General features: G+C 60.1%; 45 protein-coding genes and 1 pseudogene. 11 read left to right on the forward strand and 35 right to left on the reverse strand.

Annotated elements, in window-relative coordinates; all coding sequences use genetic code 11:
- Window positions 1-195 precede the first annotated feature (195 nt).
- Window positions 196-3,351 (reverse strand): DNA polymerase III subunit alpha, encoded by a 3,156-nt coding sequence (gene dnaE, locus KMW22_RS16740; RefSeq protein WP_221091171.1) that lies wholly within the window; start codon window positions 3,349-3,351, stop codon window positions 196-198.
- Between the two features lie 8 nt (window positions 3,352-3,359).
- Between dnaE and KMW22_RS16745 the strand changes: the two genes are divergently transcribed.
- Complete coding sequence (locus tag KMW22_RS16745) at window positions 3,360-3,608, forward strand: hypothetical protein (protein WP_221091172.1); 249 nt, start codon at window positions 3,360-3,362, stop codon at window positions 3,606-3,608.
- Window positions 3,609-3,621: 13 nt separating this feature from the next.
- On the opposite strand, the gene KMW22_RS16750 is transcribed toward KMW22_RS16745, so the two are convergent.
- Genes KMW22_RS16750 through lexA form a run of 4 tightly spaced genes read right to left on the reverse strand, consistent with a single transcriptional unit; the run spans window position 3,622 to window position 6,192 of the window.
- Window positions 3,622-4,059, reverse strand: coding sequence for a GNAT family N-acetyltransferase (locus KMW22_RS16750; protein WP_221091173.1), 438 nt, complete (start codon window positions 4,057-4,059; stop codon window positions 3,622-3,624).
- On the reverse strand, window positions 4,059-4,301 hold the full coding sequence (locus KMW22_RS16755; protein ID WP_221091174.1) for a DUF6504 family protein: 243 nt from the start codon (window positions 4,299-4,301) through the stop codon (window positions 4,059-4,061). The genes KMW22_RS16750 and KMW22_RS16755 overlap by 1 nt, the downstream gene beginning before the upstream one ends.
- Window positions 4,298-5,551 carry a DNA polymerase Y subunit UmuC family protein gene (locus KMW22_RS16760; protein WP_221091175.1) on the reverse strand — a complete coding sequence of 418 codons (1,254 nt, stop codon included), beginning with the start codon at window positions 5,549-5,551 and terminating at the stop codon, window positions 4,298-4,300. Before KMW22_RS16760 ends, KMW22_RS16755 begins: the two co-directional genes overlap by 4 nt.
- Window positions 5,552-5,553: 2 nt before the next feature.
- Complete coding sequence (gene lexA / locus KMW22_RS16765) at window positions 5,554-6,192, reverse strand: transcriptional repressor LexA (RefSeq protein ID WP_221091176.1); 639 nt, start codon at window positions 6,190-6,192, stop codon at window positions 5,554-5,556.
- A gap of 103 nt (window positions 6,193-6,295) precedes the next feature.
- Here lexA and KMW22_RS16770 point away from each other — a divergent pair, with 103 nt between their 5' ends.
- Window positions 6,296-6,610: a hypothetical protein gene (locus tag KMW22_RS16770; protein ID WP_221091177.1), complete on the forward strand. Its 315-nt coding sequence runs from the start codon at window positions 6,296-6,298 to the stop codon at window positions 6,608-6,610.
- A 500-nt stretch (window positions 6,611-7,110) separates the two neighbouring features.
- Window positions 7,111-7,851 (forward strand): DUF5131 family protein, encoded by a 741-nt coding sequence (locus KMW22_RS16775; protein WP_221091178.1) that lies wholly within the window; start codon window positions 7,111-7,113, stop codon window positions 7,849-7,851.
- Between the two features lie 2 nt (window positions 7,852-7,853).
- Here KMW22_RS16775 and tcmP read toward each other — a convergent pair whose 3' ends face one another.
- Together tcmP and KMW22_RS16785 are read right to left on the reverse strand one after the other, a co-directional pair.
- Window positions 7,854-8,969 (reverse strand): three-Cys-motif partner protein TcmP, encoded by a 1,116-nt coding sequence (tcmP, locus tag KMW22_RS16780; RefSeq protein WP_221091179.1) that lies wholly within the window; start codon window positions 8,967-8,969, stop codon window positions 7,854-7,856.
- Window positions 8,970-9,159: 190 nt separating this feature from the next.
- On the reverse strand, window positions 9,160-9,426 hold the full coding sequence (locus tag KMW22_RS16785) for a hypothetical protein (RefSeq protein ID WP_221091180.1): 267 nt from the start codon (window positions 9,424-9,426) through the stop codon (window positions 9,160-9,162).
- Window positions 9,427-9,448: 22 nt separating this feature from the next.
- Here KMW22_RS16785 and KMW22_RS16790 point away from each other — a divergent pair, with 22 nt between their 5' ends.
- Window positions 9,449-10,099, forward strand: a complete 651-nt coding sequence (locus KMW22_RS16790) for a thermonuclease family protein (RefSeq protein WP_221091181.1) — start codon at window positions 9,449-9,451, stop codon at window positions 10,097-10,099.
- 158 nt (window positions 10,100-10,257) lie between these two features.
- Here the strand turns inward: KMW22_RS16790 and KMW22_RS16795 are convergent, their stop codons facing one another.
- Window positions 10,258-10,539, reverse strand: a complete 282-nt coding sequence (locus KMW22_RS16795; RefSeq protein WP_221091182.1) for a hypothetical protein — start codon at window positions 10,537-10,539, stop codon at window positions 10,258-10,260.
- 73 nt (window positions 10,540-10,612) lie between these two features.
- Window positions 10,613-10,819: a hypothetical protein gene (locus KMW22_RS16800; protein ID WP_221091183.1), complete on the reverse strand. Its 207-nt coding sequence runs from the start codon at window positions 10,817-10,819 to the stop codon at window positions 10,613-10,615.
- A 334-nt stretch (window positions 10,820-11,153) separates the two neighbouring features.
- Here KMW22_RS16800 and KMW22_RS16805 point away from each other — a divergent pair, with 334 nt between their 5' ends.
- The 3 genes from KMW22_RS16805 to KMW22_RS16815 all read left to right on the forward strand — a co-directional run bounded on the left by KMW22_RS16805 (window position 11,154) and on the right by KMW22_RS16815 (window position 12,943).
- Window positions 11,154-12,170, forward strand: a complete 1,017-nt coding sequence (locus KMW22_RS16805) for an IS4 family transposase (protein WP_221091184.1) — start codon at window positions 11,154-11,156, stop codon at window positions 12,168-12,170.
- Window positions 12,171-12,282: 112 nt separating this feature from the next.
- Window positions 12,283-12,579: a PadR family transcriptional regulator gene (locus KMW22_RS16810; protein ID WP_221091185.1), complete on the forward strand. Its 297-nt coding sequence runs from the start codon at window positions 12,283-12,285 to the stop codon at window positions 12,577-12,579.
- Window positions 12,572-12,943 (forward strand): hypothetical protein, encoded by a 372-nt coding sequence (locus tag KMW22_RS16815; RefSeq protein WP_221091213.1) that lies wholly within the window; start codon window positions 12,572-12,574, stop codon window positions 12,941-12,943. Before KMW22_RS16810 ends, KMW22_RS16815 begins: the two co-directional genes overlap by 8 nt.
- Before the next feature lie 14 nt (window positions 12,944-12,957).
- Here the strand turns inward: KMW22_RS16815 and KMW22_RS16820 are convergent.
- The 7 genes and pseudogenes from KMW22_RS16820 to KMW22_RS16850 form a co-directional block, all read right to left on the reverse strand.
- Window positions 12,958-14,016: pseudogene (locus KMW22_RS16820) on the reverse strand (IS4 family transposase); the annotation flags it as partial.
- Between the two features lie 144 nt (window positions 14,017-14,160).
- A complete protein-coding gene (locus tag KMW22_RS16825) occupies window positions 14,161-15,159 on the reverse strand; it encodes a radical SAM protein (RefSeq protein WP_221091186.1) in 999 nt (332 codons plus the stop codon).
- Window positions 15,160-15,222: 63 nt separating this feature from the next.
- A complete protein-coding gene (locus tag KMW22_RS16830) occupies window positions 15,223-15,843 on the reverse strand; it encodes a hypothetical protein (protein ID WP_221091187.1) in 621 nt (206 codons plus the stop codon).
- A 542-nt stretch (window positions 15,844-16,385) separates the two neighbouring features.
- The gene (locus tag KMW22_RS16835; RefSeq protein ID WP_221091188.1) at window positions 16,386-16,529 is read right to left on the reverse strand and encodes a hypothetical protein; all 144 of its coding nucleotides are present in this window, start codon (window positions 16,527-16,529) and stop codon (window positions 16,386-16,388) included.
- 104 nt (window positions 16,530-16,633) lie between these two features.
- Entirely contained in the window at window positions 16,634-17,704 is a 1,071-nt protein-coding gene (locus KMW22_RS16840; RefSeq protein ID WP_221091189.1) for a competence protein CoiA, read from the reverse strand.
- A 395-nt stretch (window positions 17,705-18,099) separates the two neighbouring features.
- Complete coding sequence (locus KMW22_RS19465; RefSeq protein ID WP_328774742.1) at window positions 18,100-18,879, reverse strand: 3'-5' exonuclease; 780 nt, start codon at window positions 18,877-18,879, stop codon at window positions 18,100-18,102.
- A 269-nt stretch (window positions 18,880-19,148) separates the two neighbouring features.
- On the reverse strand, window positions 19,149-20,438 hold the full coding sequence (locus KMW22_RS16850) for a transposase (RefSeq protein WP_221091190.1): 1,290 nt from the start codon (window positions 20,436-20,438) through the stop codon (window positions 19,149-19,151).
- A 428-nt stretch (window positions 20,439-20,866) separates the two neighbouring features.
- Between KMW22_RS16850 and KMW22_RS16855 the strand changes: the two genes are divergently transcribed.
- Window positions 20,867-23,242, forward strand: a complete 2,376-nt coding sequence (locus tag KMW22_RS16855; protein WP_221091191.1) for a PA14 domain-containing protein — start codon at window positions 20,867-20,869, stop codon at window positions 23,240-23,242.
- 496 nt (window positions 23,243-23,738) lie between these two features.
- On the forward strand, window positions 23,739-24,530 hold the full coding sequence (locus KMW22_RS16860) for an AlbA family DNA-binding domain-containing protein (protein ID WP_221091192.1): 792 nt from the start codon (window positions 23,739-23,741) through the stop codon (window positions 24,528-24,530).
- Here KMW22_RS16860 and KMW22_RS16865 read toward each other — a convergent pair.
- The 13 genes from KMW22_RS16865 to KMW22_RS16925 form a co-directional block, all read right to left on the reverse strand.
- Window positions 24,517-25,179 (reverse strand): hypothetical protein, encoded by a 663-nt coding sequence (locus tag KMW22_RS16865; RefSeq protein WP_221091193.1) that lies wholly within the window; start codon window positions 25,177-25,179, stop codon window positions 24,517-24,519. The genes KMW22_RS16860 and KMW22_RS16865 overlap by 14 nt on opposite strands.
- Window positions 25,180-25,321: 142 nt before the next feature.
- Window positions 25,322-26,614 (reverse strand): PIN domain-containing protein, encoded by a 1,293-nt coding sequence (locus KMW22_RS16870; RefSeq protein WP_221091194.1) that lies wholly within the window; start codon window positions 26,612-26,614, stop codon window positions 25,322-25,324.
- A 128-nt stretch (window positions 26,615-26,742) separates the two neighbouring features.
- A complete protein-coding gene (locus KMW22_RS16875) occupies window positions 26,743-27,666 on the reverse strand; it encodes a tyrosine-type recombinase/integrase (RefSeq protein ID WP_221091195.1) in 924 nt (307 codons plus the stop codon).
- 101 nt (window positions 27,667-27,767) lie between these two features.
- Window positions 27,768-27,992: a hypothetical protein gene (locus KMW22_RS16880; RefSeq protein WP_221091196.1), complete on the reverse strand. Its 225-nt coding sequence runs from the start codon at window positions 27,990-27,992 to the stop codon at window positions 27,768-27,770.
- Between the two features lie 109 nt (window positions 27,993-28,101).
- Window positions 28,102-28,350, reverse strand: a complete 249-nt coding sequence (locus tag KMW22_RS16885) for a hypothetical protein (protein WP_221091197.1) — start codon at window positions 28,348-28,350, stop codon at window positions 28,102-28,104.
- Between the two features lies 1 nt (window position 28,351).
- Window positions 28,352-28,696, reverse strand: a complete 345-nt coding sequence (locus KMW22_RS16890; protein WP_221091198.1) for a hypothetical protein — start codon at window positions 28,694-28,696, stop codon at window positions 28,352-28,354.
- A gap of 54 nt (window positions 28,697-28,750) precedes the next feature.
- Window positions 28,751-30,529, reverse strand: a complete 1,779-nt coding sequence (locus tag KMW22_RS16895; RefSeq protein ID WP_221091199.1) for a ParB/RepB/Spo0J family partition protein — start codon at window positions 30,527-30,529, stop codon at window positions 28,751-28,753.
- Between the two features lie 214 nt (window positions 30,530-30,743).
- A complete protein-coding gene (locus KMW22_RS16900; RefSeq protein WP_221091200.1) occupies window positions 30,744-31,052 on the reverse strand; it encodes a helix-turn-helix transcriptional regulator in 309 nt (102 codons plus the stop codon).
- 88 nt (window positions 31,053-31,140) lie between these two features.
- The gene (locus KMW22_RS16905; protein WP_221091201.1) at window positions 31,141-31,626 is read right to left on the reverse strand and encodes a hypothetical protein; all 486 of its coding nucleotides are present in this window, start codon (window positions 31,624-31,626) and stop codon (window positions 31,141-31,143) included.
- Entirely contained in the window at window positions 31,623-31,775 is a 153-nt protein-coding gene (locus KMW22_RS16910) for a hypothetical protein (protein ID WP_221091202.1), read from the reverse strand. Before KMW22_RS16910 ends, KMW22_RS16905 begins: the two co-directional genes overlap by 4 nt.
- A 58-nt stretch (window positions 31,776-31,833) precedes the next feature.
- Complete coding sequence (locus KMW22_RS16915; RefSeq protein WP_221091203.1) at window positions 31,834-32,058, reverse strand: hypothetical protein; 225 nt, start codon at window positions 32,056-32,058, stop codon at window positions 31,834-31,836.
- A 128-nt stretch (window positions 32,059-32,186) separates the two neighbouring features.
- On the reverse strand, window positions 32,187-32,831 hold the full coding sequence (locus tag KMW22_RS16920) for a hypothetical protein (RefSeq protein WP_221091204.1): 645 nt from the start codon (window positions 32,829-32,831) through the stop codon (window positions 32,187-32,189).
- A gap of 64 nt (window positions 32,832-32,895) precedes the next feature.
- On the reverse strand, window positions 32,896-33,387 hold the full coding sequence (locus KMW22_RS16925) for a J domain-containing protein (RefSeq protein ID WP_221091205.1): 492 nt from the start codon (window positions 33,385-33,387) through the stop codon (window positions 32,896-32,898).
- A gap of 1,218 nt (window positions 33,388-34,605) precedes the next feature.
- Here KMW22_RS16925 and KMW22_RS16930 point away from each other — a divergent pair.
- Window positions 34,606-35,355 carry an IS5 family transposase gene (locus KMW22_RS16930; protein ID WP_221091212.1) on the forward strand — a complete coding sequence of 250 codons (750 nt, stop codon included), beginning with the start codon at window positions 34,606-34,608 and terminating at the stop codon, window positions 35,353-35,355.
- 24 nt (window positions 35,356-35,379) lie between these two features.
- Here KMW22_RS16930 and KMW22_RS16935 read toward each other — a convergent pair whose 3' ends face one another.
- The 3 genes from KMW22_RS16935 to KMW22_RS16945 form a co-directional block, all read right to left on the reverse strand.
- Complete coding sequence (locus KMW22_RS16935) at window positions 35,380-35,688, reverse strand: hypothetical protein (protein WP_221091206.1); 309 nt, start codon at window positions 35,686-35,688, stop codon at window positions 35,380-35,382.
- 216 nt (window positions 35,689-35,904) lie between these two features.
- A complete protein-coding gene (locus KMW22_RS16940; protein WP_221091207.1) occupies window positions 35,905-36,411 on the reverse strand; it encodes a hypothetical protein in 507 nt (168 codons plus the stop codon).
- Window positions 36,412-36,516: 105 nt separating this feature from the next.
- On the reverse strand, window positions 36,517-37,833 hold the full coding sequence (locus KMW22_RS16945) for an IS701 family transposase (RefSeq protein ID WP_268906335.1): 1,317 nt from the start codon (window positions 37,831-37,833) through the stop codon (window positions 36,517-36,519).
- A 327-nt stretch (window positions 37,834-38,160) separates the two neighbouring features.
- On the opposite strand from KMW22_RS16945, the gene KMW22_RS16950 reads away from it, so the two are divergent.
- Window positions 38,161-39,000 (forward strand): hypothetical protein, encoded by an 840-nt coding sequence (locus tag KMW22_RS16950; RefSeq protein WP_221091209.1) that lies wholly within the window; start codon window positions 38,161-38,163, stop codon window positions 38,998-39,000.
- A gap of 5 nt (window positions 39,001-39,005) precedes the next feature.
- On the opposite strand, the gene KMW22_RS16955 is transcribed toward KMW22_RS16950, so the two are convergent.
- The 3 genes from KMW22_RS16955 to KMW22_RS19590 are packed head-to-tail and all read right to left on the reverse strand — an operon-like array spanning window position 39,006 to window position 40,689.
- Window positions 39,006-40,364 (reverse strand): S41 family peptidase, encoded by a 1,359-nt coding sequence (locus KMW22_RS16955; protein WP_221091210.1) that lies wholly within the window; start codon window positions 40,362-40,364, stop codon window positions 39,006-39,008.
- A 36-nt stretch (window positions 40,365-40,400) separates the two neighbouring features.
- Window positions 40,401-40,529, reverse strand: coding sequence for a hypothetical protein (locus tag KMW22_RS19585; protein ID WP_268906336.1), 129 nt, complete (start codon window positions 40,527-40,529; stop codon window positions 40,401-40,403).
- A gap of 31 nt (window positions 40,530-40,560) precedes the next feature.
- Window positions 40,561-40,689, reverse strand: coding sequence for a hypothetical protein (locus KMW22_RS19590; protein ID WP_268906337.1), 129 nt, complete (start codon window positions 40,687-40,689; stop codon window positions 40,561-40,563).
- Between the last annotated feature and the right edge of the window lie 29 nt (window positions 40,690-40,718).

The following is a 40,718-nucleotide window of genomic DNA, read 5'->3' on the forward strand; positions in this document are numbered from 1 at the left end:
GCGAGGTCAGGGACGGGAATGTGAAAAGGCCCCCTGCGGCGTGACGTGAGGAACGCCGCTGCCTTGGGGGCCTGGTCCCCGCAGGGGATTCACATGGACGGCCAGCCCCACTGGGGCTTTCTTGAAATCATGGAATCATGAAACAAAGAAGAGGGGTCACCTCGCCCCCCGCCCTGTTGATGCTTTGCTCCGGTACTAATCCGCCGCCTCCCCACCCAGCCGCAGCGGCAGCTCGGCCAGTCGGTCCACCCGCAGCGTGACTGCCCGGCCCAGCCGAGTCACCTGCCCCTGCACGATCAGGGCCCGCGCGTCGCGCAGTAGGGCCCGGTGCGCTTCCCAGAGGTCGGGGCTGATCACCGCCTGCACGCGCCCGGTGGCGTCCTCAAGCACGTAAAAGGCAAAGCCCTTCGCAGTGGGGGGCCGCTGCCGCGCCACCACCACCCCGGCGGCCCAGACGGTCGCGCCATGTTTCAGGGTGGCCAGCGCCGCGCAGCCCAGGTCGCGCAGCCGTGCCCGGTGCGCGTCCAGGGGATGGCGCCCGGTGGCGGTGGTGCCGGTCAGGGCCAGGTCCAGTGCTGCCTGCTCATCCAGGTCAAGTTGGGGCAGGTCGGGCGCCTGCGCGTCCGGCGCCAGCAGCGCCCGGGTGCCCGGCGGCCGGGCATGTGCCACCGTGGTCAGCACGTAATAGGCTTCGCGCCGGTTCTTCTGCCGGTCCACTGCGTCGAAGGCCCCAGCCTTCACCAGCGCCTCCAGGGCGTCCTTCGTCAAGGCCACCCGGTCGTAGCAGTCCTCCACCGACAGGAACTTGCCCCCCACCAGCCGCTCCTGCACGATCAGACGGGCCGTGTCCTCGCTGACCCCTGCAACGGCGCAGAGCGGGACACGGACAACTTGCGCCGTTTCGGCGCGGTAGTTCACCCCACTGCGGTTGATACACACCGGCGCCAGGCGGACCCCCCGGCGGCGGGCCTCGCCCGCAATCGTGCTGGCGGGCCACATCCCAGACGCTTCCGTCAAGAAAGCGGCGAAATACGCCGCTGGATAATGGCGGCGCAGGTACGCGCTCGCGTAGCTGTGGGCGGCGAACGCGTGGGCATGGCTTTCTGCGAACCCATAGCCCCGGAAGGCGGCGCAGGTCTCGAAAACCGCTTCCGCTTCCCACGGGAAGGCGCCGGTGGTGGCCGCCGCACCGTCCACGAACGCCTGGCGCAGCTGGGCCTTTTCAGCCTCGTTCTCCACCTTACTCAGCCTGGACCGGAAGCGGTCAGCCTCTGGCCAGGTCATCCCGGCGTAGTGCACCGCGATCCGGAGGATTTGCTCTTGAAACAAGAGCGTCCCGTGCGTGGGCGCCAGGATCGTGGCTAGGGGTTCGGGCAACTCCGGAATGGGCTCCTCGCCTCTAGCCCGCCGGACATACGGATGCACGGTGCCGCTCTGGATCGGTCCAGGGCGAATCAGCGCGATCTGGTGGGCCAGCTGGGTCATGTCCTTCGGTTGCAGCCGGGCGGTCATCTGCACCTGGGCCGGGCTTTCGATTTGAAACAGCGCCATCGTGTCCCCAGTCCCGATCTCGCGCCACACGGCCGGGTCGTCGGGCAGTTCGCCATACGGCAGCCACTGCCCGGTCAGGCGCAGGACTTCCTCACGCGCGCGTTCCAGTGCGCCCAGCATCCTTAACCCCAGGAGGTCGAGCTTGATCAATCCCAACCGCTCCACATCGTCTTTATCGAAGGTCAGCATGCGGATGCCGCCGGAGCTGCGGGTCAGGGGGCTGTAGGCGGTCAGGGCCTCACGGCTGAGCACCACCCCGCCGCTGTGCGGGGCCAGGTGCCGGACAAAACGGGGCTCGATCCGCTCCAGCAGGTTCAGCAAAGCCTCTTTGACGGGGGCCTCCCCCAGGACCTCAGTGAACATTGATTCGGCTTCCCTCGCCCGGTGGGGGCGGTGGTGGCGGTAGTCCCGCCCCAGGGCCCGGCTCAGCCGGTCGCGCAGCTCCGGGGGCAGACCCAGCGCGCGGCCCAGGTCCTGCACGGCGCTCGGCAGCCGGTAGGTAATGCGGTTGGCCACCATCGCCTCCCCGGCGCCGGCCAGGCCCCAGCGCTCTTCCACCCAGCGCAGCACCTGATCGCGGCGGGAACTGGCGATGTCAATGTCCACATCGGGCATGGAGGTGCGACCGGTGTGCAGGAAGCGTTCAAACAGCAGGTTGTGCCGCAGGGGGTCCGAGAGGGTGATCCCCAGCAGGAAGCACAACACGCTGCCCGCCGCGCTCCCCCGACCGGCCGCCAGGATGCCGTGGGCCCGGCAGTAGTCGGTCACCTCGCTGGCCGTGAGGAAAAAGCCTGCCAGGTCGAGTTCCGCCACGGTGGCGAGTTCGGCGCGCAGGCGCTCGGTGGCCACGCGGCGCTGATCTTCTGGATACCGGTCGGGCAGCGCGCCGTATACCCGGGCCTCCAGCACCCGCTGCGCGGTCTGGCCCGGCGGCAGGGTGGGCTCGGGGCTGTGCAGGCGTTCGGGGGGCAGGTGCAGGGCGCATTGCCCCGCCAGGGTCTGCGCGTTGAGCAAGGCATCCGGGAAGGGGAGAAGCCCCGCCCAGCCCTCGGGCGTGCCCACCTGCCGCGCGTCGTTGCGGGGCCGCTCGGGGTGGGGGGTCTGGACATCGATCCCCAACCGGGCGCAGGTCAGGGCGTCCAGCAGCGGGTAGTCGGCGGCCTCAGCCATACAGACCTCTGGCGCCGCCACCACCGGCAGTTCGAGGTCGCGCGCCAGGCCGCGCAGCAGACTGAGCCGCCGGCGTTCCTGCGGCGCCTGGCCATGCGCCAGTTGCACGTACAGCGCAAACGGGAAAATCCCCCGCAGCAGGCGCAGATACATGGCCGCGCGGGCCAGGTCGCGGGCCTCGCCCAGCACAGTCGGAAAGCCGTTGCGGCCCCCGGTCAGGCAGATCAGGTGGTCCTGGGCCTGACCGCCCACCTCGCGCAGCGCGTCCAGCGGCAGGCCCTCCGGGTGCTGGAGATTGACCATCGTGATCAGCTCGCACAGCGTGGTGTAGCCCTCCCGACTGCGGGCCAGCAGCACCAGCGGGAAGACTTGGGTGGGGGCACTCGCCCGGGGTGGACTGGGGAACTGCAACGGCAGCGTCACGCCGATGATGGCCTGCAGCCCCTGGGCCTGGGCCTCGTCGCACAGTTCGACCGCCCCGGCCACGCTGCACCAGTCGGCCAGGCCCACAGCAGAGAAGCCAGCGCGCGCAGCGGCCTGCACCAGCCGGCGGGGGCTGACGGTGGAACGGCCCTCACTGAAAAAGGATTGGCAAGCCAGGAGTGCATTCAGCGTCCTGGGCGTGGTCATATGAGACCGTGACCCGGGAAAAGCTGCTCACCGAGTTGAAACGTGCCTTCGGGGTGCATCGGGACGCCGTGACCTGGGCCGTGCAGGACCGGCAGCCCGTCGCGGTGGTGGGCCTGCTGCACTTCCGGGGTGAAGGAAGTCAGGTGCAGGTCTGGACCGGCCGCGCCTGGGTCGCGGTGCGCCATCTCGGGGAGCTGAGTCAGGTGCTCGCGGACGCCAGCGCCCTGCAGCACGCCCCGACGCTGGACCCCGCCTGACGCGGCAGGCGGCTCAGGCACCGGGCACCCACCGGAGGTCCGTCCCCGTCAGCGTGAAGCCGTGGCGGGTGTAGAACGCACGCAGCCTCGGGGCGTCGCCGGGCCGCTCCGGGGTGAAGGTGCCGGTCACCCCCCGCAGCCCCCGGCGCCGGGCTTCCTGCTGGATCTCCCGCAGCAGCAGGCTGCCCAGCCCCAGGCCCCGCAGCGCCACCGTCTCGCGTCGCCCCAGGCGGCCCCAGAACGGATGCGCATACGGCACCAGGGCCGTGGCCTTGACGTGCAGATCATTGAGCCGCAGCAGGTCACCGTGAACCGCCGTGTACGCGTGGGCCAGGTGCAGTCCGCCACCCTGGGGGTAGAGCCGCCAGAGGGTGCCCAGCTCGTCGCGGGACCACTGCAGGTCGCCCTGCAGCCCGCCTGGCAGCGCCACGGTCCGAATGCTCGTGTACATCAGTCCACCATCCTCGCCAGCCACCAGCGGCCAGCCTCACCGTCCTCGCGGTGCAGCTCGGCGGTCAGCGCCCCCGCCTGCACCAGGTAACAGGTGCGCCCGGGCTCGCCCAGCCACCAGCGACCGCCGTACCGCCACTCGTCGCTTACTGCTTGCACGGGGTACGCCTGGCCGGCCCAGATCAGCCGGCGGGGCGCACCGTCCTGGGTATCCACCTGCACCTCCTGCTGCACGGCCTTCATGCGTCGTGCCCTTCAAAGAAGGCCAGCACCCGCTGCACGGCGCGTTCATGCCGCGCCGCCTTGCTGGGCACTGCGAGGGGGCGGGGGGTCATCCGGCCTGGGCGCACCTGCCCGGTCACCCAGTCCACCCAGGCGTACTGGGCGTCAGTGGCGTAGGCATACGGGTCCAGCCATTCGACACGGACCAGCGCCTCGGGAAAGCGACTCAACACCGTCTTGGTCACCTCCAGCTCGGCGAGGCCTGCCCACAGGCCCACCATGCGGCTGGGCTGCGCGAGGCCCCCCAACTGCACCCGCAGCCGGTCCACGCCCAGGGGCAGCGCGCCCGTGTCGCCCAACGCCAGACCTGCCACGCGGACCAGGGCGGCCTCGTCCAGCGGCCACTTCAGCTGCCGGGTCGCGCTCAGCGTGCCGCCCAGCGTCTCGGCCTGCACGGTGAGGGTGGCCGCCAGGCGCCCGCGCAGGTCGGTGATCAGCGCCGACACCAGGTCACGCAGCGCCGCGTCCCCCTGCGCCGGTTCGGTGAGAGGCGCGTCGAAGGCCAGGCTGGCGTCCAGCACCTGGCCGGGCGGGTACTTCTCGACGGCCGTGGTGCGCTCGCCCTTCAAAAAGCGGTTGACCCGCTTGCCCACGTCCACGCCCAGAAAACTTTCGCGCTGGGCGGCGCTCCAGCCCATCAGACCGCCCAGGTCGCGCAAGCCGAGGAAATGCAGTCTCTCCACGGCGGCCGGGGGAAGGCTGAGGGCCCCGAGATGCGCCAGGGGAGCCAACTTCAGGAACGCCTGCTCCGCTGTGCCCTGGCCCACCTCGCGCACTTCGCCGGGTTTTGCCCGCAGGGCCGCCAGCTGGGCCAGTTCGCGGCTCGTGGCCAGGCCCACGGGGGCATGCATGGCCGCCGCGAGGTCGCGCGCGGCGGGTGCCGACAGGGCCAGGAACGCCACGCCCGGCGTGCGCCCTTCAACGCGGTCGCTATACCGGGCATACAGCTGCTCCAGCAGTTCGGCCCAGACGGCGCGGCTTTCCGGCGCGGGGACCACCTCGGCGTGCAGGTCCGGGCAGCGCGACAGGGCGGCCACCTCGCGCAGGCCGGGCTGCACCCCGAGCGCCTGGGCCAGCGGGCAGGCCTGCACCACGCGGCGCGCTTCGTTAAGCACCGCCACCGGCACGCCGGGGTGTTGGCGCTGGACGTGCACCAGCGGCCAGGGGGAGAGCAGGACGCAGGCGATGGTGCTCAGCTTGCGCCCAGCCATGCTCAGGGCCTCCGGTTCAGGGGGCGCGGCGCCGCCATGCCCATGCGGGCCACCATCCGGCCCTGCACCTGCACGTCGCCGGCCGGGTAGGACATGCGGGCCATCGCCGGGTTTTCACTCACCAGAATGATGTCGGGGCCGAAGTGATACAGCCGCTTGAGCGTCGCGGCATTGTCACCGGGAATCAACACCACGGCGACTTCCCCGTCCAGGACTTCCTGCGTGGGCCGCACCAGCACGTAATCGCCGTCCATCACGCCGATGCCGACCATGCTCTCGCCCCGCACCTGCAAGAGGAAATCGCCCTCTTTGACCCCTAGCAGTGAATCCAGGGAAGGGGTCACGTGGTCGGGGCTTTGCTCGGCCAGGATCGGGGCCCCGGCGGCGATCTGGCCGTAGATCGGGATGCCGTCTTGAATGGCCAGGCGCGCGGCGTCGGTGAGCAGCAGGCGGCCCCGGGGGCCCTGGCGCTCAATCAGCGCGAGTTCGGTCAAGGCCTTGAGGTGGAACGAGACCGTGGGCTCGCCGAGCCCGGCGGCGCGGGCAAGTTCGGCGGCGCTGGGCGGCCCGCCCCCTTCACGGGTGAGGCGCGCGATCAGCCGCAGCAGGGTCACTCTTAGGGGGGTCAGGCGGGGGGGCATAGTCAGGTCACTCCAGGACTATCGAAGATTCCTTCGATAGTTTGACGTATAGTGACCGACACCAGGATTGGGCGTCAAGCCCGCCCATCCAGAGGAGGGCTTTATGGAACCAGGGACTCAGGTTCGCGCGATTGAAATTCGGCTGGCCCAGCCAGCGCCCAGGGTGCGCTATGAGAAGGGCAAACCGGTCAAGGAGCCGGCCCCTGACATGACCCGGGTGGTGCGCGCGCTCGAAGGCGAGGTCACGGCTGCGCTGCAAGACCTCTATGGGACGCAGACGGGCGTGGTCCTGACGGTGGCCAAGGCCAACGACATTCGCCTGAGTGGCACCTTTGCAGAAAAGGCGGGTGTGGTGCGCGAGCGGGTGGGTGAGGTGCTAAGTCTGGCTTTTGAGGGTTTAGAGCTGGGTGGGGAATGAGGGGAAGTGGACACCCAGGACAACAGATGGCATGGCAAATCAGCATGGGTTGTGAGGCCTGATGACTTTCGCTGCCTCTGCTGGGATCATTGCCATGCGGATCAGCCAAGTCGCATATCAATTTGCTGTAACCGAGGGTTTACGCCGATTTCTGTGTTTGCCTTTCGCGTTCTTCATTCAGCAGCGTCCGTGCCTCTCGCAGGAGGACTTGGCGCATCCATGTGCTGACCTGAAGATCCTGGAGGGCAGCTGCTTGGCTCAACAGAGCAAAATGCTCCTCCGTCATTCTCACCTTGACCACCTTGTCTTTCGTTGAGGTGTTTCCGACTAGGGCCGCTTCTGGGGGCACACAACTAGGCTAGCATGCTGTGGACCCAATAGGGCCACAAATTGGCCACAGCCAGATCACGAACTGTGTATGATGCCGGTAATGAGTAGCGCTGAGAACGGCATCCTGACGAGCCATCGGCCTGAAGGCTTGGGTGGCAAGGAGTACAGGTATGGCGAGGGGTAAAACGGGGATTGAATGGACGGACAAGACGTGGAACCCCACCACGGGCTGCACCAAGGTTTCGGCTGGCTGCAAAAACTGTTACGCCGAGGAAATCACAAAACGGTTTAAGAACACATTCCCAGAAGGATTTGCGTTTACGATCCACCCTCAACGGCTGGAGCAGCCAAAGAGCTGGCGAACACCCAGCCGAATTTTTGTTAATTCGATGTCTGACCTGTTCCACGAACAGATGCCGTTGAGTTATCTCAAACAGATATTCGAGGTCATGGAAGCGTGCCCGCATCATGTTTTCCAGGTACTGACCAAGCGAGGTGACCGACTCGCCGAAGTTGCTCACCTTCTGCCGTGGCCCGACAACGTGTGGATGGGCGTCTCCGTTGAGACCCAGAAGTATACGAGCCGCATTGATGCTCTTCGGCAGGTGCCAGCCAAAGTCCGATTTCTGTCATGCGAGCCTCTGCTGGGGCCACTGACGCTAGACCTCACCGGGATTCATTGGGTCATCACAGGCGGAGAGTCAGGCCGCCGTCATCGTCCTATTGAAGAGGAATGGGTCCGCAACATCCGGGACCAGTGTCAGGCAGGCGGAGTCGCGTTTTTCCATAAGCAGTGGGGCGGAGCCACGCCCAAGAAGAATGGCCGCCTTCTGGACGGTCGGGTCTGGGATGAGATGCCTGCGCTGCTGGCCTCTCTAGAGGATGAAGTAGTGGAACTGAGCGCTGACTGAACTCACCTGAAAGTCACAAGAGCGGTGTCCGGCATCTGGTGTGCTGGCACCGTTCTACCGTCGGGCTTGATTACCGTGATGTGATTGCTGTCACGCAGCTGTTTCAGCGTCGCTTTGTAATCTTTCTCGACATAGGGAGAGCGGGGGTTCGCGGCGTCATGTTCTACGATGATCTGCTGCACGGCGAGGGTGCGCCCAGCGAACTTACGACATAGCTCGTCTCCCAAGAGAAAATGCCCATTGAATAGCCCCCCCTGCAACGCGTGAGGGTTAAACTCGAAACTCCCTCCAGCACGATCCGTTCGCATACTGGCCATAACCTCGCGAATGATTTTGCGAGCCCGCGCATTCTTGGACACGAAGACCAGGTAATGGCTGGTTCGGTCTCGATCACCAAATTTGAATTCAAACGGCACAACAAAGTGCTGAGGAAAGCCGCCACGCTCCAGCTGAGTCCAAAGGTGATCTGTGATGATCGCTTGCCGCTGGGGAGGAGCCGTTATGGACTGAATTTTGGCCTGAAGTTGTCCGTAGCTTTGCGTGCCCAACAGAATCTCGGGCTGACGACGAATGTGAAGATCTGGATGATTTAATTCGGGGTTAAACCGGTTGTAGTTGAAGAAGAACAACAAATCATTGCCATGCTCACGCACAATGCGGTCCAGATCATCGAACGTGAAACCACCATATCCAAAAGGGTCGAGAAAATACAAAGCGGGGTATGGCTGAATCCAAGCCCTGACGTTTTCCGCGGTGACCCTTTCACTGGTAATACTGACTCTTTGACAGATTAGGTCCCACGCGGGATGAGTTTCCATCGCTGCCTGCAAGCTGGCCGCGTGGGCAGGGTCTGCATCATTGAAATGCAGATGTAACGTTGAGGTCAATGTCGGAAACTCGGCCACCAGATCGAGAATTTGAAGAGGAGTTGACGGAAACTCTTCTCCAGCTTCATTCACAAACTTGCCAGGCCCACAAAACAGGTCCACGTACCCCACCTTCGGTACGCGCTTGGTCATGATGTCGAGCCAAGGCTTGAAATACTTGACCACGATAGTGGTCTTGATTTTGGAGGCCAGGCGTTGGGAGTCGTTAAAGAAGTCGTCTGGGGCGGGCAAAGGCGGGTCCTCCTGAAATGGCTACGCGCAATTTGGTCAATAGGCTGTGCTGTGGGTCTGGCGTTCAGTATGAAACATAAGAGCCAGCGGTGCTGAAGTTTTGCATCGGTTCGAACGAAACCACGGGCAACGGTCGATTTCCTGACGCTCAACAATGCGACCACGGGCAAGCACACCGTCTCCGCTGAGGTTAGACACGCTGCTCTTCATGGCACGGCTCGATAAATTCCACGTCCAGCCAGTATTCCGCGTCGCCGGTGTCTTCACCCGCCTCGCGCAGCGCCTGGCGCCAGACTGTCCAGGCGGACTCGCGGGCCTCCTCGTGGCAGCCCAGATAATCCGCCAGCGCCTGGCGCGTCTCGGCGCTGGGCGCGTCCACGTCCTGGCCCTGATCGGCGCGGTAGGCCAGGTCCAGCAGGTCAGCGAGTTCAACAGGGGAGAGGGCCGCTGGGTGCATGCGGCCAGGTTACGCTGACGCCATGCCCCGCCTCTTGCCCCTGCTCCTTGCGCTGAGCTTCACTGCCTCTGCCCAGGTGCCCGCCAGCATCACGGGGATTCCCACGGTCACCGATGGGGACACCCTGCAAATTCGCGGGACGAAGATCCGCCTCTGGGGGGTGGACGCGCCGGAGTCCAGTCAGACCTGCACGCGGAGCGGCCAGGTGTACGGCTGCGGACGGGCGGCGGCCAACGCCCTGGCGCAGCTGGTGCGCAACAAAAATGTCACCTGCACCCGCAAGGACACCGACCGATACGGGCGCATGGTGGCGGTCTGCACCGTGGGCGCCGTGGAGGTCAACCGCTGGCTGGTGCAGCAGGGCTGGGCGCTGCCGTATCTCCAGTACGGCGGCCAGGTGTATGTGGGCAGCGCCCAGCAGGCCAAGGCGGCAAAGAAAGGCGTCTATGCCGGCACCTACCAGGACCCCTGGGCCTACCGCCAAAACCCCAGCAACCCGGCGACGGCGGGCACCCCCCGGCCCAGCACCCCGGCCACGCCCCCGGCGCCCAGCAACATCAGCTATGCCAACTGCGCAGCGGTGCGGGCGGCGGGCAAGGCCCCGCTGCTGCGGGGCCAGCCGGGCTACGCCCCGAAGCTGGACCGGGACGGTGATGGGGTGGCGTGCGAATGAAGCGCGGGCGCTTGCCGCGCGCCGCCTGGCAACGGGAGCTGCTGCGGATGGCCTTGGCCCTGAGCGCCGCAGTGTTGATGGGGGGCCTGTGCGCATTGGCGACCTGGGGCGTGCTGCACTGGGTCATTGCGAACGCCGCCAGACCGTAAGCGCCAGGCTCAGGCCACGCGGGCACCGGGGCGGCGGTAAAGGGTCATCCACCCCGAGGGCAGGCGCTGGTGCAAGACCACGGGCACCTGACCGGCAGGGCAGAGTGGCAAGGTGGCCAGGTCAGTCAGCAGGCGCGTTTGGGCAACCTGCAGCACCTCGGGCGTGCAAGGCACGGCCAGGGCGGCGGCGCCGGCGCGCTCGCCGGCGCGCAGGATGATCAGGGTGCGGCCAGCGTTGGTGTCGGTGGTGAAAGTCGCGCCGGGTGGAAGGATCAGAGTGGGCCTGGACACGCGCCCAGCCTAGCGGGTGACCCCTAGTTCATCCCGAGCCGGACGCTCGTGGTCCCTTCAGGTGGTCTGGCCCTTACTTCTTTAGCCAGGTCTGCAGATCGTTCCAGCCCCCCGTGCCGTACCCGTCAGACACCTCGCCATGCAGCTGGCGCCGCTGCCAGGTGCCGCCTTCGCGGGTCATGGTGGCCAGGGGGCCGCTCTGCCGGGGCGCATGGTACAGGGTGCGCTCGGAGGTGGTCTGGGGATCACTGGGCAGTGGGCGGCCGGGCTGAAACGTCACGCCCTGAGCCTAGCGTCTCTGACCTGCGCCGCAGGCCAATGTCAGGCGGCGCGAACTGAAGCAGAAGAGGACTTGCGTTCTGCTATGTCGTCAGTTCGCTCTGTGAACTCACGCTCTAATCGGGGAGGGGAGGAAGGCACCCGAACCGCATTCACTGTCCTATGAAGGGTGGCTATGCGCACGCTCAAGCTCAACTCAAGGCGCGGTCTTGACCGGACCGTGAGTTTCAAAGAAGCCGGGCATGCAGGCTAGAGACGGCACTGGGCCAGACCTGACTACCTCTCAAAACGTGAGGGAGGCGTGAGAAGTCGGCTCCAGTACAGTGTTTTCTGCGATGAACAACACTCGGAGCCGACCCCCACACGATACCCTACACGCCGCCCTGAAGGCGGCGTTCGTTCTTGACGCACGTCGCCTCGCCGTCCTCACGGCCCTCGTCCTCGCCATCGTGCAAGCACGAAGCGTCGTGCTATACACGCTTAAAAACCACGTCGCCTTGTCTGGTACCCGCGCTGTCCGTTACCAGCGTCTGCTTCGCTTCGTGCGATTCACCATGCCTGACGGCTTGTACACGGCGTTCGTCCTCAAGCTCCTCCCGCCCGGCGACCTCTGGCTCATCCTTGACCGCACCAACTGGAAGCTCGGAAAAAGCGATGTCAACATCTTGCTGCTTTCAGCCACTTGGAAGTCGTTTAGCTTTCCCCTGCTTTGGATCCTCTTGCCCCACGGCGGCAGTAGCGCTCAAGTTGACCGCAACGCGCTGTTGGCGCGCTTTCTCGCTTTACGAGGCGAGCGCAAGGTCGCAGGTGTGCTTGCAGACCGGGAGTTCGTCGGACGCGACTGGTTCACGTTGCTCGACCAAAACGGTATCGCTCCTTGCATCCGATTGCAAGCGATATCGAAGCTGAACGGCGTGCCCGTGTGGGCGTGTTTCCGCAAGCTTCAGAAGGGCGAGGTGCGCGTGTGGCATTCCAAGGCCGAGGTCTACGGCGTCAAGTTGCGCGTCCTGGCGACGAAGAACGCCGCTGGGGAGATGCTCTATCTCGCCTACCAGGGCTTCTCTGGCCCGAACTTGCGGCGCTACGCGATGCGGTGGCAGTGCGAGAACTTGCACGCTGCTCTGAAGACCCGCGGCTTCAATCTCGAAGATACTGGCTTGATGAGGGCCACTCGACTCTCGACCTTGCTCGTCGCCGTCTCGCTTGCCTTCGTCTGGTCGTGTCTCACAGGCGAGTTCGTCGCCGCACGGCAGCAGGTGAAGCGCAAAAAGCACGGCTACGCCGAGATCAGCGTCTTTCGGCTCGGCCTCGACACCCTACAAGACCTAACTACCAGTCAAAACTCGGCATAGAAGGTAGAACGTCCCCTGGATGGGCGCCGAGAGCGCTTTGATCGACTGCGTTCTTGCGCTTCCGCTTGACAGTCGCACACCCATAGTCGAAAGTAGGAGCATGCCTCGCGGAATGCGTCTGACCCCCAATGCCCTGCGGGTGCTGGCCCTGCTGTACCACGACACTGAACCGCACTACGGTCTCTCCCTCTCCAAAACGCTCAGTCTGGGCAGTGGAACGCTCTATCCCATCCTGGACAAACTCGAAGACGCCGGTTTGCTCACCGGAACCTGGGAAGACATTGACCCTCATCTCGCAGGCCGTCGTCCTCGACGCTTCTATAGCCTCACAGGTGAAGGCATGCGCACCTTTGAGAGAGAGCGACATGCGCTTCTCGCCACTCTGCAAGGAGGCGTTCCCCATGCTTAACATCCTGTATGGCGTGCTGATCCTGTTGTCTCTTGCGTTACTCGGTCTCCTGATTGAACGTCTGATCATCCACCGCGCTGAACGATGGCTTCTCGCTCTCGCGCAGCATCTTCCCAAGCGCCGAGAGATTCGGGCGCAGGAATGGCTCACACATCTGGACGAATTCGAGACCCCATGGCAGATCCTCGCGTTCGTCGTGGGCTGTGGTGTGGCGACCCTCCAGGCGCAGGAAAATCATCTGCGCGCATTTGTTCAACTGATCATGGCCGCTGTGAAATGGCTTTTGTTGGTTCCTGTCCGAGTCGTCCTGTTCTTTCGAATCAAAGAAGAGGACCTCAAGGGTGCGCCTTGGTATGGACCATGACACCTCGACGAACATTCGAAGCTCAGCATGAGGGCCTGGCGGGCCCGCCAAGATGAAGGCGACGGGTGGAGCAGAAGATCTTGGAGATGATCAAGGCCCAGTCGGAACACGGACACCATGCGGTGTCCGTGTTTCTTCCGTTTTACGGGCTGCTTGGCGGCCAGGAGCTGACCCGTGACGCAGGCCCAGATAAAGGCAACGGATACGCAGGTGAGCAAGGTTGACACGCGCTCGGCCTGCGTCAGACCGGTGTCTTCCAGGTTGAAGCCTCTGGTCTTGAGCGCGGCGTGCAAATTTTCCGCCTGCCAGCGCTGAGCATAGCGGTGGAGATTGACGGAAGCGTGGCCACGGTACGCCAGATACAGGACGTCTCCAGCCGCATTTTTGGTGGCACACAGGCGCAAAGACACGCCTTAGACCACCATCCGGCGGTGCCAGCGGCGCACCTCGCCCGTCTGGAGCTTTTTGAAGCAGGCCCAGACCGGCAGTTTGCCAGTTCCGATGGTGGCTGTGGCCGGGAGGCGGATACAGGGTGCAATGCCGTGCGCCTCCAAAAACGTGAACCACGTCGTGCCAATGAACTCTCGGTCTGCCAACAGGCTCTGAATAGACCGGTCTGGACAGCACGTGAGAAACCGGGTCAGGAGCGCTTCGCGCACCTGTTGCGAACTGCTTCCCCCATGGGGGAGCAGCGTCCACATCAGCGGCAGACTGAAGCCGTCCCACACGACAGAGAGCAGCAGAATATTGATGTCCTGTTTGCCCAGCTTCCAGTTTGTCCGGTCCAGAATGAGGTGCAACTCGCCGTCTGGGAGGAAGGACAGCGCAAAGCGTGCAAAGAGATGATCGGGAAACTCGAAGCGCACAAAGCGCCGCAACCGCTGATACCGCGTGTCAAGAGAACCGGGCAAATGAACATGGGTCTTCAGCGTGTACAACACGACACTGCGGGCTTGCACCATGGCCAGGACCAGGGCCGCCAACACCTCAAGGCGCCGGGCGTCGATAGGAAACGCAGATCGCAGCGCGGTCTGCAAGGTATCGTAGGGGTGTCGGCTCTGACGTGTCTTCATCGCAGAAACACGCTACTGGAGCCGACTTTTCTCTTGCCTCAGGAGTTTTGACTGGTAGTCAGCTACAAGACTTGCTGCTCCACCCTTCGCCCGCGTCCTGGAGCACTCTTTCCGCTCTTATGCCGCGTTTTGAGGGGTAGTCAGCTAGCGATTAGCCGAAATCAACGCTAATTTCTCGTCCAAATATATAGAAAAACAAAGATCAGCTACAAGCTCACGGAAGTGCTCTTTAATTGTAGAGCGCACTTCGCGGTCCTTGTATATGCGTATACAAGATTGACATCTATGAGCGTACATGTCTTCCCACACGATGTTTTTGTTTTTTTCCGCAGCCCAGGCTAATATTTTCTCTGGGCCTATATATTTTAGTGCAAGTTTAAACCAATCATTTGTAGAACTTTTTATAGATTCTTCTAAAAACACTTCTCTAGTGGCAGATGAATCCTGTAATTCTGGAATCATCCTCATGCCCAAACCACAACAGGAACTAATTCGCCCGTCGCCTTGCAGAACATATGTCTGTAATACACTATCGCATCCAGTGCAAGAATCGATATTGCTCTTATTCTTTAATAATCCGCTCGGATATTCTCCTACTTTATCAGGGTTTGTCGGCATCCAAGGACTTTCAATAATCTTGAAGTATCTTTTTATAAGATCACTATCTATTAATCTATCGATTTCAAATTGTACTTTATCTTTACTTACTAAACTATTCTTATGCAGCTCAATAATAAGCACAGTTGTTAAGCGATTTGAAAGAGATGCCGAGATTGCACGATATATATTAGACAGAGGGATGAATTTAATATGCTGATTTCCAGTACTATAATTAATTTCATCCAGACCAGCAGCTTTCAGCTCCATTATTTTTGCATTGGCTTGGTCGTCGGAGGAGGCCCAGTGTGCATTCGTTACTAGACGTACGGGAAACCCCTTAGATTTGGCATATTTTATACTTGACACCAAACTCTCCCACTCGATAGTAGCTTCTCCGCCCGTAAATACTATATTGCCAAAATCCAACTCCTTGGCCTGATCTATTGCAGAGATAGCAGTCTGTAAATCAATCTTGTTCTTATCATTGGGAGAACTGAAGGTTCCACAGTATTGGCATTGGGCTGTACATTGATACGTTAACATTATAGACAGTGTTCTCTGGACGTGCCCTAACATGTAGTAATTTTTGTGCAACATAATCTACTTTCAGGCGTCTGGGCCTTTGAGGCTTTCTACTCTTTTGATCATTGCTTCTGACAAGGATCGTAAATCATTGGCTGATAACATCGTGTTTGACAATATATGTGAGGTGCGCGGAGTTATATCTATCGCCGTAACTACTACAATAAGTGCGACTGCTATAGCTGTCACCACCGCCACGTCATGTGTAACCACAGCCTCTGATTCCGTTTTATCGGAAATGTCGATATTTGCAACAAAATTGTATAGAATATCTTTATCACCATGTTCGTACATCGCCTCAACAAATTTTTTAATAACTTCCTCTCTGGGCAAAATATCACCCAAAGATTTATTATTATTGATTGGGTCTTTAAATCTTTCATTCAATTCATCTTGGTATTCCCGAACCCATTCTCTAAATCTTTCATTACTAAGGACAGAAAATAAGAACTTGTTCGACCTTGACACCGCTTGAGGAATGATATTTGGTTGGGATTCTAATAAAACCCTCTTTGCAATAAAGTCCGTGGGGTCATCCACAAAAGATTCAACCGTTTTAGGGTCATCACGAAAGTCCTGATACATTAAATTTAATTTTTGGAGCACGTCATTACCCTGGAATCTCAATAGATCCTCGGACTTCATACATCTCCTATTACTGAAGATAAAAAAGCGCTCACTAGTATTGAGACTGCATACTCAAAACTACAAGCAACATTCTGCACACAGCCTCAACAAGCTGTAATGCCATCTGGCCTACGAAAATTGCCGTGACGAAAGAGCCGCCGGACAAGACAATTACGTATCCACTAAAAACCCTCCTTTTTACAAACAGAGAGTGTCCGGTGTTGTGAGTGAAACATCAACATCATAACACAACTCAGTACGCGAGCATGGGCGTCGGCGGCCTCGTGCGGTCCGTGAGGAAAGAGCGTTCTGGCGCACCTCTACAGAGTTTTGATCGGTAGTAAGGGGCCAGACACATTCTCAATGCAGAGCAGGAGAAAGACTATGGAATACGCAGTTGTGGATCTCGGAATGCTGGCGCTTGTTTTCGTCCTTGCACTCCTTCACACCTGGCGGCCGCGGGTGCCCTGGAAGACGCTCCTCCCCTTTTTGACTGACCTCGGGAGGAGCAGCGCTGTCACCACCATTCTCTGTGTCCTCTTGGCGCTGTTTACTCCGCCTCAGACGTGCCAGTCGTCATGCAAAGGCGCCACGAATGAGATATCCAGCCTCTCTTCGGGGGCCTTCAGGTCGGCGCCGGTCACCCTGAGCCAGTCCGCCCATGTGGACCAGACGACCGAGCGCATGTTCTCGTCGCCGGCCACCTGGTCGGCCAGTCTGGCCCACGTCCAGGCGCCAGGCGAGGGCAACCCCAGGCCCTGATCGGCCAAACACGATGCATCGAAAGGGCCCGCAACCCGCCGAACGGTCAGGTCGCGGGCCTTGACATGAAGTGCCACTCGGCGCCGCCCACCGTAGAAAAATCAAACCGCACGGGCCACCACTGCTGAGGAGGCCGGGCCGAACCGTCTGCGTAGGCCTCGTGCTGAGCTTCCATGATGAAGAAGTCTCCTTGCAGCGCGTCGCAGTGCGCGCACCCCTGACTCAGATAGGTTTGCCGCACCGTCTTACTCGCCCTGGGCTTGATGGCCCCGAGATGAAGCATTCGGCGCCGCTCTGCGGTGAAGACGTCTGCCAGGAGCTGCTTGACAGGGGACTCGCCACTCCACATGCCCCCTTCGTCCCAGTTGCGCAGGAGGTAGATCTCGGGATGACGCGGATGCGCCAGGTGAACGTCAATGATCACATTGGTCTCCCGCTTGCAGCGCCAGCAGGTCAGTGCGGTGGTCGTCACGCCCAGCCGGGCAGACTGGACCCCTCTGGGCCAGTACAGCAGCTGGCGGCTCAGTGCCCCCTGCACGAAATCCCTCAGCGGAACGTCAAACGGCTGCACACTGAAGTGCGACTCGTCGTGCTGGAGGCCAAAGATGGGCGTGGCATCCTGGTCGTAGGTCTCATCTTCAAAAGGCACGCGCTCTCGTGCTCGGCGCCGCTTCAGCCAGAGGCCACGCACGCCGCTCTGCTTGTATCGTGCTTGCCGGGCCACGGTGTCCGCCAGGGTCTGAGGCGACCACTGCACCTCAAACGCGATGCGGTGATCCCCCTTCTGAACCAGCACATCAGCAATCCAGACTTCACCCTCCGGCGTAACGCCCCGACATTCGGTCACCACATGCCAGCCGGCGTCTTGAGCAGCTTGCGCGATCACACTTTTGGCCAGCAAGTGCTCTGGAGTCTCTGAGGCAGACGTGCAGTCGCCGCGTTGCCGGTGAGCGAAAAAGAACGTACCCAAACTGCTGGTCTTGGGTACGGCTGGCTGATCACAGCAGACGGTCCGCAACTGCCGCTGCCGGTAGGTCTGTTTGAGCGTCGCCCAAGTCTCCGTTTCCTGGTTCCAGGCGTTGAGATCCGCACCGTCCAGCAGCGCACGCAGAGGCATGCCCTATGGTGGCATTTCGGAACATCAATCAATAGGGGGCGTGGCCCACCCCCACTGAAACTCCCGACCCCCCATACAAGCCCAAATTGCCAAAAATCTGCCTAGACATGAAATAAGTATGTTCAGGACGCAGTAAATGGCGAAGGTAAGTGATGCAGGAGCAGACTTTTGGCCGAAAAACTGCCTTTGAGCAAAAGCCAATGCCCGGCCCCCATGCTCTCTATAACCCGTGAAAACTATCCACATCCTCAAAGTGACCGCCGAATTCGTTCTCTACATGCTGGACGGCAACCGCCTCAGGAAAGGCCATGCAGAGTTTGCCAGCATCTACCCGCCCTCGGTGTATGGAAAGCCGAGGGCGGGCGCCACCATGAGCCGGCCAGATGGCCGGAACGTCACTGCGGTTCGGCGGTGGTGGTAATGGCCACCAGCAGCGCCGCGACCCGCTGCGCGTCGCCGGTCGCCCGGTGGGCCGGGCTGGACACCTGCACACCCTCACGCCAGCAGGCTTCGGCCAGCGAGACGTACCGAAAGCCGTCCCAGTAGTCGCTCCATTCACCCCAGATCGGCGCAGCGGCGCTCATCGCACAGCGCCAGTCCAGGTCAGGCAACTCCAGCCCCTGCAGGCGGCTTGAGCGCTGCATGGCGTCCTGATCAAATCCCGCATTCCAGGCCACCAGTTCTTTCCCCTCGATGTGCGGCCGCACCTGGGCCCAGACCTCCGGCCAGCCCGGCGCCGTGGCCAGCTCGGTATCCGTGATGCCATGCACGGCGCGCGCTCCCTCGCTGACAAGACCCACCGGCCGCACCAGACTCTGGTGCAGGACCTCGCCGCCGGGCGCCACCACGGCGATCTCCACCACCTCGGGGCAGTCCAGCTCCGTCGTCTCGGTGTCCAGCGTGACCCAGTTGCCGCGCGCCACGATCTCGCGCAGGGCCGCGCGCCCCTGGGCCGCCTGGTCGTCAAGCCAGGCCTGCCAGTCCGCCTCGTCCTGTGCAAGCTGAGCCGCTTCCTCCTCGCGCCGTCGCTGTTCATGTTTCTTGCGGACCTGTCCGGCCTTCTCCAGCGCCGCCAGTTGGGCGGGAGTGGCCTGGGGTCGGGGCACCGCCTGCGCGCGGTCGTACAGCACTGTCTCCTGATAGCGCCCACGGCGGCCGTAGCGCACGGTGGCCACTACCGGCCCCCCTGGCTTGAGTCCTTCAGCGCGTAGAGCAGTTTTGGTCAGCAGGCCATCTGGAACGTCGCCCCACCACACGTAATGGGGGAGGGTGGGCTGAGGCGCAAGCGTGAACGGGGCATCAGGCATCTGGTTGACCTCCTGGCTTCAGGAGTAACACAAGTTCGCAAAAAAGAAAAGTAGTGTCCATATCGAACAAAATCGCCTGCTTTCGTGTAGATAGGGTAAGAAAGAGACTTCGCCGTTCACGTTGCACTGCCGCCAAATTACAGCGCAGCCGTCATGATGGAACGCCCTCTGACACAGCGTCCAACCGGCATCAGGGGCTGAATTACCCCCTTCGCTTTTCCAGCCAGCTGCCGCTCAATGGACCGTTGCGTCCGCAACCGGTAGTGCGGGCGCTGCCAGCGACGAAACGCCCGCGCTGCCCGCTCAGCCGCATTGTTCGTTCCCTGCCAGGTTGGCTCACTCAAAAACGGCACCAAGTGGTCGAACTTGCCGGCCAGTCGCTTGACCAAACTGCTCATCGTGGGATCGGTCTGAAAGCGTGGGTCCTTGACCCACGCGTCGAAGTGTTGCCGACTCTCCGCCACGGTTGGGCGGGCACCATCTGGGCGGCGCCAGAGCGCCGCCCAGCCTTCAATCAGGGCCCGCACCGTGCGCACCTGTTCGCCCAACGGAGAGTCCAGTAGCACGGCAAAGCGCGTGCGCTGCTCTTCTGTCCATCGGGCTGCCTGTCCCAGGAGCCAGCCTTTGTGCCCCATGAGGCTGTTGCGCACCTGTCCTACCTGCGCCCAGGACGTCCACCCCGGCGGGGGTGGGCTGGCGGCTTCACTCGACAGTCCCTCTGCTGTACCTTCCGCTGGCCGGGGACCGGCCAGCCACTTTTTCACCGTATTGATGCCATGGCCGGTGATGCGCACGATGGCCCCTTGAGACAGCCCGGCTTCCCGCAGCCGGAACACCTCGTGCATGGCAGCGGTTTTCCGCTGGGCCAGTGGTGAATCCTGATCGCGCGCCCGGCCCCGTAATGAGGGCCTCTTCGTGGGATTCACCGGCGGGGTGGGTAAGCCGCGCCGCCAGGTGCGCAGCACTTCACTGAGCCGCTCGTGCATGTTCTTCGCCACATGGAAGGGGCAGCGCTGATGGGTGACCTCTGGCCAGACCTTCGTCACGACAGCTGGATACAGACGGCTTTCATCGGTCACGAGTTGGCGCGGTGTGACGCCTTCAGCCTTCAATCGCTGAAAAAAGGCTTCCAGGTGCGCGGGTTGCAGGTGATCCACGATCACCTGCGTGGCCAGGAAGGGCGCCGGGCTGTGCGGATCCACCGCCAGGAGAATGGCTTTGTCGCGCTGATACACCTCGTCCACGCACAGCACACCGCTGAAGGTGTGGTGCTGGGATGCGGCTGACGCTTCATCCCGTGGGGCATGAAACCAACGCCTCACCGTGGTGGCCGACGGCTGCACCTGAAAGTCGCGGGCCAACCGTGCGGGTGTGCGGCAAAACGGCACACCGTCCTGTTCAACGGTTTGCAGGGCCTTGTCAAACACCCGCTGCGTGTACGTGGCGCCCTTGCGCAAAAATGGGGGCTGAGCGCGGAAATACCGGCCGCAGGGCACGCATCGGTGGACACTGACCCGCACCTGGAGCACCGCTGGCGTGTCCAGGTGCAGGTCGAGGGCTTTGCGGGTCACATCCCAGCGGCGTCTGGCCTCTTGCCCGCAGTGCGGGCAAGGGGCCACCTTCGTACTGGCGTTAAGCTCCTGTGGCACAGCTCGCCAGCATGCCAGGGCCAGCAGGGGGGCACAGGGGTAAAGCCGAGGTCGTGAAGCAAAGGGACCCCCGCAATAGGGCAGCTGGACAGTTCCTGTCCAGCGTGATGGAGGGGGTTCCACATTTGCGCCACATGAGAGAGATCGGCTCTATAGCCTGACCTGATGCCAGGCGCGAGACCCGCGCCTGTGCGATCAGGAGGCATATGTTCGGAATGAAACTCCCACAGTGGCGCACCGCCCTGCTTGGCTTGCTGGGGGCCAGCAGTCTCGTGGCCTGTGGCCAGAACACCCCCAGCCCTGCTCCTTCTCCAGCACCTGGTGCGGAGGTGGCGGTCGAAGATGACCTGAACAGTCAAGCGACCACCACCAGTGGCCTGACCGGCGTGTACTACAACAACGCTGATTTCACAGGGACCACCGTGACCCGGGTGGACACGACCATCAGCAAGTCCTGGGGGACAGGCCGCCCTGTCACAGGGATTGACCCCACGACGTACAGCGTCCGCTGGCAAGGTCAGGTTACACCGGCCTACAGCGAGACCTATTCGTTCTTCTTAACCTCCAGTGGGAGCGCCCGCCTCTCCATCAATGGCCAGCCTCTTGTGAACGATTGGGCCAACCATGCGTCCAAAACCAGCGCAGCGACTATTACCTTGCTGGCGGGCGTAAAGTACGACATTCGCCTCGAGATGGCCCGAAGCAGCACCACCCCCGGAGCTGTGAGATTGGAGTGGCAAAGTTCCAGACAGCAGCGCGAAGTCGTACCTCAAGGCAGGCTTTTTCCAACAGGTTCGCAGACGCAGGCAGCGATCAATGCCCTTCAGGCAGAGCCAAAGTTTAAGGAGCTGGGGCTCACGCTGGATCCGCTGCAGACGAGGACAACAGTTGGGGCACAGGGCCTCACCCGCATCGTTTCTATTCTTCCTCAGCAGGGCTTCGTTTATGCCTCGCTGCGCAATGGAACGATCGGTGGCATTCTCTACTTCAGTCGGGCAGGCGACACAAATACACTTCTGAGTGTGCTTGATGGCCAGAAATTGGTACTAGGAGCGCTGAACCAATATTACGCGGCCGACGGCACGCAGACAGAAGCACAGAGGCTTCTCTTTCAGCGGCGCCTTGCGGCCTTTCTGAGCAATGGCTTTTATAAGGAAGAGAGCGTCAGTGCGCAGCAACTGGCACCCATGGGAATTGGTGCCAAACTAATCTGCGAGGAGGAAGCGCTTAGTAGTATTAATGTTCAGTTGCAGCCCCCGCCAGATTGTGCGGGGCAGGTGTGTGAACTTGCAGCCAAGGACTATAGAGATTCGGTTTGCGATGAAATTGGCATTGTTGAAGACACGGTCTGGACCGTCGTCTTTCTGCCGGCAGGGGCATTTAGCTGGTCGGTCACCATCTTGAACGGCGTTCCTACTGAATTTCATACGAGTGCGTGGGCGAAATATAGAGAGTGCCTGGTCAAACACGGCAACCCTGTTGAGCAAGGTTCATCTGGCGAACGAGAAGGCTGCGTTGTTGGGATTAAAGTGACAGCCAAAGACCCACAGCGCCGAGTCCAAGTGAATACCAGCGGCATGGTGGAAGTCACCGTAGCGAACGTCTCCTCTGATCCTCAATGGCCCGCTAACGCAACACTGGATGCAACTGTCAATTTCACGAGTGTGTCAGCCAATGTCAGTACGATTTTCAATCGGACTAATTTCAAAATCCTCCCCAACGGTACGAATGGCTTCTCTGTAGGGTATATGTGTCCCGCTGTTCCCACGACGCTGTATGCCGAGATCGGCTTTCTCCATAACGCAAATCGGCCTATTAGTGACCGTGCCTCCATCAAGATTGAATGCACGGGTGCTGAGCCCAAACTCCAAGCCACTGACCCGCCCCCAATCTCTGCCCCCGTCGGCCAGACCGCCACAGGCAGCTTCGAGATCAGCAACGTGGGTGACCCCGGCACTGTGCTGAATTACACCCTCACGCCGAGCGGCGGCTTGAGTGTCAGCTCTACCAATGGTGCTCTAGAGCAGGGTCGAACTTCATCCATCACTGTGAGTGCGCCTTGTACAACAGTAGGCAAAGCCAACGCATCGCTGCTTATTCAGAGTAATGATCCAGATAAGCCACAACATACTATCCCTGTAGCTATCGAATGCCTTAGTGAGAACTGGATAGGCCACATTACTTTCTCTTTCAATACCGGCTATTCACGCGCAGCAGACAACTATGAAGAAGGTCTCTGTGAAGCCAACGCATACGCGTGGTACCGAAACGATGGCAACCCTTACTCTCAGCTGGGAATGCAAAATCTGACCTTCCGTGGAATGGAGAAGATCATTTGGTCCGACCAATGGTGGTCAGTAAATTGCGATCAATACGGTCACCAAGCTTTGAATAGTAAAGATGGGCTCTATACAGCCAAACTTAACGAGCTCATTGCCAGCTGGAAGGAGAACAACGACCCTAGTATTGATGACTCCAAGGTAATTTTTCGATCAACACCATATACCATCCAAGAGCCACGTTTTCCCGGAAATGGCACGTCAAGCGGTGCGCTGGGTTGGAATATTTACGCTTCATATTGATCATGAGCACTTGTACTAATTGACCAAGGGAAGTAGCAGAGTGGCCCGTGTAGATGGGCCACTCTGCTAAACATGACTGGGCACAGGTAGGGCAGGTGTGCAACAGCCTCATGTGGCTCCAGATGGCTGGAAGAGCAGCGCTCGGCTAGTGGTGCTGCTGGCCTCTCTGCTGGGTGCACAGGGCCCTAGTCGAAGGCTGGGCGGCGCTGTGGCGTTACCCGAATGGCAGTCCTGAGAGTCGCCACCAGTTGGAAACGTGGGTCAAGGATATACGCTTCCAGACCGCCCCCGCGCTGAGCGGCCTCGTGAATCGTCTGGCCGGCAAGTTCGAGCATCTGGCGCCACTTCCGAGCCAGCCTGGCAGGGAACGAATAAGCCGCTGATGCCTGTTGGACGCTGTGCTAGAGGGCGTTCTATCACGACGGCCGCCCTGTGCCCTCACGGCAGTGCAACGCGAACGGCGTAGTCTCGGTAAGAAACTATCTATAACATTTGAATGTCGCACTTTGCGGTTCAGCTTTGTACGCTGAGCCATGCCAACACCAGGCGGTCCGGCGTGAACGCTTCAGATCTCACCCCCCTTCTCCACTCTTCTGAAAGCGTGGACTTGGAATACAAGCGCACCTTCCCTCGCGACTACTTTGATAAAAATTCAGAGCGTTACGACGATGCCCGCGCAGAGGTCATCAAAGATGTGGCCGCACTTGCGAATGCGCAAAGTCCACGCCCTGGACATTTGATCTACGGCATTGCAGATGACAATGGGCGCCGCAGAGTTCATCCAGAGCGCCGCACTCATGCCGTGGATGACGCGACACTCCGAGACTTTTTTAGGCGGTTCATTGAGCCGATGCCCCATTTCGCCTATGGCGAGTTTGAGTATGGGGGACAGCTGGTCGGTCTCCTTCGAGTGGAACGGGTCATGCCCTACCCACACGTCATCCGGGCGCGGGTGGACAGAAGCACGACTATCGCCCCTGGACAGGTCTGGATTCGCAAAGGTACGCAGAACACGGTGGCCCTTTCCGATGATCTCCAAGCCATCTACAAGGGGCATGAGCCCTACAGGATTGAATCGGAAAGTGAAGAGAACAAAGCGCTGGCAGCGCAAGCCCGCGAGCGTGGCTATGAGACCATTTGGGTCTCTGCGTCCCTTGTGGAAGTGAAAGAGAGGGAAGGCGCGCAGCTCATCTATCAGCCGGGCACTCGTCGTCGGGTGGCGCGTGCCAGCCACTTCCCAGAATCTGAGCCCTCCTACATGATGCAGCGGCCTTCTAGATACCGCTGACACCCAAAATCTCGAACCGCCCCACCAGCACCCCTCCAGGCAGCGCGTCCCGCCGCGAAGCGCGTGGGGGGTGTTCTTCGCGCACGTCGCTGAGCAGCCCGCGCACCACCACCACGCCCACCCGCACATTCCGCCTGGGTTCGCCCTCGCTCGTGCTGGCATAGAGGCGGTAGGCCCGGCCGGTACGGCGGCGCACGGTGAAGCGCTGGCCACGCCTAGCCTCCAGGTACAGGACAGGCTGCACCTGGCCCGGCACGTCGGTCATCAGACCCCGGATCTCCGCCACTTTCAAGCCTAAGGCCTGGAGCTGGGCTGCCTTCTCGGCGTGAGCCGCTACCAGTTGCGCCTGCAGTTCAGGCCACTGCTCGGCGGCCACCGCGTTACCCCGTGGGAAAGTGTACTCACGAACCCGATGACTTTCGTAAGCCTGGTTCACGTGCACGGCCGCATGCGCCCAGACCTCATCGTGAAAGCCGGGCAGTCGTCGGCGCGGGTCTCGCAGGTGGCCAATCTCGCGGTAGGTCGCCTCAATGTGGCACACCTGCTCGCGCAGTCGGCCGAACAGCAAGCCGTCTTCGACGACCGCGACAAAACGCTCTGGGTGCCACAGGCCCGGCTCGGGCGTGATGGAGTCCTCCGCTCGCCACACCGCATGACGCCGCAGCTGGACTTGGATGACGGCCAGTTGCGGCGTTGGGTCAGAATGAGCGTAGGGCTCTGGCACAAAGGAAGTTGTATAATATATTCGATTTACAAATCAATAGAATGAGTCTATCTATCTTATAGATGATTTAGAATGGAAGATCCTCTTCGTCTGGGGGGAAGTCGTCAATACCTTGATCTATATCTAATTCCATTGGGAATGGCTTCCCGTTCCCAAGTAGATGCATTACATGCTCCTCAGTATATAGAGATTCATCACTGCTCACGTCAATCCATTTAAAATCGATAAGATGTTCTCTCTCTATCCTTGGGTAGGCCAAGCAGCTAATTATTTTTAGCTTAGAGCCATCGATTATTCTTTGTATGGCCCTATCATGATACAAAGCGCTTATCCAATGCTCTAATGCTACGCCTATAGACGCCCTTCCTTCTACGCTAAGATTGACATTTTCTTGTATTATGCAATCTTCCCCCTGCTCTTCTACAGTTATCTCACGATTTCCAAATTCATATCTTTCAAATACGGATTTGTGGACCGCATATACAATCGACACTTCGACCGATGCGTAAAATTCTATAGATAATTCATTTGCAGACACAAGAGTGATGAATTTAGGAGATATGTGAGTAACCAAAACATCAAGCAAGCTAGTGAATTGCGGATTTGATCCCATAATAGCAGGTAAGTTAATTTCTGCTATTTTAGGAAAATCATCCCATAGCTTGTGTAGTATTTTCGCGGAGACTGTTCTCGGGTTTTTAACTATAGCATCTGAGAATACTTTAAGTATGTCTCTTTCATAATCTGCTATATTGTCTTCTATATATTCTTTAAACTTTGATGACGAAACTAGTTCCTCCGATCTAGCGTAGCATGTGCATCCCAATAGAGAAACGTAGTTGGCCAAGTTGGTGTCGTTGCTCAGAAAAATTACGGAGTCGAATTCATCTACAAGCTGCTTAATGCTATAATAAATCATTGCATCAGGCAAATGCTCACGCTCTCGTCGCTTCTTGAATGGAGGCAGCCCTGTAAAATAGGCCTGCATAGCCTGTTTGTAGATCTCCTCGTCAATTGGGTAAACAACGATCTTATTTACGTATATCCACTGAATAAATCTTTCGTTGACAGAGGTTTTTAATGTAATCTTTTCTCTATCTACACTCTCAATTAACTCATTAACCTTTTTAAATCCAGTATCTGAAAGTCCCGCTTTCTTCAGAGAATTTAATGCCTCGACCACTCTATCAATAGCGCCATCGGTGATGTCTTGATTATTAGACATAACTTCGTCTTTAACAATTTCTGATACGTAAACTTTTAGGATACCTATTCTAGAATAATAACTAATTGCCTGCATACCAGGAGTATTTGTACGAGGATCACCCCGTATTATGTTAGAGTCGATAAAAATGATCATTGTCTTAGCATGTCTTTTAGATCAAGTATTCAGAAATAGTTGTGAATGTGATTCTTTTTTACGATGGGCGGAAGGATCATAGATCTAAAATACGGCATCAGACTTGAGGATAGTCAAACTACGTGCCATTACTCGAATATATCTGGCAAGCTCGCCGCCGCCGCCCTCAGCCGGTTGCGGTTGACTCGCGTATAGATCTGCGTGGTTGCAATGCTGGCATGCCCCAGCACTTCCTGAACCTCTTCAATCGGCCGCCCGGCTTCGACCAGGGCGGTCGCGTGGCTGTGGCGCAGCTTATGAGGCGTGCTCTGCTCCGGCCGCAGCCCGGCGCGCGCCCCGGCGCGGTGCATCGCCTGCTCAATGGTGCGCACTGGAAAAGGCCGCCCCGCCCCCGCGCCCTTGAGAGGCGTGAACACGTAAGGGCCCGCCGGCGCTCCAGGCCTCCGGCGCCCCTTGAGCCAGCCCTGCAGGGCGCGCTGGGCGGTTGGGCTCAGATATACCTGGCGCTCCTTATCCCCCTTCCCAATCACGCGGATGGCCACCGGCACCTCGTCCTCGTCAAATTCCACCGCATCAAACTCCAGGTGTAGCACCTCGGAGATCCGGCAGCCGGTCCCGTACAAAAAGGCCAGCAGCGTCCAGTCCCGCAGGGCCTTGTCCGGCGCGCTCTGGTTCTTGGCGGCCGCGAGGAGCCGCGAGACTTCCGCCGTGGTCAGGGCCTTGGGCAGCCGGGTGGGCAGCTTCGGCGATTTCAGTTCCGCCGGGCCACTCTGCATCGCCACCCCCTCGACTCCCTTGAGGTAACCCCAGAACTTCTTCCAGGAACTGATCACGCGCCGCGTTCGGGCTGGGGCCGTCTGATGCGCCTGGAGGTAGGCCCGCAGCTCGCGCGCCCCCACCTGTTCCCAGCCCTGCACCGCAGGCCGCTCGGCGGCCAGCCACGCGGCCAGCGCCGCCACATCGTGCCGGTACTGCCGCGCCGTCGCCGGACTCAGAGCCTCCTCCCTCAGGAGGTAGCTCTCAAAGCCAGGGATGTCGGTGGTGAGCGACATCAGCCCCTCCCCTGTTGACGCAGGCCACAGACAGAGGGCAGGAAGGGCCGCAGGGCAGGGGAGCGCTGTTCAGGCATGGGCAGGGTCCTTTCGGGAAGAGATCAGTTCAGGTGCTGCACGCCCAGGGCCAGCTCGTGGCCCTGACGCGCGGCGTCCAGGTGAAAGAGTTCAAGCGCCAGGGCGGCGCGGCGCTCAGCAATATTGCGGAGTGCCGCCTGACGTTCATCGTTCGAGAGGGGCGCCAGACGAACCGCCTCCAACTGCGCCCGAAAGAGGTCCAGTGCCCGGGCGTCCAGTTCCTGGTGATAAGCGTCCAGCTGGGTCATGGTCTAAGCCTCGTACCCCCGCTCCATGCAGGCTTCGCAGGGATCAAAGTGGGCCTCATGGCAACGGCAGCAAGGCTGGTGGGCATCATCTGGCATCGTCATTGTCCCTTCAGCGGCGGCTGGTCTGCCGCCCGGAGTACCCGAGGTTGTGAAACGGGGCGTCACGGCCGTCGCCGCCATACTTGCGGCGTGTCATCTCCAGCGTGATTGCCAGGGCCAGTGCATCCATGCGGCGCTGGGCGGCAGGCGTGTACAGGTGCAGGCGCCGAGGGTCAGTGTTCTTGTTCTTGGGATCGGCTTCCTGGGCTTGCAACTCGACCAGCAGCTGCGTCTGAGTCCAGCCGTCGTACTTCCCCATGTCAGTTGAGCGCCCGCTCAGCGGCCTCGCGCCCCTCGCGCTCGTGTTCGGCCCAGGTCTGCGCGCCGACCACCTTCACAGTGATGTGGCCGTGGTACTCGTCACTGGTCAGGCCCTCTGCCGTGATCTCCAGCACCAGCTGCCGGGTGCCGGTGCGCTGGGCCTGTTCCCACAGTGGCCCAATGGCCTCCGAGTGAATGCCGCCGAACGACACCCCGGGGCTCAGCGTGCGCTGCTTCTCCACGACCTCCAGTGCCAGCCGGTGCGCGTCAGCCGGGCTGTGCCCGGAGTTTTCCAACAGGTCTTGCAGGGCGTCCAGAAACGGGTTTTTCTCGTCGTGACTCATGCGCCCTCCCTCGGGGTGCAGGGGTGGGGGCGCGCGGGGCGCCCCCGTCCAGGCTCAGGCCGCGAACGTCACCACGTCGGGCACCCATCCAGCTTCCCGCAGTTTGGCGGCGAACTCCACAATGCGGCCCATCAGTTCTTTCTTGCTCAGCCCCGGCGCAATGCTGGGCTGGCAGGCTTTCGGCATCGTCGCCACCAGCGCCGTAAGCTGGGGAATGGTGTAGGCGCTCAGGAACTCGGTGGTCACGGTCCACTCCTGGGCCAGTCGCACGTCGGCACCGATCTGCCCCGCCACATACACGGCCAGCTCGCCGGGGCGGTGGCTCACGCTGTACCCCGACCAGTGGTGCAGCGAGTCGTGCATGTGATACGCCAGCAGCTCTAACAGCTCATCGGTGCTGAGCTCCATCAAGGCGGCGTGCAGACGCGCGCCGGACGGGCGGCGGGTCAGCTCACCGGGCTTGTTCGACTTGAACAGCCCTGGGTGCTGGGTCGTCCACCGCTCAATCAGCGCAGCCACTTCGGGCAGGGGTTCGGCCCCGCTCAGCGTCGGGGCGTCCTCCCGGCGCACCTTGACTTCAGTGCTCCCGCAGGCCGCTTCAAACAGGCCCTGGACCGTCAGCACGAGGCACCGCTTGGGGTCGTTCACCAGACTCCCCCACAACACGCGGGCGCGGGCTTCCTGGCCGATCTTGTGCGCGGCGTCCCGCACCGGGCGGTCCTCGGGGGCCGTCTGGGCACGGGTCTGGGCGCGGGCGGCGCTCTGCTTGGCTTTCTCTGCGGCCTGGGCGTCGGCCTTGCGAACCGCCCGCTCATGGCGGCGCATCTGGCCGCTGGCATTGAACACGTACACCACGCCGCGCAGGTTCTCGGGGCCGTAGTTCTCGTACTCGCGCCAGGGCAGGTTCTGCACGTAATCCGCCTGCACCACGTCCACGAACGCCCACGACCCGCTGTCCCGGTCAGCCTGCGCCTGTGCCTCAATGGCCGCGAGTTGCAGCGCCTGTGCTTTCTGCGTGTCCCGGAAGTACGCGGGGGTGAGGCCCCACAGGTCCTCATTCACCGCGAGGCCCGAGGCGGCCACATCGAACAGGGCGTCACTGACCAGCAGGCGGCCCTGGGTGGTCAGCTTGCGGAGCTGATCGGCGCTGTAGTGGTGGGGGTTGTCCTTGACCAGCTTCACCAGATGCTTTTTCAGTTCCCCGGTGGTCTGTGCGATCACCTGGGCCTGGGCCACGTTGATCTTGCCCTCGGTCAGCAGCTTGCGGGCCTCTTTGCCCAGCCCAGAGGCCAGGGTCAGGCGCTGCTCGACGAAACGCACCTCGCGCCCGCTCCGCACGGCGATTTCATCCGGGGTCATGCCCAGGCCCACCAGTCGGGAGAAGCCGTCAGCTTCTTCCAACGGGGTCACGTCCTCGCGCTGGAAGTTCTCTGTCACGGCGATCTCCACCAGCTGTGAATCGGTCATGGGCTGCACGCGGCAGGGCACGGTGTAGCCTTCAGGCACCTTCAGCAGTTCACTGGCGCCGCCCTGGTCGTCCACCAGTTCCAGCCCTTCGACCAGCAGGCCCACGGCGCGGAAGCGGCGCTCACCTGCAGCCAGTTCATACGCGCCCGCCTCAGTCGGGTGGGGGCGCACCACGAGGTTTTGCAGGACGCCTTTGTAGTAAATGTCGGTTGCCAACTGGAACAGGGCCTGCTGGTCGAACTCGCGCCGGGGGTTGAACTCGCTGCGGCGCAGGGCGGTCCAGGGGATTTGCACCACTTCGGCATCAGTGGGGGTGGCGAGGCGCAGGGTGGCGGGGGCTTCGGTCAGTTCACGGGCTGCGGTCATTCGTTACGCTCCTTTGGCCTCTGTCTGGGGCACATTTAGATAATAGCGTAAAATAGTGATTTCACGCAAGTTCTAGGCCACGAAAAAACCAGCCGGTTTTGCCGTACTGGTCAAGGTTTGAGCCATTCTGAGCGGCTGGGGTTATTCAGAGACAGAGGGAAAAGTGGCGGAAAACTCTAGGAACTGGCGGAAAACATGCGAGGCGCTGGGAGGCTCAGGAAGGCCCCTCGGCGTCCTCTTGAGGGGCTGTAGCCCCCCGCTTTTGGCCCGGCTTTTTCGCACCGGCCTTTTTGGGGGGCGCGGGCCTGGACGTTTTGGGCTTCGCCACCCAGGCCACTTGGTCCACCGTGACATTCAGCAGTTCGGCAAACTTCTGGGCACGGGTCACGCTCGGTTCAGTGCGGCCCTGAAGGTAGTCGCCCATGCGCCCACGCGTGATCCCTACGGCGTCGGCCAGGGCCTGCACGGTGATGCCGCGCGCCTCGCGCCACTCGGAGAGTGATTTTTTCTTCTGGTCTGTCATATACTCCCCTACGCTCCCTTTTCCTCTGTCTGGGGTGCGCAGTTCCGCCCACAGGGGGCGGAACTTTGTTTTGGGGAGTGTACCCGACTCAGCGCGGGCCTTCATGGTCATACAGCGGCTTCACCCCCTGTGCCCCGCTCTGCGGCACATGCCCCGGCCAGATCGTGAGACTCGCCCCCCAGCCTGCGTGGTACGAGTAGGTGCGAGGATTGCGGCACCCCTTGGGAATAATCTTGAACGTCGCGCCGTCCCTGGGCTGGTAGACCGTGCTGATCTCCAGCAGTCGGCCCTGCACGAACTGAACATTGCCGTTGTCGTGTTCGCGGTGGTAGGTAATCAACAGGGAGAGAGGGGTATCGAGCGGCACCAGAGCGCGGATGCCGTCATAAATGGGGCGGGGGCGCCAGCGGTCGGCGCAGAAATACTCGCGCACATCGTTGTGCAGGTTCCGCGCGATCCACTGCGTGTTGTTGTGCTCGCCGGGGTCGTCGGCTTCGACAGCCTGCACGAGCTGGTAAATCTGAAACATGATGGCGGCGCGGTATTCCTCGCGCGTCTGGGGGTAGGTGCTCACCGCTCACACCCGCAGTCGTCGTGGAGACGCGCGGCACAGCTGGGGCAGCCGCTCAGGCTGGGCGCGTCCGGCGCGGCCACCAGTTCGGGGCTGTCCGCCTCGGCGGTCTGGTCGCGGTCCTCTTCGGGGGGGTCGTACAGGGTCCACATGGGCGGGGCCTCCGGGGCAGGGGCCGCGCCACCTTCTCAGCGGCGCGGCGTGAGGGGCTTAGTTCGTGACGCGCTTGACCTGGCAGCCCAGGTCATCGTCTGGCGTGCCTCTCGCCTGGCGGTCCCTCAGGGCCTGCATGTACCGCAGATGGTCCCCGCCGTAATGGCGCTTGACCGTGGCCCAGAAGCCCGCGCGGCCAATCGCCTCCATATGCACCGACCCATGCCGCGTGGCTGTCGCTGTGCCGCCCATCCTGCCCCGTTCTGCCGCTGTTCTGCTCATCCTTGACGCTCCTTTCCCCTCTGTCTGGGGTAAGTAAAGTGTACCTCTTTTTGAGTACACTGTCAAGGCTTTTGAACGTGTGAGACAAGGAAAAAGGCCGCCCGCGTCGGGCGGCCTGCGTGGGTGGTTTAGAGAATGCCCCGCTTCCGGGCTTCGGCCTCCAGCGCCTTTCTGTGCTCAATGGTCCAGTGGGCTTGGCAGGCGTCATGCAGCCCCCAGAGGGCCTGAAACGCCGCGACTGGGTGTTCTGTGGTGAACCCTTCGAGCGGGTGGGGCTTACCGTCGATCAGATAGATGCCGTCAAGGTGGCCCAAGTTGGGGTCACGGCTGCTGATCTCGAACGTTTCCAGCGTGGGGCGGCGCATAAACCCGAAGTCGGCCAGCTTCACAAATGGGCCGCCTACGCCCATCACCTCAAGCGCGGTGGAGACCACCAAGCGGCGCCGGGCTTCTTCGTCCTCGCCCTGGACGGTATAGGTGCCGCCATTGCTCCAGCAGTGGTACTCCAGGCGGTGCAGCTTCTTCAGCAGCTCGGCGGGGCCGTAGCGGTCGGCGGTGGGCTTGGCCTGTGCGTAATAGGCCAGGATGAGCTGAGTTTCCTCTTCGGTCAGGTCGCGCCGCTCATAGCTGATGGCGTAGGCGCGGTGGTTGGCGAGGTGCAGCCGCTCAAAAATGGCCGGGTCCACTGGCCCGCCCGGCTCCACGGGGAACAGGTCCTCAGCAGAGGCCAGATAGGCTTTTACTTCTTCGGCGCGGTCAACGATCACAGACATGGGGGCCTCCAGGGCGCAGGGGGGTCAGGCCCAGGGGGTGCCCTGGGCCACGGCGGGGGCGAGGTTAAGCGGCGGGCAGGCGGCGGGGGCCAGTGTTCACGCGCTCTGAGCCGTACCGCTCGCGCATTTCCTCCATCGTGGTGTTGCCTCGCCCGTTGCTGGGCTTGCCTTTGAAGGCCCACATGCCCTTCTTGTGCATCCACCAGTAGCCGGCGCCCTTGATCGTGTCCTTGTGGGGCTTGGTGTCGCCGCTCAGCCACACCCACGCGCCGATGATTTCCAGCTCGATCCCGTCCAGATGGGCCACAGCTTCAACAGCGGCGCGCACGGCGGCTTCCACTTCGGTTTCCTGCTCACGGCTGCGGTAGAACTTGCCCTCGCCATACACATCGTCAGGCTTCTCGCTCAGCAGGCGCTTCATGGTCGCCTCGTACTGGGTGTTGATCTCCTGCATCTGCGCTGTCGAGCCGCCCTTGTCGGGGTGGTGGGTCTTGCACAGCTGGCGGTACAGGGTTTTGAGTTCGTCGGCGGTGGTGATGTGCTGGAAGTAGTTCACTTGGGCTCCTTTCCCCTCTGTCTGGGGTAAGAACAGTGTACCTCTTTTTGAGTACAATGTCAAGAGAAACGCCCATCCACACAGCAAAACTGAGGGTCTGACAGACCCTCAGAGCACCGCCCTGCTTTCGACCGTTCCCGCCCCCCTGGTGTCCTCCACACCGCGCCCCCTTTGGGCGCGCGTGTGCCGCCTCGCGGCCTTCGGTGGCCGCCTCGCCCGCGCACTCCCCTTCTCGTCTGCTGCGCTTCAGCTCTTCCCCCTGCTTGGGCCTTTTGCTGCTGTCAAGCGGGGGCGCGCGGCGCCCCCAAGTCGCAACCCGGCCGCCCTCTGGCCGGGTTTGACAGCTCTCCTGGGGGCTGTGGCCCTGCCTATCCTTCCGGCGCCAGCCGGGGAAAAGATGTCGGCGCCCTTCTGACATTTTTTCCCCGGCTGATGCCCGTCCGGCGAGGACACCGCTCTTGACCTTGTGCCTTTTGCTGTTGGGCGGGCCTGAACGTGGCCGACGAGCCGCCTCTAGGGGCGCGGGCAGGCCCGCCCCGCCCTGCGGCCAGGGGCTTTGATGCGGTGCGGCCTCTGGCCGCGCTGCGTCCTTCGGCCCGCCTCTCAGGGCCGAATCCTGGCCCCCCGGGGCCGGGATGGGCCGCGCAGCGTGGTGTTGCTGCGGATCTGTTGCGCCCAGGACCCGGGCGCCCTGCACTGGCCAGCTTCCAGACGGGTCCAGGGACGGGAATGTGAAAAGCACCCCAGCGGCGTGACGTGAGGAACGCCGCGTCGTTGGGGTGCTGGTGCCCGCCGCAGCGGGCATTCACATGGACGGCCTGCCCCACCAGGGCATCCTGAAATCATGGAATCATGAAAAAAAGAGAGAGGGCGAATCGCCCTTCCCTGTTGATCCTGTCCTGTCTGTTCGTCCGGTAGAGGGACTCGTACGGCCTCTATCTGCTCGTAAGGGGTCACTTGCGACAACATCATCATTCCCCCTGCATGTAAGGTCAGGATGGCGCACGCCACGGCGAAGGGCCGGCCCCGTTTGAAGGTACCCAGATAAAGCAGAATGGTCAGGACGAATAGCGCCAGGGGTCGAACAGGGGCACGTGGCAGCCCAAGCAGGGGCCTAGGTTCTGTAGGCCAAGGGGAGAGTCGTGGTTGGTCAGCGTATCTTCTGCCGTTGTGGCGCGAAGAAATCAGTGATGAGAATGGACACGTCTTGAACCGTTCCTGCCGCCCCTGGTCGGTCTGGGGCGACCTTACCTGGCTCATCGTCCGGTGATCAGTGGCATCGTGTGGGTCCTGCGTACGGGGGCCCCCTGGCGTGACGTTCCAGAACGATTCGGCAAATGGACGACTGTGGCCAGTCGCTTTCGTCGCTGGACCGCAAAAGGCATCTGGCAGACGATCTGGGCAACTCTGCAACGTGAGGCTGACCTGCAAGAGCAGCTCGACTGGTCCATGCATTTTGTGGATGGCACGGTGGTTCGAGCCCATCAATGTGCGGCCGGCGCGCGTGGAGGTCAGGAAGGCGAAGCGCTGGGACGCTCACGAGGCGGGTTCGGCACGAAGATTCACGTGCGTGCCGAAGGGAAGGGTAAACCCATGGCCTTCGTGCTTAGCGGCGGAGAGCGCCACGAGTCGAAGTTCCTGCAGGCCCTCCTGGAACAAGGTGCTGTTGTTCGTGCTGGCCGTGGACGCCCCAGGATTCGGCCTGATCGCGTGGTGGGGGACAAAGGCTACAGCTACACGACTGTTCGTACATATCTGCACAGGCGTGGCATTCGAATCACCATTCCCAGGCGGAAGGACCAAGGGCCGAATCTCTGCTTTGACCGTATCGTGTATAAGGAACGCAACAAAGTCGAGCGCTTGGTTGGACGCCTCAAACACTTTCGTCGGATCGCGACTCGCTACGATAAGAGAGCGCTGAGTTACCAAAGCTGGTTGACCATAGCTGCCATCCTGCTCTGGCTATGATGAATGGATGCGCTACTTTGTCTCTTAACTCAGAAGTTCATTTACGAACTCCAGATAGTCGTCGATAGCAGCCCTGATCAATTCCTGCTGTTCACCTTTCAGATGCGTCAGACCAGATTCAAGATCAATCGGAAAGTCGATCAGCATCAGTGCCAGCTTTTTGGGGACGTGGCCGTGTGCCGTGACGATCCGCTCGATTTCCCCCAGAAGAGCGTCGAATTCTGACCGATCAAGTCCTTCCCCCATCCGCAGTCGTGTTGCGAAGTCAACGTAGCGTTCAAGCACCTCATCCATCACGAGACCCACCCTACCCAGCGCAGGAAGGCGCGTCATCCCCGCGTCCTTCATGCCATTCGGGTCATTTGCAGCAGGGGCCGTCCCAAGCCCATGACCAGTCACACTGGCTGTCCCCACTGCTGGTCGCTGACTTCCCTGCCTCACCGTACGCAAAGACAGGGAGTTGCCCCTTGGCCTACAGAACCTAGCACTACTTAAACACGCTTTTTGACTTAGTGAACAGCTTTTTCACTTATGAGCTGGACTTCACTGTCACCGCTTGTCGACGTTCGGCTCCGTTCTTTGAGCGAGCTGGGTTTCGACCACCTCCATCAAGCTGACGAACAAGGCATCTCCAAGCCGATTACCACACCAGCTCTGCACCTGTTGCACCCAATCCGGTTGAGCACTCACACGTGAGTGCTCAATCAACTCGACAAGCTGCTCGATGCCACGTTCTCTGGCTGCCTGCTCATCCTGACTCCACGAACTCAGATTGACGAGTAAATGCGCGACCTCACGCAGAAAAAACTGATCTCCAACTTCACTAACATCAACACGCAACTGCTCAATGGCTGCTTCAATTGTGGGTTGTGGAACCTCTGTGTGCGCCTCAGACCAATATGTGAACTCGCGAACCTCGCGTCCAATCCGGGTCCAATCCATCAGGAACAGGTTGGCCACAAATCCACCACGCTCCCTCATCACGTTGAGCTGCACATTGTCGCCGTGCTTGTGCAGAAAGAGCGCGAGGGGATCCGACGCACCTGACTCGGTCATATCCTCGCTATGATCGGGTATTTTCTATCGAGGTCCACAGCAGCGATATCACGCCCCTGATCAGACGCAATGATCCACGGTATCTGAAAGGTCATGAGCCTCAGGTCACGTGTGATGCACCAACTTTTTTACGCGAGAAGGAGGCGGGCTCCGGCCTGAAGAGTGAGGTTGAGGCTTCATCAGCCAGGAAACCACTTGTTTGCGTGTCTGCGGCAGTGTGCTCAGGTGTCTTCTTCCGAGGGGCAATCGCAGCGCCTGGAGGAACGCCATGGCCATCATGCAGAGCAACACATGATGGTGAAGACCCCGCCAGGAACGGCCCTCAAAGTGATCGAGCCCCAACTCCTCTTTGAGTTGTTGATGGACCTGTTCGCAGGACCACCGAGCCTTGATGTCGCGGATCAATTCGATTTTTGCCGTGTTGGCGGGGTGATTCGTGAGGTAATACTTCCGTTCCCCGCTGGGCCGACGTTCAACGACGAGCCAGACTTCATCACCTGGAAGATGGGACCCGTCATGAAGTTCCCCTCCGTCGGCAACCCGGACGCGCAGAACGGCAAAACGGGCGCGCAGCGGTCCCTTCGTGCCCTTGCGCCAAGTTCGGGACACCCATTTGTGCGGCGGCAAATCATGCAAAACCTGAGCCACGCTTTTGCGTGGCTCGTCGGGGACGGGCACCAGGAGTCGGCCCGTCTTGGATCTCCGCTCCGTCAGCATCCCGACCTTCGTGGAGTACACCTTTTGCGCGCCTGGAACCCCAACGGCCCAGGTCAGTCCCCGAGCCGTGAGTGCTCCACGAAACGCAGCGCTGTTCCCATAGCCAGCATCTGCGACGACCACTTTGAACGTCACACCGTGCTGCCGGACGCGGTCAATCTCCTGCAAGGCCAACGCCTTCTTGGTCAGAAACTGCCGGTGTCCCTGTGGGACACCGGCCGCAACACAGCGCTGAGGGTCATCCGTCCATGCCTGGGGGAGGAACAACCGTAACGCCAAAGGCACAGGGATGTCGTTTCTTGCGAGCGTCAGCGAGACCAAGACCTGACAGTTGGCCACCTTGCCCAGCACACCGCAATACTGCCGGGCGACCCCGACACTGCCGGTGCCTTGCTTCGGGAACGCGGTGTCATCCACGATCAACACGGCGTCGTGGCCCCCGACCAACCGCTGCGCCTGTCGCGCGAGGACGGCCCCCATCTGATCATCCTGCCAGGGACTCACCGTCACAAAATGGTGCAGCTGCGCGTACTGGCCAGGGGCAACGTGTTCGGCGAGTGGTTGCAGACTTTTGCGTTCCAGCGGGGCCATCAAGCCGCGCAGGTACATGGGACACCACTTTCGGCGGCGAGCGTGTCCCAGCACGCGCTGAAAGGGACGCAGGAAGCGCCGCAGGGACAAGGCATGGTCCTGAGCAGAGGTCATGCGTCAGCCTGACAGACACGCATGAATGCCGTCTAGGAAGCCAAAATCTGTGTTTAAGTCGTGCTAGGCCATGCCAGCCGCGCCAAGGGCCAACACCAGGGCCAGGGGAGCGGCAACGGCACGGTGGGGCAAAGCACGGGCCATGGCCGGAATGTACCCCGCGCGTGTGCGACAGCAGACCGCGTACCTGCGCCTCCTCCAAAGCGCACCTGTGATTCTCGCGGACACACGGCGAGTGAACCAAATCAGAAGAGGATAGAAAAGTTTCCCCCATGTTCGCCAAAAGAAATAATTTGCGCTTAGCGAAATTCCGAGGTATGATGTTTTATGAGCCTTGCGGAATATATAGATGGTGCACTGAGAGCAATGGGTAAACGCCGACAAGATCTAGCACACACCCTGAACGTAAGTTCTTCAGCTATCACGCGGCTGCTGGCTAGACCTGATGAAGCACAAACCCTAGGCCAGCTCAAAGCGGTGGCTGATGCATTAGGCCTGCGCTGGCACCATGCTCTGTATGACTCAGAAATGCAGAGCCAAAATACAAAAACAGTTGCCAATACAATTTCCCATAAACCAGGACAGAATTTTATTTTCGAGAGTAGTTTTGATATTGTTTATCGTCTTGCAGCAGAACACAATTTAATAAACTTAATGAGGGTGGAGATTGAACCAAAGCTTTATCCACTTGAATTGAAGCAAGGGAACGAAGTTGAGGTCCTCAGCGTTCTGGGATGGCACTTGGGAAAAACCAAAGAACGCGCTTCGCCAGAATGCAATGTTGATGTGTATTGGTATATCTATACATCACACAGTGATTGGAATCAAAACTTCAATGGAAATCAAAACAACATCCTTCTGTTTAACGAACTGGGCGAAGCTTCGCTTCACTCCATCAATCACACCTCATCACGAGTGCATATTCAACAACCCAGTACAGCAGGAAGAATATATAATTCTCTAGAATCTGATATAGTGATGCGCAGCTTTGGCGATAGGTCACACTTAATTGTCGAAAACAAGGGTGTTTCGAGTTCAGCCCACTTAATTTTTACAGATGTGCAAACAAACATTGATCTTTTTACATCTATGACCACAGCCATTCAAAATATCGAGAGATTAGCAGATGAATACACAAAGAATATCATCAATCGGAAGATGGACTAGATTTCTCACTCCAAAATTTGCTCACCTTTGGCAAGAATTCTATCTTCCTGACGCACAGCATTGTATATCTTGCTGGCAACGACTAGATACTCTGGAGTCTGATCATAGGTATCATATGCACTTATATCAATTCTCCCGCTTGCACTCGAAGCCTTAGGTATTAAAGTAAATGAAGGGATGGAGAACCTAGTATCCTGCACACGGATATCGGGTTCAATTCCGTCAAAAGAAATCTGGCGTCCTGAAGGATCATGCCATATAGCAGTAGGGATAACAAGCCTGCTGCCATTAGCCAAGTCGACTTGAGTGTTTGACACACCCTTGCCATAGGTGACATCACCGACAACCGTTACCCCACGCCGTCCTTTAAGGGCTGCCACCAAAATTTCAGCGGCTGAAGAGGTATATTTATTGACCAAAATCACAATATCCCCTTCATAGTCATAAGACCCGGCTTGTGCCGAGTATGTTTTTAAAACCTGCCCTTTTCTATTTTCTAGACTCAACAACTTACCCTCTTTCACAAACAGATCAGCAGCTTCAACTGCCTGCTCTATAAAACCTCCAGGGTTATCCCTAAGATCCAAAATTAACTTTTTAGGTTTATGGGCAACCAATACATTTTTCAAATCTTTTGCAGCATCTTCTTCTAGGAAGCTGCGAATATTTATATAGTAGCCGCCGTTCCGATCCTTGATTCTCTTGAACGTCACGTTACTGCTTTTGACAAGATCTCGTTCGACAGCGATATTTAAATTTATCCCCTGTCTGACGATGCTAAGTTTTACCTGTGTGCCTATCCTGCCCCGCAATCCAGGCGACTGGTCAATAAGGACACTCTTATCGTTGACTCTGGTAAGAATATCACCCACGATCATCCCTGCACGTTGGGCTGGCGAGCCCTCCACGACACCAATAACATAAAAAAATTGACTGGCGCCAAGTTCGATAGGACGCAGGTAGAGTCCGACACCCGCCGCTTCACCTGTCCTGGCCATCCTGTTGAACTCGGTGACTGTTTCTGCGTCCAGAACCTCTGCAAATTTCGCATTCGGACCGCTTTTGACCATCGCTTTTATTGCGGCAGTGGCAATATCGTTGCCATCGCTTTCTCCTAGACTGTGCCGCTGCACATACATATATGTTTGAATGATCGAAAAAAAGTCTCGTGAAAATACCTTATTGACGCCGGACACGAAAGCAAGCACAAATAGAGCTATGAGGATGAGTGCGTGGAACACAAACCAACGCCATCGCGCTACCAAATGAAAACTGGGCAACAAACCCTCTCTCCTAGATCCATACAGAAATAAAGAAGATGGATCGCCTGACACATACGGCAAATCCATCTCGAAACCGATCAAAAGCAGAAGGACACCTCGTTTAATCAGAGCTGTATTTCAATCAGGGTGGCCAGTAGTCGTTGGACTCAGGGTCGGTTCAGCAGTCTGCTGGTAGGCGGTCACGCCTGCCAGACCCAACACGCCAATAGCCAGCACTGCTGCCACGAAACGTTTCATCGTCGTCATCTTTCACCTCCTCTTCGTCATGGAGCCACTTTCAAGCAGGGTGGCCGTAAGCCGTCGGACTCAGGGTTGGTTCAGCAGTCTGCTGGTAGGCGGTCACGCCTGCCAGACCCAACACGCCAATAGCCAGCACTGCTGCCACGAAACGTTTCATCGTCGTCATCTTTCACCTCCTCTTCGTCATGGAGCCAC

Origin of the sequence: Deinococcus aquaedulcis, from assembly GCF_019693445.1 — a bacterium.
Lineage (GTDB): Bacteria > Deinococcota > Deinococci > Deinococcales > Deinococcaceae > Deinococcus > Deinococcus aquaedulcis.

Excerpts from the sequence above, each read along its gene's own strand:
- KMW22_RS16875 (WP_221091195.1), bottom strand. The coding sequence starts at position 27,666 with ATGTCGCTCACCACCGACATCCCTGGCTTTGAGAGCTACCTCCTGAGG.
- KMW22_RS16815 (WP_221091213.1), top strand. The coding sequence starts at position 12,572 with ATGCTTAACATCCTGTATGGCGTGCTGATCCTGTTGTCTCTTGCGTTA.
- KMW22_RS16895 (WP_221091199.1), bottom strand. The coding sequence starts at position 30,529 with ATGACCGCAGCCCGTGAACTGACCGAAGCCCCCGCCACCCTGCGCCTC.
- KMW22_RS16750 (WP_221091173.1), bottom strand. The coding sequence starts at position 4,059 with ATGTACACGAGCATTCGGACCGTGGCGCTGCCAGGCGGGCTGCAGGGC.
- KMW22_RS16855 (WP_221091191.1), top strand. The coding sequence starts at position 20,867 with ATGTTCGGAATGAAACTCCCACAGTGGCGCACCGCCCTGCTTGGCTTG.
- KMW22_RS16920 (WP_221091204.1), bottom strand. The coding sequence starts at position 32,831 with ATGTCTGTGATCGTTGACCGCGCCGAAGAAGTAAAAGCCTATCTGGCC.
- dnaE (WP_221091171.1), bottom strand. The coding sequence starts at position 3,351 with ATGACCACGCCCAGGACGCTGAATGCACTCCTGGCTTGCCAATCCTTT.
- KMW22_RS19585 (WP_268906336.1), bottom strand. The coding sequence starts at position 40,529 with ATGACGACGATGAAACGTTTCGTGGCAGCAGTGCTGGCTATTGGCGTG.
- KMW22_RS16805 (WP_221091184.1), top strand. The coding sequence starts at position 11,154 with ATGAACAACACTCGGAGCCGACCCCCACACGATACCCTACACGCCGCC.
- KMW22_RS16775 (WP_221091178.1), top strand. The coding sequence starts at position 7,111 with ATGGCGAGGGGTAAAACGGGGATTGAATGGACGGACAAGACGTGGAAC.
- KMW22_RS16870 (WP_221091194.1), bottom strand. The coding sequence starts at position 26,614 with ATGATCATTTTTATCGACTCTAACATAATACGGGGTGATCCTCGTACA.
- KMW22_RS16770 (WP_221091177.1), top strand. The coding sequence starts at position 6,296 with ATGGAACCAGGGACTCAGGTTCGCGCGATTGAAATTCGGCTGGCCCAG.
- KMW22_RS16790 (WP_221091181.1), top strand. The coding sequence starts at position 9,449 with ATGCCCCGCCTCTTGCCCCTGCTCCTTGCGCTGAGCTTCACTGCCTCT.
- KMW22_RS16945 (WP_268906335.1), bottom strand. The coding sequence starts at position 37,833 with ATGACCTCTGCTCAGGACCATGCCTTGTCCCTGCGGCGCTTCCTGCGT.
- KMW22_RS16890 (WP_221091198.1), bottom strand. The coding sequence starts at position 28,696 with ATGAGTCACGACGAGAAAAACCCGTTTCTGGACGCCCTGCAAGACCTG.
- lexA (WP_221091176.1), bottom strand. The coding sequence starts at position 6,192 with ATGCCCCCCCGCCTGACCCCCCTAAGAGTGACCCTGCTGCGGCTGATC.
- KMW22_RS16830 (WP_221091187.1), bottom strand. The coding sequence starts at position 15,843 with ATGAAGTCCGAGGATCTATTGAGATTCCAGGGTAATGACGTGCTCCAA.
- KMW22_RS16755 (WP_221091174.1), bottom strand. The coding sequence starts at position 4,301 with ATGAAGGCCGTGCAGCAGGAGGTGCAGGTGGATACCCAGGACGGTGCG.
- KMW22_RS19590 (WP_268906337.1), bottom strand. The coding sequence starts at position 40,689 with ATGACGACGATGAAACGTTTCGTGGCAGCAGTGCTGGCTATTGGCGTG.
- KMW22_RS16950 (WP_221091209.1), top strand. The coding sequence starts at position 38,161 with ATGAGCCTTGCGGAATATATAGATGGTGCACTGAGAGCAATGGGTAAA.
- KMW22_RS16900 (WP_221091200.1), bottom strand. The coding sequence starts at position 31,052 with ATGACAGACCAGAAGAAAAAATCACTCTCCGAGTGGCGCGAGGCGCGC.
- KMW22_RS16935 (WP_221091206.1), bottom strand. The coding sequence starts at position 35,688 with ATGACGCGCCTTCCTGCGCTGGGTAGGGTGGGTCTCGTGATGGATGAG.
- KMW22_RS16810 (WP_221091185.1), top strand. The coding sequence starts at position 12,283 with ATGCGTCTGACCCCCAATGCCCTGCGGGTGCTGGCCCTGCTGTACCAC.
- KMW22_RS16910 (WP_221091202.1), bottom strand. The coding sequence starts at position 31,775 with ATGTGGACCCTGTACGACCCCCCCGAAGAGGACCGCGACCAGACCGCC.
- KMW22_RS16840 (WP_221091189.1), bottom strand. The coding sequence starts at position 17,704 with ATGCCTCTGCGTGCGCTGCTGGACGGTGCGGATCTCAACGCCTGGAAC.
- KMW22_RS16880 (WP_221091196.1), bottom strand. The coding sequence starts at position 27,992 with ATGACCCAGCTGGACGCTTATCACCAGGAACTGGACGCCCGGGCACTG.
- KMW22_RS16785 (WP_221091180.1), bottom strand. The coding sequence starts at position 9,426 with ATGCACCCAGCGGCCCTCTCCCCTGTTGAACTCGCTGACCTGCTGGAC.
- KMW22_RS16915 (WP_221091203.1), bottom strand. The coding sequence starts at position 32,058 with ATGAGCAGAACAGCGGCAGAACGGGGCAGGATGGGCGGCACAGCGACA.
- KMW22_RS16860 (WP_221091192.1), top strand. The coding sequence starts at position 23,739 with ATGTCGCACTTTGCGGTTCAGCTTTGTACGCTGAGCCATGCCAACACC.
- KMW22_RS16940 (WP_221091207.1), bottom strand. The coding sequence starts at position 36,411 with ATGACCGAGTCAGGTGCGTCGGATCCCCTCGCGCTCTTTCTGCACAAG.
- KMW22_RS16760 (WP_221091175.1), bottom strand. The coding sequence starts at position 5,551 with ATGGCTGGGCGCAAGCTGAGCACCATCGCCTGCGTCCTGCTCTCCCCC.
- KMW22_RS16885 (WP_221091197.1), bottom strand. The coding sequence starts at position 28,350 with ATGGGGAAGTACGACGGCTGGACTCAGACGCAGCTGCTGGTCGAGTTG.
- KMW22_RS16825 (WP_221091186.1), bottom strand. The coding sequence starts at position 15,159 with ATGTTAACGTATCAATGTACAGCCCAATGCCAATACTGTGGAACCTTC.